The sequence below is a fragment of the Streptomyces sp. NPDC048696 genome, from assembly GCF_043198895.1.
GTDB lineage: Bacteria > Actinomycetota > Actinomycetes > Streptomycetales > Streptomycetaceae > Streptomyces.
In genome coordinates this window covers 279996-336363 of record NZ_JBICVJ010000006.1, presented here as the reverse complement: position 1 = coordinate 336363, position 56368 = coordinate 279996, and the positions used below count along the sequence as shown (strand labels likewise).

The window sequence follows — 56368 nt, the reverse complement described above, 5'->3', positions numbered from 1 at the left end:
CGCGGTGGTCGCCTTCCACCAGACGGCGTGGTTCTCGCTGCTGCTCGTGTTCGGGGTGGGCGCGCTCGCCGCGTTCCTCGGGGACATCGGCCTGTACTGGCTGGGGCAGCGGGGGGTGCGTTCGCGCAACGGGTCGCGGTGGCTGGCCGCGCTGCGCGACCGGGCGGCGCCGGACCGCCTCGAACAGGCCCAGCGCAAGCTCGACGAGCACGGCGTGCCCGTCCTGATCCTGTCCCGGCTGGTACCGGCCGGGAGGATCCCGGTGATGCTGGCGTGCCTGCTCGGCGGGATGCCGCTGCGGACCTTCGTACGGGGCGATGTCCCCGCGTGCCTGGCCTGGGCCGGCGCGTACGGCCTGATCGGCATCCTGGGCGGCTCGCTCTTCCCGGAGCCGTGGCAGGGCGTGGTGGCGGCGGTCGCCCTGACGCTGCTGATCAGCGGGGGGCCGGGGGTGTGGCGACGGGTACGGGGGCGGGCGCGGGACGGGTCGGCCAAGGCACCGGAGCAGGCACCTCGGTAAGAGCCTGTCTTTGAACCCCCGTCGTCCGCCCGGAGGGCGGGCGCAGCGGCGATCGGTGCGTGCGATCGGCGTGCGTGCCGACCGCCGCAGCGCAGGCGGGGGTTCAAAGACAGGCTCTCAGGAGCCCGCGCCTGCTCGGGTGCCCGCACCGATGTGGGGCGCTCACGCCGCCAGAACCCGCGACGCTCCCACCGGCAGGTCCCACAGCCCGTCGCGCGGTCTTCCGGTGCGCGCCCAAGCCGCCCGTACCCGGGCCAGCGGTTCGAGGACCGGCTCGGCGGACAGGACGAACGTGCCCCAGTGCATCGGCGCCATCCGCCGCGCCCCCAGGTCCTCGCACGCCTGCACCGCCTCCTCCGGGTCCGCGTGCACGTCCCGCAGCCACCAGCGCGGCGCGTACGCCCCGATCGGCAGCAGCGCCAGGTCGAGCGCGGGGTGGCGGCGGCCGATCTCCTTGAACCAGTGGCCGTAACCGGTGTCGCCCGCGAAGTAGACGCGTCGGCCCCTGCGGTCGCCCAGGACCCAGCCGCCCCACAGCGAGCGGCAGGTGTCGGTCAGCGAGCGCTTGGACCAGTGGTGGGCGGGGACGAACTCGAAGCGGACGGGCTCCCGGCCGGGCACGTCGAGTTCGGCCGCCTCCCACCAGTCGAGCTCGGTGACCCGGGTGAACCGGCGGCGCCGGCACCAGCGGGCGAGGCCCGCCGGGACGAACAGCGGGGTGTGGCGCGGAAGTCGGCGCAGGGTCGGCGCGTCCAGGTGGTCGTAGTGGTTGTGGCTGATGACCACGGCGTCGATGGGCGGCAGGTCATCCCAGCGGACCCCGACGGGGGTGAGCCGGGGCGGAGTGCCCAGGATGCGGCGGGACCAGACGGGGTCGGTCAGCACCGTGAGGCCGCCGATCCGCACCACCCAGCTGGCGTGCCCGGCCCAGGTGACCGCGACCGCACCGGTGTCCACGGCGGGCAGCGGCCCGGGGGCGAAGGGCAGCTCGGCGATGCCCCGCAGCCCCGCCGGGGACGGGCGCAGCGCACCCTCCCGGGCGAGCCGGGCCAGCGCGCGGACCCCGGGCAGCGGGTGGACGAGCCGGTCGGCGAACGACCGGGGCCAGTGGCGGAGCTCGCCGAGCGGGCGCAGGGCGGGTGCGGTGAGGGGTGGAGCGGGGGCCGGTGCGGTGAGGGGTGGGGCGGCTGCCGGGCGAGCGCTCTGCCGCGTCCACCCACTCTCTCCCGTATGAGATTCCGTCTCTCCCGGCTGCTCCTTCTGTTCCGTCATCCGGGCGGCTCCATTCGAGGGGACGGGGTCGTCACGGGGGTCGTCAGAGCGTTTGGAGCGCGGACCCGAACGCCTCCAGCGCCTCGGCCACATGCGTGAGGGCGAGCGGGTCCGCCGCGTCCAGCACCTGGGCGCGCTGCTGAGGGGTCGACCCGAGCAGCGGACCCGTGGCGAGCCGGACCCGCAGCGCGCCCAGTTCGTCGCCGAAGCGGTGGCCGCCGGGGGCGGGGGCGCCGAGCCGGGCGGTCAGGTACTCCTCCAGCTCCATCGAGTCGGTGACGCCGCGCGCGGCGAGAGCGGCCCGCAGCGGGCCGAGGTCGGCGTAGAGGTGGCGGCCCGCCTGCGGCGGCCGGGCGAAGGCCCCGGCCGCCAGGACCGCGCGATGGGCGGCGGCCGCGACCGCGCCGTGCACGGCGGCGGCCCGCCGGGTCCGTACGGCGACGGGGTCCGGCTCGTTCAGCGCGTACGCGGCGGCCGCCGCGACCGGGCCCGCCACGACCGAGCCCAGGGCGGTGAGGACGTCGAGGGCGCGGGCGCGGCGCTGGACGCCGCGTTCGGTGGCCGGAAAGCGGGCGACGGCGGCGTGCCAGCCGGCCGGGGTGAGCGCGCCCGCCAGGTCGCTGAGGACCGTGACGTCGTCGGGGCACATCTCGGCCGGGCTGAACAGCACCGTGTCGTGCGGCCGGTGCAGGGTGTCGCGCCAGGTCTCGTCGCTGATGATGTGCAGTCCCTCGCCGACGGCCGCCTCGCAGGCCTCGCGCATGGTCTCGGGCGGCGCGACCGTCGCGGTCGGGTCGTCGGCGACCGAGAGCACCAGGATCCTGGGCAGCCCGCCCTCCGCACGCACCCGGCGCACGGTCTCCAGGAGCGCGTACGGATCGGGCACGCCGCCGCATTCGGCCGGGGTCGGCACATGGTAGGCGGGCCGGCCGAGCAGCCGGGCCTGCGGCGTCCACCACGCCGGGCACGGGCGCGGCAGCAGGATGTCGCCCCCGTACGCCGCGAGCAGCGCGAACAGGAGCGGCTGGGCGCCGGGCGCGGCGGCCACCAGGTCCGGGTCGGCGCGCAGTCCGCGCCGCTGCCAGTAGCCGCAGGCGGCGGCGCGCAGTTCGGCGCCGCCGCCGAGGGGTTCGGGGTCGGTGCGCCCGGCGGCGCCCGCCAGGACCTCGGCCAGTTCGGGCAGCACGGGCAGCCCGGGACCTGGCGCGGGCGGCCCGTAGCGGACGGGTCCACGGCCTTCCGCCACCGTCCCGTACATGCGCCGCCTCCTTCGCGCCCCGCCGTCTCGGGCCCCTGAGCCCTTTATACGGAGGTTTGCTCGGCGGCGCCGCTCCGCATGCGTACGAGGGTGGGGCGGTCGGGGCGCGCGGGGTCAGGCGGACGGGCGCAGGGCGGCCAGCTCGTCCTCAAGGCCACGGCCCTTGGTGCGCACGACGCCCTCGGCGACCTCGGACAGCTTGCGGTTGGCGCGCTGCGACAGGGTCCGCAGCACGCCGAACGCCTCCTCGGCGCCGCAGCCCAGGACGTGCATCACGATGCCGCTGGCCTGGTCGATGACCGGGCGGGAGCGCAGCGCCGCCTCCAGCTGCTCGACCTCGGCGAGCGCCGCGTGGTAGCGGCGTTCGCGCGCGAGCCGGGCCGTGGTCTCCTCGCCGAGGATGCCGATGACCGAGCGGGCGGCCTCGTCGAGGGGGCCGGGGCGGAAGCTGTAGAGGCTGAGGGTGACTTCGATGCCGGAGCGGCGGAAGGGGAGGGTGACACAGGCCCGTACGCCCGATTCGAGGGCCAGCGCACGGTATCCGGGCCAGCGGTCCTCGGTCAGCAGGTCCTCGCTGTCCACCGGCACGCCGACGTCCAGCGCGGTCGGGATGGGCCCGTCGCCGCAGGCGAGCTGGACGGAGGCGAGCGGCGCGAGGTCGGGGTGGGTGGCGGTGACCCGGCGCTCGGGTCCGCTGTCGGCGATGGTCGCGACGGCTCCGCAGGTGGCGGGAGCGCAGCGCACCGACTGCTCGGCGAGCCGGGACAACATGCGTACAGGGGTGGCGGATTCGGATTCCGGTCGTTGGCGTTCCAGCTCGGACAACATGGAAGACCTCCTGTCCGGCGCCTTCCCCCTGGCGGGCCCGGGAAACGGCTGGACCGGCTAACTTGCTGGTATGACGCAGACGGCGGACGAATTCGGCGAGGAACTGGCGGACTTCGTCAGACGGGTCGGCGAGCTGCGCACCGCGCGCTCGCAAGGGGCCGGGGAGCAGCTGACGGTCCTGGACGCGGCCCTATTCGAACTCCAGCACGTGGCCGAGCAGTTGTGGCCCCGCTACGAGCAGTTCGTCACCGGCGCGGGCACCGCGGGCGGCTCGCCCGGCGACCGGCAGGAACGGCAGCTCCTCAAGGCGCTCTTCCAGCGGATGCCGCTGCCGGTCTTCCTGGTCGACCGCGAAACGGTGGTCCGCAGGCTGAACTTCGCGGCGACCGGCCTCACCGGCACCCGGGCCGGATACGCGACCGGGCGGCCGCTGGCCGCCCTGCTGATGCCGGGCGACCGGGGCGCGTTACGCTCGCAGGCCGCCGCCGTGGCGCGCGGCGACGGCGACCGCGGCCTGACCGTACGGCTCCAGCAGCGCCCCGAGGAACCGCTGCTCGCCACGCTGACCGCGCTGCGCCCGCCGGACGAGCCGCACCCGGCGGTGCTCGTCGTCCTGCAGCCGGGGATATCCCGGGCGACGGCCGCCGCACCGCCGCCCGAGCTGCCCGATCTCGGCGAGTCGACCCGGCACGCCGAACTCATGGACCTGATCGACACGATGGCGGGGGCGCTGCTGAGCCTCGCGCCGGGCGAGCGGGGCGAGATCCTGGAGACGGCCGCCCGGGTGCTGTGCGGGCGCTTCGCCCAGTGGGTGGTCGCCGATCTGGTGGACGGCGGGCTGCGGCGCACCAGCGTGCTGGGCCCGGCCGCCCGCGAGTCCACCGCCCTGCGGCGGCTGGTCGCCGCGCAGGACCCCGCCTCCTGCCCGCTGGTGGCCGAGGCGGCCCGGGCCGGGACCACCTCGCTCCAGGTGCAGCCCGAGGACACGGACGGCTTCGGCCACGACCCGGCCGGTGCGCCGGTGCTCGCGCTCGCCGATGTGACGTCACTGCTGTGCGTACCGCTGGGGGCGCCCGGCCCCGTACAGGGAGTGCTGACGCTGTTCCGTACGGGGTCGGCGCGGCCCTTCTCGATGGCGGAGGGGCAGGCGATGGACGTGATGTCCCGCCATACCGCGCTGGCTATGCGGCGTCCCGCCGGGGCGGGCGACGATCGCGCGGAGCCTGGTCCCGAAGGGCCTGGTCCCGCAGCCGAGTGCAGCAGCGGGTGATCAGCCGGGAGACGTGCATCTGCGAGATGCCCAGGTCCTCGGCGATCCGGCTCTGTGTCATGTCCCCGAAGAACCGCATGTAGAGGATCTGCCGCTCCCTCGGCGGCAGTCGGCGCAGCCCCGGTTTGACGGCCTCGCGGTCGACGACGACGTCGAGCGCCGGATCGGGCGCGCCCAGCGAGTCGCCGAGGCTGAACCCGTCCTGTGCGCCCCGGAGTTCGGCGTCCAGGGAGAGCGCGGAGTAGCTGTCCAGGGCTTCGAGTCCGGCCTTGACCTCGTCCTCGGTCATCCCGGTGTGCGCCGCGAGCTCCGCGACCGAGGGGCTGTCGCCGCCCGCGGTCTGGGCGAGCTCCTGGCGGGCGGCGCGCACCCGGCCGCGCAGATCCTGCACCCGGCGCGGCACGTGCAGGGTCCACATGTGGTCGCGGAAGTGCCGTTTGAGCTCACCGGTGATGGTCGGCACGGCGAAGCTCTCGAACGCGGCGCCGCGCTGCGGGTCGTACCGGTCGACGGCCTTGACCAGGCCGAGCGCGGCGACCTGGCGCAGGTCCTCGATCGCCTCGCCCCGGTTGCGGAACCGCCCGGCCAGCCGCTCGGCCATCGGCAGCCATTGACGGATCAACTCCTGCCGCAGCGCTTCTCGCTCCGGCCCTTCCGGCAGGGAGATGAGGCGGGCGAAGGCGGCCGCGGTGTCGGGTGCGTCGTCGTGCGGGTGCTTCGCTGTGGCGTGTGCGTGTGTACGCATGCGGAACAGTCCCTCGAACGGTGGAATCGGATGGTTGTCACCGTGGGGAGGGCCCGAACCGGGTGTGCGGCCGGTGGGCTCGGTCACGTCCGGAGCGGGCAGGCGCTCCCACGGACGTGCCTCCGGTCCGAAGCACGACAAGCGCATGCCCGGGGCCACCCGGTCCAAACACCCTTGGATACGTGCATGGTTCGCCGTGAGAGGGGTACTGCGCCGCGATACACGAAAACGGGCACGAGACGGAGACGAGGCTGACTGCGATGGCAGAGTACGTCCGGGACGTCATGACGGCGGGTGTCGCGGCGGTTCGGCCCGACGCCTCGCTGGTCGAGGCGGCCCAGCTGATGCGGGCCCAGGACATCGGAGATGTGCTCGTCGCCAAGGGTGACGAGGTGGTCGGGGTGCTCACGGACCGGGACATCACCCTGCGCGCGGTGGCCGACGGGATGGATCCGCTGACCGTCAGCGTCCAGTCGGTGTGCACCCCTTCACCGGTGTGCGTGGGGCCCGACGACGAGCTGGAGACGGCGGTACGGCTGATGCGGCGGCACGCGGTGCGCAGGCTGCCGGTGGTGCTCGACGGGTGCCCGCTGGGCATGGTGAGCCTCGGCGACGTGGCCGAGGCGCAGGCACCGCGCTCCACGCTCGCCGCCATCAGCCGGGCCGCTCCGCAGACCTGGCCGGAGCGGCCGTCGCCGGGGTTCCGGCCGGGCGCACCGGAATCACCGCAGCTCTGAATGCATATGAGGGTGCGTCAGGCCAGCGTCAGGGGTTCAGGCGTCGCGGCCGAGCATCGCCAGGAGCCGGGTCTGCGCGTCGGCCCCGGCGGGCACCTTGACCGGCGCGTCGAACAGGCTCCGGGGCAGTTCGTCGGCGTACTGTCCGAACTCGCGCGCCGCCGCGTCGACCAGGGCGTCCGGCAGCCGCTCCTCGGCGCCGATCGCCCGCGACAGGTCCCAGGAGTGCACCACCGCGTCCGCCACCATCTGCGAGCAGTACGCGGTGGCGGGCGTCTTGCCGTACGAGAGGTGGACCGTGCCGTCGAGCGCGCCCGGCCCCGCGAACGCGGCGAGGGCCGCGTCCTTGGCCGAGTCCCAGGCGGCGACCGGGTCGTCGCCGAGCACATCGCCGTCGAAGGCGTCGCCGACGTCCGCGAGGGAGCGGCCCTCGACGAGCGGCGGCACCCACAGCTGCTCGACGACCAGATGGTTGACGAGGTCCCGCACGGTCCAGTCGGTGCAGGGTGTGGGGAGGTCCCACTGGTCGGGCCGGACGGCGTGGACGCGGGCCCCGAACAGGGCGAGGGCTTCGCGGTGGCGGTCGAGGAGCGGATCGCGGTCCGCGGCTGCGTGGGAATCCATGGGGCCACTCTCGCGAATGCGGCGCCACGGCTCAAGCGCTGATCGAGTCGCGGGCGCGACCCGAAGCGTCGGCCCCGCTCCGGGCGCGCGGCCCGGGCGCCGCCTGCGCCGCCCGCGCCGCCCGGCGCTGATCCCGTCGGCGGCATGCGGCTGAAGCGCTGATTGCGTCGGCGGTGGACGGGTACCCATGCGCCATGTCGTCACCGAACCCGCTTCCCGAGCCCGTGCCGTCCCGCCCGCGCGTCCTCGTCCGCTGGCCCGCCGGCCTCCCGCGCCGTCTCGACGCCCATGACCTGGCGCTGTTCCGGGTGGCCGCGGACCGGCGCTGGCCGGGGGCGCGGGCCGTGCTGCCCAGGCTGAGCCGGGCCGCGGACCACGGGCTGCTGTGGTTCGGCGCGGCCGCCGCGATGGCGGCCACCCGCTCGCCCCGGGCGCGCCGGGCCGCGCTGCGCGGGGTCGCCTCCCTCGCACTCGCCTCGGCGACCGTCAACACGGTGGCCAAGCGGTCGGTGCGACGGCCCCGGCCGATACTCGAACTGGTGCCGCTGGTACGCCAGTTGAAGCGTCAGCCGATCACCACGTCCTTCCCGTCCGGGCACTCCGCCTCGGCCGCGGCCTTCGCGACGGGCGTCGCGCTGGAGTCCCGGGGCTGGGGCGCGGTGGTGGCACCGGTCGCGTTCTCGGTGGCCGCCTCCCGGGTGTACACGGGTGTGCACTATCCGGGTGACGTCCTGGTGGGCGCGGCCCTCGGCGTCGGCGCGGCCTTCGCGGTACGCGGCCTCGTCCCCACCCGGAGCCAGCTGCCCACCCCGGGCCGCCCGCACGCCGACGCACCGGCGCTGCCCGGCGGCGAGCACCTGGTGGTCGTGGTCAACGGCGCCTCCGGCACGGCCGCCGCCCAGTCCGCCGCCGTACGCGAGGCACTGCCGCTGGCCGAAGTGATGGAGTGCGCGCCGCAGGACCTGACGGCGACGCTGGAGAAGGCGGCCCGGCGCGGCCGCGCGCTCGGCGTCTGCGGCGGCGACGGCACGGTGAACCGGGCCGCGGTGACCGCCTCCCGGTACGGCGTGCCGCTCGCCGTGTTCCCCGGCGGCACCCTCAACCACTTCGCGCAGGCCCTCGGCATCGACGAGGTCCAGGACACCGCGCGGGCCCTGGCCTCGGGCGACGCAGTGAAGGTGGACCTCGGCCGGTTCGCCCCCGGGCCGGACGGCGCCGCCGCCGGATACTTCGTCAACACGTTCAGCCTGGGCGTCTACCCGGAGCTGGTACGGCTGCGCGAGCACTGGTCGCCGCGCATCGGCAGCTGGGCGGCCGGGGTGCTGGCGGCGTACCGGGTGCTCGGCGGCGAGCGGCCGCTGGAGGTGGAACTGCACGGCCACCGGCGCGCGTTGTGGCTGCTGTTCGCGGGAAACTGCCTCTACCAGCGCCTCGGCCCGGCCCCGGCGCGCCGCTACGATCTCGCGGACGGACTGCTCGACGTCCGTGTGGTGCACGGCGGCCGTCTGCCCGGCCTGCGTCTGCTCGCGGCCGCGCTGGCGGGCCCGCTCAGCCGCTCCCCCGTCCACGCGGCCCAACGCCTGCGCCGGCTGCGCGTCGAGGGCCTGGCCCCGGGCACCCCGGTGGCGTACGACGGCGAAGTGTCGCACATAGAGGGCGAGTTGCTGGTCGACAAGCTCTCGGAGGCGCTGACGGTGTACCGCCCGCTGGCCCGCCCCTGAGATCCACGCCGACCCCGTAGGGCGACAAGGCGCCACCGCTACCCGGTGAACGCCTCGCCCGGCTTGAGCAGCCGCAGCCGGTCCCCGAGACCGGCGGCGGCGAACGCGTCGGCCAGCGAATCCGCGCCCTCGGTGAAGTGCCCCCAGTGCTCGAAGTGCAGCGGCACCACATGCCGGGCGCCCAGGATCTGCGCGGCCTCGGCGGCGGCCTCACTGGTGAGCGTGAGCGGCGCGCCGTCGAACAGAACCGTCCGCGCGGCCCCCGCGAAGAGCACGGCCACATCGATCGGCCCGAACCTCTCGGCGACGGCCCGCACATGGTCGAGCGAGGCGTTGTCCCCACTCACGTACACGGTGGGCAGCGCGTCGCCGTGCAGGACGAACCCGGTGACCTCGCCCGCCAGCGCCCGCGCCCCCTCGGGTCCGTGCAGCGCGGGCACCCCGGTGATCAGCAGCCGCTCACCGAGCGCGTACGTCTCCCAGTTGGCCAGCGGGGTCACCGCGTCCCCGAGCCTGCCGTGCGCGGCGGCCGTCGACAGCACCACCGGCACCCGGCCCAGATACGCGCGCCCGGACTCGTCCAGGTTGTCGGGGTGCTGGTCGTGCGAGAGCAGGACGGCGTCCACCGCCCCCGTCTCGTCCGCCTCGATCGCCGGTCCGGCCGTCTTGACCAGCTTGCGGTCGGGGCCGACGGGATAGTCGCCCGGGGTGTCGAAAGTCGGATCGGTGACCAGTCGTATGCCGTCGATGTCCACGACGGCGGTGGGCCCGCCCACATATCTGATCGAAACGGCGCTCATCTTGCCCTCCCAAGTGATCATTCCGGCTCGGCAGGGGTAACGCCCCCGACGCTAGGGGTTGTTCCGCACGGGCGGTAGTGCCGACTGGTTCGCCCACGGCCCGCCCGGAGCGCGCCCGGCTCGAACGCCCGCGCCCCGCGCCCCGCGCCCCGCGTCCCGTATCCGTCCCGCACCAACGCCATGTCCACATGGCGAAACGCAGGTCTCACCATCCGACACGAGCGCGTAGCGTTCACCTCACCACGCACCGACCGCGAGAACGTCGAGAGAGGGAGCCGGTCATGTCGTCCCTGCCGTCCACATCATCCGCGTCGCCCACGTCATCCACGCCGTCCAAAGAGACCGCCGTCTACACCCACGGCCATCACGAGTCCGTACTGCGCTCGCACCGCTGGCGCACCGCCGCCAACTCCGCCGCGTATCTGACCGGCGAACTCAAGCCGCACATGCTGGTCCTGGACATCGGCTGCGGCCCTGGCACCATCTCCGTCGACCTGGCCGGGCTGGTCCCCGACGGCCATGTCACCGCCGTCGACGCGGCGCCGGACATCGTCGAGCAGGCGCGGGCGCACGCCGCCGAAGCCGGGCGCGCGAACATGTCGTTCGCCGTCGCCGACGTCCACGCGCTGGACTACCCGGACGACACGTTCTGCGTCGTGCACGCCCACCAGGTGCTGCAACACGTGGGCGACCCCGTCCAGGCGCTGCGCGAGATGCGGCGCGTCACCAAGCCCGGCGGCATCGTCGCGGCCCGCGACGCCGACTACGCGGCCTTCACCTGGTTCCCCGAAGCGCCTGCCCTGGACGAGTGGCTGGACCTGTACCACCGGGTCGCCCGTGCGAGTGGCGGCGAGCCGGACGCCGGACGACGGCTGCGGTCCTGGGCCCGGCAGGCCGGGTTCACCGACATCGACTCGACGGCGTCCACCTGGTGTTACGCCACCGACGACGAGCGTGCCTGGTGGAGCGGGCTGTGGGCGGACCGCACGGTGGCCTCCTCGTACGCGCGTCTCGCGACAGAGGGCGGCCACGCCACCGAGGCCGAACTGGCCGCGATCGCGCGGGGGTGGCGCGAGTGGGCCCGCGCCGAGGACGCCTGGTTCATGGTCCCGCACGGCGAGATCCTCTGCCGGGTGTGACCGTCCCCAACTGGGGCGGATTTGTGGGGAGTCGACGCGATTCCGCGCAACCTACAGGGGCGCGGGGAACTGCGCGACCAGCCACAGGCGGTCCGCAGCCGAATCACCACACATCCAGCGAAGCGCCTAGGCTCGTACGCATGGAGATCCTCGGAACCACACTGCGCATCTGCGTCGACGACCTGGAGACCTCGGTGGTCTTCTACGAACGGCTCACGGCGAGCAAAGCCCTTCGGTTCGAGCGCGGCGGCGTCTCGGTCGCCGCGGTCGGCTGCTTCCTGTTGATGAGCGGCCCGGAGTCGGAGCTGGAGATCCTGCGCAAGGTGGCCGCGACGATCGCCGTCAAGGACGTGGACGACGCGCACCGCACCCTCACCCAGGTGGGCGCCCGGGTCATCGCGGGCCCGGTCCCCACCCCGGTGGGCCGCAACCTGATCGCCGTGCACCCGGACGGCTCGGTCTTCGAGTACGTGGACCGCAAGTCCGCGTAATGAAGCCGCTGTTCGGGGCCGCTACTGGGGCCGCATCCGGTACGCGTACCGGTCCGGCAGCGGCTCGTCCGTGAGGCGGGACCACACCTCGTCCAGGATCTCGGCGCCCTCGCGCAGATCCGCCACCTCGAAGCCCTCGTCGAAGATCGCGCGGGCGGCCGCCGGGTCGCCCTCCGCGAGCAGCAGCCGGGCATCGAGGAGCCGGAACGCGCCACGGGCCCGTACGGACGGGCGCAGCCGGTCCAGGACCGCGCGGGCGTCGGCCGGACGGCCCGCCGCGAGCAGCGCCGTGATCGCCTCGCGGCCGAGCGCGGCCGTGGCGGCCGTCCAGTGCTCGCCCTCGCGCCGCTCCTCGCAGAGGTCGTCGAACGCCTCGGCGTACTGGTCGGCGGCCCGGTCCGGGTCGCCCGCCAGCTGGTCGGCGACGGCCAGACAGCGCAGCAACGGCCACCGCGACGGGGCGAGTTGGAGCCCGCGCTCCCAGCTGCGCACGGCCTGGGCGCGGTCGCCCGCGTGCCACTGCGCGACCCCGAGGTGGTACTCGGTGAGCGGTGACGCGGGCGCCGTCTCCAGCATGTCCCGCCAGTGCGGGGCGACGAGCGTCGGCCCGGGCGGCGTCACCCGCCGCGGCTCGGGCAGCACCCCCGTGTGCAGCAACTCCAGCCAGGGCGCCTGCTCCTCGCCGAGTGTCGACTCGGCGAACGGCGTCCCCGGCAGCTTCAGACCGCCCCGCAGCACTTCCAGCGCGCCCCAGCCCGACCCGGTGGCCAGCGACTCGGCGGGCTCGGTGTCGGCGCACGGGCGCCAGGCCGCGTACGCCTCCTCCACCGCCTCGCGCGGCAGCGCCGCCGCCAGCCGGTCGGCGACCTCGGTACGGGCCGCCGCCCAGTCGTCGCCGTGCACCCGCGAGGGGTCGGCGGCGAGCGGCCCGTACGCCTCCAGCCAGGCGAACTCCGCGCCGGCGTCGAGCGGAACGTGCTCCAGCTGGGTGCGGGCCAGGCCCGCCTGGATCTCCGCGTAACCGGGGGTGCCGGGCTCGGTCAGCCACTGCTGCCAGCGCCGCCCGCCCCGGCCCGACCCCCACAGGAACAGCTTGCGGCCGCGCAGCAGATCGGTCGACGTCTGCACCAGACCGCGCCCGGTGCCGTCCAGCGCGGCGATCCAGCGGCGGGCGCCGTCCGGCACTTCGTAGAAGTAGTCGGCGGGGTACTCGCTGCGCAGCGGATACGTCCGGTCGGCGCCCTCCCAGTGCGGCACCGGGACCCGCCGCAGGGTGCGCGCGTATCCGAAGTGCCAGGCCTCTTCGGCGGGGACGAGGACACGGCCGTGCTCGTCCTCCGGCACGGCGATGTTGGACCACCAGTAGACGGGCACGGTCCGCTCGTGCGGATTGCGCAGCCGTACGCCCACGTACAGGAAGTCGGAGTCCTCGGGGAGCCAGAGGTCCACCTGGAACGGCACGTCGCGCAGCTGCTCCCACTCCCACAGGCGCAGCATCTCACCGCCGTCCGGGGCGGTGACGACGGCCGCGTGCACGGGTGCGCAGGCGAGGGTGGTGTGGCCGGTGGCGCCGATGTTCCACTCGATGCCGCCGGAGAACCAGGCGCCGTTGAGCGCGAAGTCGGCGGGCTGCAACACCGGGTTGCGGTAGAGGAGTTCGCGGCCGGTCGGCTTGTGGAAGAGGGAGTGGATCCGCCCGCCGAGCCCCGGCAGCACGGTGACGCGCAGCCGCTCGTTCTCGACGACGAGGGTGTCCAGGGCGGTGTCGGTCCGCTCCCGCCCGTACCCGTCGAGGACGCGCACCGGAAGGACCGTGCGCAGCGGCTCGTAGCCGATCTGGCGCGCCATGTCGCGCGGCAGCTCGGCGCGCGCTCTGTCGTCGAGCGTGTGGACCTCGTCCAGTGGCCGCAGCGGGGGCAGGGGGTTGGGCTGCCCCAACGGGGCGGCGGGCAGGGTCAGTACGGCGCGTCGCACGCTTGTGGCCAAGGCAACCTCATTCCCTCGCGCGGAACGGCCACCCGTCCTGGAGCCGCCCCCGTGACCATGGAACACGGCAGTGGGTGCGGTGACCAGAGGACGCCCTGGTCAGGATTGCGCAAAGGCGTGACGGAACCCGGACCGCGGGGACGGGTCCCGAGACTTCGTGACCTGGACCGCGGGACGGGTCCCGGACTTCGGGCCTTCGGGCTACGGGCGGACCATCTCCGCCGTGATCGCCCAGCGTTCGTGGTCGCGCCAGGCGCCGTCGATGAAGAGGAAGTCCGGCGAGAAGCCCTCCAGGCGGTATCCGGCCCGCCGGACCAGACCGATCGAGGCCACGTTGGCGGGCTGGATGTTCACTTCGAGCCGGTGCAACCCGAGCGTGCCGAACGCGTACCGGGTGACCAGGTCGAGCCCCTCGCCCATCAGCCCCCGCCCGGCGGCGTGCGCGAAGGCGCCGTACCCCAACGCCCCGCACAGGAAGGCACCTTGGACGATGTTGTTGATGTTGATGAAGCCCGCGATCCGGCCGTCGTCCCGCGAGCAGACCAGGAACCCCTGCTTCGTCGGGTCCTCTATCAACCGCCCCGCGTACGTGGCGTACGCCTCGGGGTCGGCCGGTGGGAAGAGCCAGGGCGCGTGCAGATCCCGGCTCTCCCGGGCGAGCACGGTGAACTCCGCCGCGTCGTCGTACGTGAAGTAGCGGATCCCGACGCGGGGCCCTTCGGCGAGATAGGTGATCTTGTCAGGCATCGCGTCAGGGTACTGCCCGGGGTCGCCCCCTCCCCACCCCTCGCCAGTGATCACTTGCCCCGGAGTGATTCGACCATCTTGTCGATGCGCCGCTGCCGCGTCTCCGGGCTCTTGGCGCTCTCGATCTCGCCCACCTGCTTGCGCTTGAGGCTGAAGGCCATACGGTCGTACGCCCCGCGCAGCCCGGGCTCGGCGTCCAGCGCGGCGGCGAGGTCGGCCGGCGCCTCCACGACCCGCGGCTCGTCGTCGAGCTGGAGGTCGACCTCGATCTCCTCGCCGAGGTCCACCCCGCTGGCCTCGCGGTTGGCCGCGCTGATGCCGATGAGGATCTGGCCGCGCATCGCGGCGACCCGGGTGCGCCAGGAGTGGCCGTTGATCGCGACCACGACCGGCGGCCGCTTGCCCTGCCCCAGGTCGTCGATGACCTGCTGCGGCACCTCGACCCCGAGGGCGTTGCCGGACGGGATGACCGTGGCCTTGAACTTCATGCTCGCTCTCCTCGTCGCCGTGCCGCGCGGTGGCCGTGCCGTGTCAACGGGCCACGATATACCGGACGTTGACGATCATTTGGCCCGCCGTCTGATGAAGTAGCCGCCGCAGATGACCCCCACCACGAAAACGGCGAGCAGGGCCAGATAGAGCGGCATGGAGACCTCGGGGATCAACAGCCGGATCTTGACCTGCCGGGTGTTCTCGAAGATGAAGATCAGGGCGAGCACCGCGATCACGATGACCGCGATCCGGGCCGGGGTGAGGGCACCGCCGAACCGTGTACCGGCCTTCGTGCCGCCCGACGCGTCCTTGGGGCTCATGACCTGGCCCTTCCTGGGGGTGGCGTACCCCCTTCCGGCCAGGATGAGCGCAAGGGCGGCGGGACGACCGGCGGGGCGGGCCGGACGGGTGAGTCGCGTTCACGGCTGGGGCGAGTCCGGGGCACAGGTGCTCGTTCCCTACCCGCCTTGTCAGACAAGTGACGATCGGGCCATGCTTGCCCCATGGCAGTCAGCGGACAGCAGCGCAGGCCGGTCGTCGTCCTGTACGAGCGGATCGCCGACGCGATTCACGACGGTACGTACCCGCCCGGCTCCACCCTCCCCTCCGAGCCCCGGCTCGCGGCCGAGCTGGGCGTGAGCCGCCCCGCGCTGCGCGAGGCCCTGCTGCTGCTCCAGGAGGACGGGCTGCTCACGGTGCGCCGGGGCGTGGGGCGGACCGTGAACGACCGGCCCCCTCGGCGCGGCTTCGAGCAGCTCCAGCCGCTGGAGGACCTGCTCGGCGCGGGCGGCGTGGTGCACGTACGGGCGCTGCTGCGCAGTGTCGAGGAACCCACCGACTTCAGCACCCAGCATCTGCTGCCGACGGCCGGGGCCGAGCTCCGGTTCTGGGAGTCCGTGCTGGTCGCCGACGGTGTCCCGGTGGCGCTCAGCCATGAGTGGGCGGCCCCCGAGGCCGTACTGGAAGGCACGCATCCGGCGTTCCTGACCGCGCTCGGGGACGGGGCGCCCGCGTCCATGCTCGCGGTGCTGGCCGGCGCCTCGCGGGGGGTGCAGCTGACCGCGCACAGCGGGGTCACGGCGACCCTGCTGGGCCGCCGCCGCGGCGACCAGCTCTCCCGCCCGGCGGACACCCCGGCGGTCCTGATCACCCAGGTCGTCCGCCTGGACGCCACCCCGATCCTGGCCGCCAAACACATGCTCCCAACGGGTTCCCCGGCACTGCCGCTGCTGCAGAGCAACTGAGATGGGCCCGCAGGGCCCAGTGAAGGGGCGCGGGGCTGTGACATTGTGCGGCTCCGCCGCGTGGGCGCGAGCAACCCAGCACGGTCCGCAGCCGAAATGAGGAGGGCCCGCAGGGCCCAGTGAAGGGGCGCGGGGAACTGCGCGACCAGCCCCCACCGGCCCGCACGCGAACGCCACGCACCCCGCAGGGTGCGGGCCGCACAACCCGCACCCAAAGATCACCCCCGGTGGAACTCTCAGCCCGGACCAAGGGGCTGTACACTCCTCCGTCATGCACTTGTCTGACAACCCCGCCACCACCCCCGTCGCCGACTGGATACGCCGCGCGCCCAAGGCCGTCCTCCACGACCACCTCGACGGCGGGCTGCGGCCCGCGACCATCGTCGAACTGGCCCGCGCGTGCGGGTACGAGGGTCTGCCGACCGAGGACCCGGCCGCCCTCGCCGTCTGGTTCCGCGACGCCGCCGACTCGGGCTCCCTGGAGCGCTACCTGGAGACCTTCGCCCACACCTGCGCGGTGATGCAGACCCGCGAGGCGCTGGAGCGGATCGCGGCGGAGTGCGCCGAGGACCTGGCGGCGGACGGGGTCGTCTACGCGGAGGTGCGTTACGCCCCCGAGCAGCACCTGGAGCGCGGGCTCACCCTCGACGAGGTCGTCGACGCGGTGAACGCCGGATTCCGCGAGGGCGAGCGCCGCACCGGCGGCCGGATCACCGTCCGCGCCCTGCTCACCGGCATGCGCCACACCGACCGGTCCCTGGAGATCGCCGAGCTGACCGTCGCCCACCGCGACCGCGGCGTGGCCGGTTTCGACATCGCGGGCGGCGAGATCGGCAACCCGCCGGCCCGCCACCTCCCGGCCTTCCAGCACCTCAAGCGGTCGAACTGCCACTTCACCATCCACGCGGGTGAGGCCGTCGGCGCCGAGTCGATCCACGAGGCCGTACAGATCTGCGGCGCCGAGCGCGTCGGCCACGGTGTGCGGATCACCGACGACATCACGGTGCACGACGACGGCACGGCCGACCTCGGCCACCTCGCCTCGTACCTGCGCGACAACCGCATCGCGCTGGAGGTCTGCCCGACCTCCAACCTGCAGACGGGCGCCGCGAAGGACTACGCCTCGCACCCCATCGACCTGCTGCGCCGCCTCGGCTTCCGGGTCACCCTCAACACCGACAACCGGCTGGTCTCCGGCACCACCATGAGCGAGGAGTTCCAGCACATGGTGGACGCCTTCGGCTACGGCCCCGAGGTGTTCGAGCAGTTCACCGTGGCCGCCGTCGAGGCCGCGTTCCTGCCGCTGCCGGAACGCCGCCGCATCATCGACGAGCTGGTCCGCCCGGGATACGCGGCCCTCTAGGGATCCCTGAAACCCCGGAACAGCTACGCCAGCGCGGGCACCTCCAGAGTGAGTGTGCCCGCGTCGGCGTCCAGCAGCGCGGGTACGCCGAGCGGCATCGTGAGCGACGGGGCGCAGTGCCCGAAGCCGAGGTGCTCGACGACCGGCACGCCCAGCACGGCCAGCCGCTCGTACAGCACCGCCCGCACCCGTTCGTAGGGCCCGCACTTCTCCCACGAGCCGAGCGCGACCCCCGTGACGCCGTCCAGCCACCCCGAGCGCAGCAGCTGGGTGAGCAGCCGGTCGATCCGGTAGTCGTCCTCGCCGACGTCCTCGATCAGCAGCAGCCCGCCGCGCGCCGACGTCCTGGCGAACGGGGTCGCGAGGTCGGAGGCGAGCAGCGCGAGACAGCCGCCGAGGGTCGTCCCGCGCGCCCGGCCGGGTACCAGCGGGCGGGCCGTCCCCGAGCCGATCACCATCGCCGCCTCGGGCTCGAACAGGGTGGTGCGCAGATGCCGCTGGGTGGCGTCGTCCTTGAGGAACGTGGCGGCCGACACCATCGGACCGTAGAGCGTGGAGAGCCCCATCCGTACGGCGAACGCCTCGTGCAGTACGGTCACGTCGCTGTAGCCGACGAACACCTTGGGCCCGGCCGCGCGCAGCGCCGTCCAGTCGAGCAGGTCCACCATGCGCTGGGCCCCGTAGCCGCCGCGCGCGCAGAGCACCGCGTCGATGCCCGGGTCGCACCACGCCTCCTGGAGGTCCCGCGCCCGGCCCTCGTCGTCGCCCGCGAGATAGCCGAACTCCCGGTGCCGGGCGCGCACATGGGGCATGACGACCGGGTCCAGGTCCCAGCCGCGCAGAATGTCGAGGCCGGTGTCCAGACGCTCGTCCAGCACGGGGCCGCTGGGCGCGACCACGGCGACCCGGGCGCCCGGGCGCAGCCGTGCGGGCCGCGTGAGCGCGGCCGACGGGATCGAAGGGTGGTGCGTAGAGGTCACTTCTCGATCTCCAGGAGGGGGACGTCGGGCCGGTCGATCCCGAACGTCTGGGCGTACAGGGACAGTTCGGCCTCCAGAACGCGGATCATGGTGTCGGCCCGGCGGAAGCCGTGGCCCTCGCCCTCGAAGGCGATGTACGCGTGCGGTATGCCGCGCCCCGCCACCGCGGCCAGGAACCGCTCGCACTGGACGGGCGGGCAGATCACGTCGTCGAGCCCCTGGAGCAGCAGGAACGGCGCGCTGATCCGATGGGCATGGGTGATCGGCGAGCGGTCGGCGTACCGGCCGGGATACTCGGCGGCGGGCCCGATCAACGACTCCGTGTAGCGCGACTCGAAGTCGTGCGTCCCGCTCCGCGACGACCAGTGCGTGAGGTCGAGGACCGGGTAGACCACGGTGGCGCAGGCGTAGACGTCCGTGGTGGCGAGCGAGGCCGCGGAGGTCCAGCCGCCCGCGCTGCCGCCGCGGATCGCGAGCCGCCGGGGGTCGGCGGTGCCCTCGTCGGCGAGCGCCTTCGCCACCGCCGCGCAGTCCTCGACGTCGACGACGCCCCACTGCTCGCGCAGCCTGTCGCGGTACTGGCGCCCGTAGCCCGTGGAGCCGCCGTAGTTGACCTGGGCGACGCCGATGCCCCGCGAGGTGAAGTAGGCGATCTCCAGGTCGAGGACGAGCGGGACCTGGCTGGTAGGGCCGCCGTGGACGCGGATCACATACGGCGGCAGCTCGTCGGCGGGCGCCACCCGGCCGGGGTGGTGCGGCGGGTGGAGCAGCGCGTGGATCTCCCGGCCGCCGGGCCCGGCGAAGGTGCGCATCTGGGGTTCCGGGTAGTACGCGGGGTCCACCGGGTCGTCGTGCCCGCAGCCGATGACCCGGGTGCGGCCCGAGCGGGTGTCCAGCTCGACCACCTCGTACGCGGTGCGCGGGCTGGCGGCGACGCCGACGACCCGGCTGCCGTGCACGGCCAGGGTGCAGTGCCAGGCCGTCCAGGGCCCGGCCGCGTCGACCACCTCGCCGGTCTCCGGGTCCAGGATGCCGAGGGCGGTGGCGCCCTTGCCGTGGACGACCGCGATCAGTCCGTTCTCCAGCGGGTGGAACCACTGGCGGCCGATCTGCCAGAGCGGCCCGGCGAACTCCTCCTCGCGCGCGCAGAGCGCGACCGCCTCCCCTTCGGAACCGGCCTGGTAGAGGTTCCACCAGCCGGAGCGGTCGGAGGCGAAGAGCAACCGGCCGTCGGCGCTCCACTCGACCTGGGCCACGGACTCCTCGGGCCCTCCGGCGACGGTCCTCGCCCGCCGGAAGACCCCGTCGGCGTCCACGTCGGCCAGGACGGCCTCGGTGCCGTCCCACGGCATGTTCGGGTGGTCCCAGGCCAGCCACGCCGCCCGCGCCCCGTCCGGCGAGAGACGCGGGCCGGTGACGAAGCGGTGCCGCCCGTCGGACAGCTCCCGCACCCGGCCGCGGTCCTCGGCGGCCGAGCCGTCCAGCGGCACGGCCGCGATCACCCGCCGTACATCCGTCGGCGCCTCGCCCGTGAACTCCTCAAGCACGCACCACACTTCGCCCCGGTCCACCAGCACGACCGGATCCGCCCAGCGCAGCCCCTCACCGACCGCCGACAGCGGGGTGAGCGGCCGGGGCGCCGCGGTGCTGTTCGGCTCGTACGCGTAGAGGCGCTGGTCGGCGAAGTGGGCGAAGACCACCAGCGGTCCATCGGCGCCCCGTCCGGCCCCGGCCCAGGGGCGGCCGCCGTACTCGATCACCCTCGACCGTACGTTCCACGGCGCGGGCAGCACCGACTGCGCCCCGCCGTCCGCTCCGCGCCGCAGCAGCGCGCGGCGGCCGCCCTCGACGGGGCGCGGCTCGGTCCACCACACCTCGTCGCCGACCACCCCGACCCACTCGGGCGACCCGTCGTGCGCGGCGGCGAGCCGGGCGTCGATGGGCGACGGCCAGGTTCCGTAGGCCTCCATGGGCACCATGTCGTCAACTCCCCTATGCGGACCGCAGATAGTCGTCCAGGACGCGCACCCCGAAGTGCAGCGCGTCCACCGGCACCCGTTCGTCGACGCCGTGGAACAGGGCCTGGTAGTCGAAGCCGGGCGGCAGCCGCAGCGGCGAGAAGCCGTATCCGGTGATGCCGAGACGGGAGAACTGCTTGGCGTCGGTGCCGCCCGACATGCAGTACGGCACGACACGGCCCTCGGGGGCGAACTTCTCCACGGCGGCGCGCAGCTTCGCGTACGTCGGCGAGTCGACCGGCGCCTGGAGAGCCACCTCGCTGTGCTGGAACTCCCAGGCGACGTCCGGCCCGGTGAGCCGGTCCAGGGTCGCGCGGAACTCCTCCTCGCCGCCCGGCAGCACCCGGCCGTCCACATACGCGGTGGCGTGTCCCGGAATCACATTGATGGTGTAACCGGCCTCCAGCATGGTCGGGTTGGCGCTGTTGCGCACGGTCGCCTCGACCAGGGCGGCGGCCGGGCCGAGCTTGGCCAGCAGCTCGTCCACGTCGAAGTCCGGCGCCCCGGGGTCGGCCGCCACCCCGCACACCGCCGCGAGCTCGGTCAGGGCCGCCGTGACGGTCGCGGTGAGCCGGACCGGCCACTCGTGCTCGCCGATCCGGGCGATCGCGGCGGCGAGGCGGCTGACCGCGTTGGCCCGGTTCACCCTGGAGCCGTGCCCGGCCCGGCCGTGCGCGGTCAGCTTCAGCCAGCCGGTGCCGCGCTCGCCCGCCGCGATCGGGTAGATCTCCAGGCCGGGGCCGGCGTGGAAGGTGAACGCTCCCATTTCACTGATGCCTTCGGTGCACCCCCGGAACAGACCCGGGTGGTGGTCGGCGAGGAAGCCGGAGCCGTCGATCGCGCTGGCCTCCTCGTCGGCGGTGTAGGCGATGACGATGTCGCGGCGCGGGCGGATCCCCGCGCGCGCCCAGGCCCGTACGACCGCGAGGACCATCGCGTCCATGTTCTTCATGTCGACGGCGCCGCGCCCCCACACCACGCCGTCGACGACCTCACCGGAGAACGGGTGCACGCTCCAGTCGGCGGGCTCGGCGGGCACCACGTCGAGATGGCCGTGGACCAGCAGCGCGTCGGCCGACGGGTCGGTGCCCTCGATCCGCGCCACCACGTTGGTGCGCCCCCGGGTCCGCTCCAGGAGCGTGGGCTCCAGACCGGTGTCGGCCAGGCGCTCCGCCACGTACTCGGCGGCGGGCCGCTCGCGGCAGTCGCCGCCGCCGCGGTTGGTGGTGTCGATACGGATGAGGTCCGAGGTGAACGTCACCACCTCGTCCAGTGCCCGGCCGTCGATGTGCTCAGCCATACTGCTCCTCCACCGCGGCCGAGACGACCGTGGTGACGGCCTTGAAGGTGCGGATGCCGTCGTACATGGTGTCGCTGGTGTAGGCGACCCGGCGCTCGCCGGTGCGCGCCGCGCCCGGGACCACCGTCGCCGCCATCGCCAGGTGTTCCGCGTCGAATTCGAGCTCCACGGTGAACGGTCCGCGGCGCACCGGGTCGTGGCGCACCGCGAGCGCGGCGGCCTGCTTCGCCGCCGCCCTGATCTCGGCCGCCGTACGCGCCGGGGTGCGGCACACCGCCGCGTACCGCGAGACATGGTCCTTCACCGCGACCTTGCGCGCGTCCCGCGCGTACCCCTCGGCGTCCGCGCAGGTCAGGTCGTCGCCGGTGACCAGGACCACCGGCACGCCGTACTCCGCGACCACATGGGCGTTGAGCAGGCCCTCGCTCGCGCGCGTCCCGTTGAGCCAGACGCTGGTGATCGAATTGGAGAGATAGGTGTGGGCCAGCACCCCTTCGCTGCCCGCGCCCGTGTGGTACCCGACGAACGCGATGCCGTCCACGTCGCCGTGCTGCACGCCCTCCACCATCGACAGCGACTTGTGCCGCCCGGTGAGCATCTGCACCCGCTCGTCCAGCCGCTCCAGGAGCACATTGCGCATGGCCCAGTGCGCCTCGTTGACGAGCACCTCGTCGGCGCCGCCGTCGAAGAAGCCCAGCGCCGCCGCGTTCACATCGGAGGTGAACATGGCGCGGCAGCGCTCCCATTGCGGGGTGCCCGGCAGCACATCGGCGGGCCAGGTCACACCGGTGGCGCCCTCCATGTCGGCGCTGATCAGGATCTTCATGCGTACGACGCTACCGGCCGCCGAATACGCCGACCAGAGGCCACACCACCGCAGTGGGTCCACGGGCCGAGATCAGTCGCCGACGAGGCGGGGCCGCGGGCCGTCGTGCCCGCGGCCCCGCCGGGGCGTCGGGGTCAGGACGGGTCGCCGTACAGCAGGCCGCGTCCGTTGGTGCCGACGTACACGCGGCCGAAGGTGTCGGGGTCGCCGGTGATGACGCCGACACCGCCGATGCCGCCCCACTGGTGGGCGTCGTCGTTGACGCGCAGCCAGCTGGCGCCCTTGTCGGTGGAGCGGAAGACCCCGGTGACGTCCTTGACCGTGCCGATCAGATACAGGGCCTGGTAGGAGGCCCCGGGTGCGGCCTTGCCGAAGCCGAGGGCGGAGGCGGACCTCACCGTGGTGAGCGTGGTGAAGGTGCGGCCGCCGTCGGTGGAGTGCAGCAGCCCCTGGCCACCGGCCGCGATCCACAGGTCCCCCGCGACGCCGGGGACGGCCGTGAGCCTGCCGTCGGCGGGCAGCTGGGCGGCCCGGGCGGTGAAGGTCGCTCCGCCGTCGGTGCTGGCGTAGAGCGTGCCACCGGACAGCGAGTAGAACGTCCCGGCCGAGGAGCGGTCGGCGACGACCACGGCGTCGACGCCCAGACCAGCGACCTTCGACCAGCTCGCCCCCTTGTCCGTGGAGCGGTAAGGAACCTGGCCGGCCTCGGTCCAGACGATGGAGGAGCCGTCCGCCGCGAGCGCGACACGCCCGTCCTGGGCACCGGCCACCGGCTCCGCCTTGAAGCCGTTCCAGCTGATGCCGCCGTCGGTGGAGTAGGCGCCGTCCTGCGCGCCGCCATGGCCGACGCGGACCATCACCGAGGGGTTGGACTGGGCGAAGTCGATATCGGTGCTGTTGCTCATCATCGGGTTCGCCAGCCGCCCGGCGGGCACCTCGGTCAGGGAGCCGTGGCGGAAACCGCCCTGGTCGCCCATGGCGGTGATGACGGCGGCGCCGCCGGGCGGGGCGATCGCGTCCATCAGCGCGGTCTCCTCAAGACCCCGTGCCCCCACCGTCCAGTGGCTGGTGCCGCCGCTGTCGCCGGCGTTGGCGTCCTTGCTGCGCCAGATGCCGTTGCCGGTGCCGTACAGCACGTGCCCGGAGTCGAAGGGGTCGATGGCCAAGGCGGTCATCCAGTGCCCGATGTGGGTGCCGATGTACGGAGCGGCCGAGGCGTCGCGCACCGATTTCCCGGCCAGTGCCGTCCACGTCGTGCCGCCGTCGGTGGTGCGGTAGATCTCGTCCTCGGGCCACCAGCGGTCGAGGGTGGTGACCATCACCGTGGACGGCTTGCGCGGGTCGACGGCCAGGCCGGAGAACCCGTAGCCACCGCTGGACGGGGAGACGTTCTTCCACGCCCCGCCGGCCGGTGTGTACTTCCACACCGAGCCCGCCGTCACGCCGTTGGGTCCGAGGGCGTTGGTGTACGTCAGGTACAGCGAGCCGTCCCCGGAGAGCACGCCGTGCTGCGGCAGCCGGCCGGTGGGCTGCCCGGACACGGCGTGCCAGGTGCTGCCGCCGTCGGTGGAGCGGTACAGCGAGGTCGACTTGTCAGCGACGCCGACGTAGACCGTGTGGCTGCCGGCCGGTCCGTACGTCACGAAGGAGATTCCCGCGCCGCTGCCCGCCCCGTCCTTGACGGGGAACGAGGAGACCTGCCGCCATGTCACACCGCTGTCCGTGCTGCGCCACAGGCCGTTCTTACGGGTGCCAAGGAGCAGGTTGCGGTGGTCCGAGGGGTCGATCACGAGCCGTTCGCCCGCGCCCCGGCCGTCCTCGTTGCCGCCCAGCTTGAACGGCAGATCGGTGCGCTGGAAGGTGCGGCCCCGGTCGGTGGAGCGCAGGATCGCGCCGTCGCCGGCCCAGTTGTTGGTGTAGGTGCCCGTCGCGAGGTAGAGCCGGTCGGGGTCCACGGGGTCGGTGGCCAGCGCGTCGATGCCCAGCAGGTTCCAGTCCTTCTCGCCGAGCCAGTCGGTGAGCGGGATCCACTGCTCGGCCGCGGCGTCCCAGCGGTAGGCGCCGCCCATGTCGGTGCGCGCGTAGAGCAGGCCCTTCTCCCGTGGGTTGAACACCAGCCCGGTGACATAACCGCCGCCGACCACCTGGGCGTTCTTCCACACATACGGTCCGGCCGCGGGCGTCTGGGGGCCGCTCACCTTCACCAGCTTCCACTGCTGGTTGGCGCTGCCCCTGCCGGGGTACTGGATGATCGCCGCGCCCTGGGCCGTGGAACCCCCGGAGACGTCCAGGACCTGGCCGCTCCTGCGGGAGGTGAAGGTGACGGCGCCGGAACCGCTCACGTCGTCGATCCGCCACTGCTGGGAGGCGGAAGAGCTGTCGGTCTGCTGCTCGGCGGCGGCCGACCGGGCGGTCGAGCCGCCCGCTATGCCCAGCACCTTTCCGCTGTTGCGGTTCACGAGCGCGTAGTAGCCGTCCCCGGTGGGCCGCAGTCTCCACTGCTGGTTGACGGTGCTCTGGTCGGTCCACTGCTGGACGCGGGTGCCGTCGGCCGTGGAGAAGGCGTTGACGTCCACCACCTTGCCGCTGCGCACCGAGACCAGCCGGTAGTAGGCACCGGCGTCGACCGTCGCGGCCTGCGAGTCCTCCTGGGTGAGCAGGAGGTACGGCACGACGGCTGCGGGCACACCGAGCAGCAGGGCGGTGGCGCTCCAGCGACGACGGTGGCGCCCGCGGCGCCCGCCGTTCGTGGGGTTGTTCATAGGGGGGTGTTCTCCTTGCGTGTCACCGTGGATCGGGCAGGTCAGCGCTGGAGCGTGAGGAGGCCCGGCCGGTACGGCAGTTGGTCGTACGGGCCGGTCGCGGTGGGTGACTTGCCCTGGTAGAGGAGCTGCAGGTGGCAGGGGTCGACGGTCATGGTCTGGTCGGGGTTGGCGCGGACCAGGTCACCGTGGCTGATGTCGTCGGTCCAGGTGGCACCGCTGTTGGCCTTGCCCGCGAAGGGGTTGCTCTCGCCGGCGGCCTGCGGGGTCCAGGAACGGTTCAGGCTGGAGGCCGTGAACGAGCGGAAGTAGCGCTGCTCGTTGGCACCCCGGGCCTCGACGATCATGAGGTACTGGTTCTGGCCCTGGACCTTGTAGACCTGCGGCGCTTCGAAGAGGTTCTTCACCGTGTCGCTCATGACCGTGGTGTACGAGGAGCCGAAGCTGCCCGGGAAGTTCCCGATCGGCATGCTCGCCCGGTAGATCTTGCCGTTGTCACCGGCGAAGAACAGGTACATGTTCTGGTCGTCGGCGATCAGGGTCTGGTCGATCGGGGCGGCGCCCGGGATGCCGCCGGTGAACAGCGGCTGCGGCGCGGACCAGCCGTTGGGGTTGGACGGGTCGCTCGACGTGCGGTAGATGAAGGGCCACGCGCCCCACTGGTACGCCAGCACCCAGATCTTCCTGGGCGCGAAGTAGAACAGCGTGGGAGCCACCGCGGACTGCCCCATCCCGGTCTGGCGGGCCGAGGACATGTCCGACCAGTTGGTGAAGGGGGCGAAGGCCATCGAGCCGTACGACGACCCCGACACGTTCGAGGCGTAGACCAGGTGCTTGCCGTTGTACATCACGTGGGTGAAGTCCTTCACCGACCGCCACCCGTTCGCGGGCTGCGCCAGCGCTCCGGTCGACGTCCACCGGTACGTCGACGGAAGGGCACAGGTGCCGCCCGTCGGCGCGGGCGGCGTGGGAGCCGGTGTCCCGGAAGGGCCGGTCCACTTCTGGTTGGCGCCGGACCAGCAGGAGTACAGCTGGATCTTGGTGCCGTTGGCGGTGGCCGCGCCGACGGCGTCGAGGCACAGCCCGGACCGGACGCCGGCGATCGTGCCGTCGGTGTTGACGTTCCACTGCTGGTCGGAGCTGCCGTCGCAGTCCTGGATGACCACCGCGGTGCCGTTGCCGGTGCCCTTGGCCCTGGCGTCCAGGCACTTGTCGCCGTAGACCATCAGCTGTTTGCCCGCGGTGCGGGTCCAGCGCTGGTTGGTCTGCCCGTTGCAGTCCCACAGCTGCGCCTGGGTGCCGTTGGCGGTGGAGAAGCCGTCGATGTCGAGGCAGCGACCGGAGGGGACGCCCTTGATCTCCCCGCCGCCGGATCCGCCGGGAGGGTTGCCGGACCCGCTGGGCGTCGGGCCCGGGGCGGACTTGAAGGCGTCCATGACGGCGTAGTAGGCGGGCTTGGGTTTGCCGTCGTTGTCGAACAGCAGGGGGCTCTCGCCGCTGCGCCAGGAGTCGCGGTCGCGGACGCCCCACACCGTGATGCCGTTGCACCGGGCCACGGACAGACAGGCGTTGACCGCGTTGGCGTACTGGGTGGGCGGGGCACCCGCGATGTCCAGCTCGGTGAGCTGGACGTCGACGCCGAGGGCGGCGAAGTTGGACAGGGTGGTCCGGAAACCGGGCGGCGGCCCGCCGGCGCCGAAGTGGCTCTGGAACCCGACGCAGTCGATGGGCACGCCTCGGGACTTGAAGTCCTTCACCATGCGGTAGACGCCCTGGGTCTTGGCGTCCGTCCAGTTCTCGATGTTGTAGTCGTTGTAGCAGAGCTTGGCCGACGAGTCGGCCGCCCGGGCGGTACGGAACGCCTCCTCGATGAAGCCGTTGCCGAGCACGTCCTGGAACACCGAACCGCGGTGCTGGTCGGAGCCGTCGGCGAACGCCTCGTTGACCACGTCCCAGGCGTAGATCTTGCCCTTGAAGTGGGTCATCTCGGTGGTGATGTGGTTCTTCATCACGTCGCGCAGGGTGGTGGCGTCGTGGATGGAGCGGACCCAGGCGGGGAGCTGCGAGTGCCAGACCGTGGTGTGGCCGCGCAGGCGCTGGCCGTGTGCCAGGGCGTGGCCGACGATCTGGTCGGCGGCGCCGAAGGTGAACGTGCCGCGGGACGGCTCGACGGCGTCCCACTTCATCTCGTTCTCCGGCGTGACCATGGTGAACTCGCGGTCCGCGATCGCGGTGTACACCGGGTCGCCGAGCCGGCCGGCGGCCAGAGCGGTGCCGAAGTACCGGCCCCCGGGCGGCGCCTGCGTACCCGGGGCGGCGGCTCCGGCGGAGTGGGGAAGCAGCGTCAGGGCACCGGCCACCACCGCGGCGGCCGACACTCCTGCCACCACGGTGCGGCGACGCCGGCTGAGCCGGTGCAGGCCCTTCATGATGCTCCTCGGGGGTCGTGTATGTGTCGCGTCATGGGAGCGGCTTCCTTCGGGGGATACGTCAACGGGACGTCGGGGCCCCTGCCGCGCCGGCACACCAGGGCGAGCGGCGGGAAGAGCACCCCACACAAGAGGAGGCCGGTGAACTCGCGGTCCCGTAACGGAAAAGTGGCGCCGTCATGCGGATTGCCCGGTGATGCATCTCGCACGCAAAAAGCGTTACGCGAGGCCCTGTGATCTGGTCGTCCTGGCGGGAAGGGCGTGCCTCGCCCTGGGGTGCCTACAGGTGGCGGTCGCGGCGGGGCGGCCGTCGTCCCGTCCGTCCCGCCCGCTCAAGGAACGATTCCTCAGACCCAGGCCCTGCGCACGATGAAGGAAGCCTGTCCGGCGAAGGCGCGGGTGCCGTCGGAGCCGTCGAGCCAGATACCGCCGTCGCGCCGACGCAGGACCGACCCGGGGTAGTTGTGGGCGTGCAGGGTCACCGACCCGGCGACCGCCCCCGGGCGCGCGCAGAAGGTGGCGTCCTCGCGGAACAGGGCGCTGCCGTCGCTGCCGCTCAGCCGCAGCCGCAGTTCGAAATGGCGCAGATAGCGGCCGTCGGCGGCACGGAAGGTGACGCACCGGGAGTCGGCCAGCCCCCTGATGACCGTGAAGGTGACCCGCTGGCGTGTCTGCGCGTCGCTGGACGCGGAGACCGGGCCGAGCGTCGCGAAGTCGCCGGAGTACGTCAGGTACTGGTCGGGGGCGTCCACGGACTCCAGCGACTGGGCGCCCAGCGGAACCGTGCCGGCGGCGGACGGACTCGCCGCCGGGGACGGTCCGGCCGACGCGGTGGTACGGGACGGGCTCGGCGTGGCGGGGTGCGCGGAGGTCGGCGTCGGCGGGCCGACCGTGGGCCGGGCGGCCCCGGGTTCGCCGGCTGTGGGAGCGGCGCTGACGCCGGGCACCCGATGCGCCGGTTCGGGCCAGGTCGCATAGACGGCGGTCCCGGTGACGAGCACCGCGCCGGTGGCGAGGGCCAGCAGTGGATGCGCGGTCACCGCGGAGAGCTTGCCGACCAGCGAACCCTGCACACCGCCTCCCCCCGCCGCCGTGCCGAGGGCGACGGGGGTGGTGGCCAGTCCGGCGGCGCTCGCGGCCGTACCCGAGAGCAGGCCCTTGGCGGTCAGCGCGGCGACGAGCCCGGCCGGGACCGCCAGCGGCGCGAGGCCGAAGAGCAGGAGTTCGGCCGGGACCCGGGCCGCGGTCGTCGCCCCGCAGCGGGGGCATCCGCGGGTGTGCCGCGCGATCCGCTTGCGCCACATCGACGCAGGCAGGCCGTCCCACCCGGCGACGGTCTCGTCCAGCCCCGGGCAGCGCGGTTCGGCCTCCAGCGCGGCGACGATCGTCCTGCTCAACTCCAGCTGCTCGCGCATGCGTTGCAGGCGCACGCCGACGTGCGCGGCCGTGAGCCCCGTCGCGGCGGCGATGTCGTCACGGCTCAGCAGACCGGCGCGTTCCTGCCACCACAGCGACAGCAGCACCCGATGGTCCGTATCGAGCCATCGGGTGGCTTCGACGACCTGCCGGCGCTCGTCGGACATGCGCAGACGCAGGATCGTCACGTCCTCGGGCTCGGCGCCGGCGTCCGGTATCCCGTGTGCCTCGTCGATGACCGTGGTCCGCCCGGCGAAGGCGCGCTGCCGCTGGCGGTGGGTACTGATCTGACGGATCGTGATCGACACCAGCCAGGACCGGAAGCTCTCCGGGGCGCGCAGGGCGGGCAGGTCGCGCACCGCGCGCAGCAGCGTTTCCTGGACGACGTCGTCGACGTCGGCATGCCCGCTCAGCGCCCGCCCGACGATGTTGTAGAGCAACGGCAGGTACGCGGCGATGAGTTCCTCGCGCGCCCGGTCATCACCGGCCTGCGCCGAGACGACCAGCTCCGCGTGGTCCGCATCCATGAGCCCCATTCCCACCTTCTTCAGGGGAGCGATCCGCCGAGTACGGCGGCATACCTTAGCGTCGGCAAAGGTGTACGGCCAAAGCGCGCGACGAACGCGAGGCCGCTCTCGCCCTGCGGGAAGCGACACCCCTTACGTCATCTGCGACTGCCGGACGCAGTCTTCGACCGGGTTCAGGTAGGGCAGGTCGTCGAGTGGTCGGTCGGTGAAGAAGCGCGCCATCAGGTCGGCCAGATCGGTGTCACGTTCGATCTGGACAAGGTGGTCGGCCTCCTTGATCGTGGTGAACCGGCCCCCGAGGCCCCGAGCGACGCGCCGCCCTTCCTGGGGTGGCGTGATGGTGTCGTGTTCGCCGGTGAACACCAGCACGGGAGCGGTGACCGCAGGGGACGGCAGGCTCCACGGGTGCGTCAGAAGACGTTCGTGGTGGTCCACGTCCATGGCCAGTTCACGCTCGGTGAGTTGGGCGAACCTCTGGCGCATGAGGCGTGCCACAGCGGCCTGGCGCCGTACGACTCCGTGGCCGGGCGGAGCCATGAACTGCTCGACCATGTCCTGGGCCATGTCGTCGAAGCGTTTGTCGTCGACCATGCGGCGCCATCGCTTGGCAGCCACGATGTATTCGGGGGAGATGGCCACGGCGGTGCCTCCCAGCATCAACCGCGCGACCCGGTCCGGGTGCCGCTGGGCGAGGCGCAGGGCGATGGCCGCTCCGAAGCAGGCGCCGAACACGTTGACGGGCCCGAGTGAGAGGGCCTCGGTGGCATGGCGGACGGTGTCGGCGAGGAAGTCGATGCCGTACTCGACCGGCAGGGGGTCGGCCTCCCCGTAGCCGGGCAGCTCCAGGGTCAGCACGGTGGTGTGCGGCAGGAGCTGTCGCTCGTACCGCAGCCAGGAGAAACGATCTTGCGATGAACCGCCGAGTACCACGACGGGTTCGGTGGTCGAGGGGCCCGCGGTGGCCGTGCGGGCCACGAACCGGAAACCGTGGAATACCAGTTCGCGATCCGCCGTCTGAATGTCGATGCAGTGAGACATGCTGCCTGCATAACAGCGGTGGAACGGAGGCCGCACGTGTTTCCCGGCCGGTTCACCCGGAGGCGTCAACTACCTGTCGCCCGTTGCTCTTCCGGGCGGCAGCGGAGGAATCGCGTCCCGGCCGGTCGGGGCCGCGACGCATACTCGGCCGCATGCGGACGCTGCTGGTGACATGGGGCTCGACGGGCGACGCGATGCCGTACGCGGGCTTGGGCGTACGGCTGAAAGCAGCGGGGCACGAGGTCGTCGTCGCCACGTCCGAGCGCCTGGCGCCCGCCTTCCGCCGGCACGGCATGCCGGTCCACGTGCTCCCCCTGGCCCGGCAGGAGAAGTCCGCGCTGGCCGCCGACCGGTTCGACCGATGGCAGAGCCCCGCCCGGCTCCGGCACCGGATGCGCAATGCCCAGGACATGGCCCACGTCATCGCGCGCGGGGTCCTCGATGCCGTGGACCAGGGCGTGGAGGTGATCCTCGCCCACCCCTTGGCCCATCCCCTGTGCGCCGTCATCGCCGAGGGAAGGGGCGTTCGCTGCATCGGGGCCTACACGGCGGCGCCCGGGATGCTCCTGCCCCGGCTGAGCGCCGGCGGCGCGCTCCCGGCCCACGGCCACCGGCTCGCCGAAACCCTCGTGCGGGCGGCCATCAGCCCCCTGTACGCCCCGGCCCTCTCCTGGGTCGGGCGCCGACTGGGCACGCGCCGACGCAAAGCCGGCGCTCTGGTCGATGTCCTGCGCGGCCAACGCGTCCTGCACGGATACACCAGCACCTTGCTGCCGCATGATGCCGCTCTGCCCGACGGCCAGACATGCGTGGGGTACTGGTGGCCTGTCCGGGACAGCGGCTGGCAGCCGGACGAGCGTCTGGCCGATTTCCTCGCCGCCGGGCCCTCTCCGGTGTACTTCGGCTTCGGCAGCGTCTCGCCGGGCGACGCGGAGCGGCTGAGCGCCGTGATCGACGAAACGGTCCGCGGACTGGGCGTCCGCGCGGTGGTGCAGGCCGGCTGGCAGGGCTTGGACGTCTCGGGCGACGACGTCCTCACGATCGGGGAATGCCCCCACGACTGGCTCTTCCCCCGTATGGCCGCCCTCGTCCATCATGCGGGCCCCGGAACGGTGGGCGCCGGCCTGCGGGCCGGCGTGCCCGCCGTGCCGGTGCCCCTCGCGATCGACCAGCACTACTGGGCGCGCCGCATGACCGCTCTGGGCCTCGCCCCCGCCCGCCTGGACGCCCGTCGCCTGACGGCGGGGACACTGGTCGACGCCCTGCGCACGACCCTGCACGACGAGCGGTACCGCGACCGGTGCACCGAACTCTCACGGATCGTCAAGAGCGAAGACGGAGCGGCGGCCGTCGTGGCCTCGCTGACCGCCTGACGGCGGCGCCGAGCAGCGGTGGTCACCCGGTCCGCCCCACCACCAGCCATGTCGAGGGCAGCTCGATGCGGGTGCCGTCGGGCCGGTACTCGGTTGTGGTGAGCGGCAGTTCGCCCCGGGCGAGGACCGTGAGGCCCGCGGAACGGACGATCTCGGGCAGGGCCGCGTCCGTGACCTCGCCCGGGGTCAGGCCGTGGGCGAAGACCGGGCGCAGTTTCGGCGGCGGTCCGGCGGGGCTCTGCGCGAGGCCCATGAGGACCGGCTTGGCCGCTTCCGCCAGTTCCACCAGGAACGCCCGGCCGCGCTCCCCCACCAGGGTCGCCACCGCCTCGGCCAGCCGCGCCCGGTCGGCCGGTTCGCACTGGTGGAGCACACCGCGTACATACACGTTGGCGTCGCCCAGACGGTCGTGCAGCTCCTGGACGGCCTTCTCGTCGGTGGCGTCCAGCTGGGCGAACCGGGCGCGCCCGTCCGGGTCCTGCGCCCTGGCGTGCTCGACGGCGGCGGACGAGAGGTCGACGCCGGTGACGCTGTCGTAGCGGTCGGCCAGAAAGCGGGTCTGGGTGCCGTTGCCGCAGCCCAGGTCGACCACGGGCAGCGAGAGATGCGCCATGTGCGGCTCGAACAGGGCGAGATGGAGGCCCGCCGTCAGGGCCGGTTCGGCGTCCCAGAAGACCCCGCCCGGCTCGTCGGGGGCCTCGCGCCAGAAGCCTTCCCAGGCATCCCTGTACCGACTCGTCACGCTCATGACCGACTCCCCAGGCAGCATGCACAGTGTCAAGATCGGTCTATCGCGCCGGGAGCGCGCCGACAAGCACCCGGCGCCTACCTTCACTCCGCGTTCGAGCCGGTTCAGCGCCTCGTGCGCCCCCTGCGCGGCAGCGGCACCTCGAACCACACGGTCTTGCCCCCGCCGGTACGGCTGGTGCCCCACTCCCTGGCCAGCCTGCTCACCACCCGAAGCCCGCGGCCGGACTCGTCGAGCGGGCCCGCGTGCAGCAGCATCGGAAGGGTGTGGTCGTCGTCGACCACCTCGCAGCGCAGCGTCTCGGCCCGTACCAGACGCAGCTCCACCTGATGGCTGTGCGCATGCCGTACGGCATTGGTGACGACCTCGCTGACCAGCAACTCGACCGTCCCGGCGACCTCTTCGAGGTCCCACTCGCCCAGCTGATCGGCCACCAGGCGCCGGGCGCGGGCCACCTCGCGCGGGTCTATGGCGAGCCGCCATTCGGCGACGTCCTCGCGCGCGATGCCGTTGAGCCGGGCCATCAACAGGGCGACGTCGTCCTTGCGGCCGCCCCGGGTGTTCAGGGCGCGGATGATGGTGTCGCAGGCGTCGTCCATGGAGGCGGCCGGATGCGCGGCGGACTCGCAGAGCGTCGCGAGCCCCACGCCGATGTCCTCGCCCCGCACCTCCACCAGGCCGTCCGTGCACATGACCAGCCGGTCGCCGGGGTCGACGGGCACGCGCGCGGTCTCGAACGGCACGCCGCCGACGCCGATCGGCGCACCGGTGGGGAGGTCGATGAGCTCGCTGCGCCCGTCGGCGGCCCGCACCAGGACCGGCGGCACATGGCCCGCGTTGGCCATCAGGAGCTCGCCCTTGATGGGGTCGTACACCACATAGAGGCAGGTCGCCAGATAGTGCTCGCCGAGCCGCTGGGCCAGGTCGTCGAGGTTGCGCAGCAGCTGTGCGGGCGGCAGGTCGAGGGCCGCCATGGTCTGTACGGCGGTGCGCAACTGGCCCATCATGGCCGCCGAGTTCAGGCCGTGGCCCATGACGTCGCCGACCACGAGGGCGATGCGCGACCCGGGCAGCTTCACCGAGTCGAACCAGTCGCCGCCGACCCGGCCGAGCAGCGTGCCCGGCAGATAGCGGGTCGCCGTGTCGCAGCCGGTCATCTGCGGGGTGACCTGCGGAAGCATCGAGTCCTGAAGGGTCTCGGCGACGCTCTCCTGGTAGGTGTACATCCGCGCGTTGTCGAGGACGAGGCCCGCGCGGGCGGCCAGTTCGGCGCCGGTCACCCGGTCCATGTCGTTGAACATCGCCCGCTCGGCGTGGCGCAGCAGGATCATGAAGCCGAGCACCACGTTGCGGGCCTTGAGGGGAACCACCAGCATCGACCGGCCGTTGATCAGAGGCCGGATGTCGCGCTTTTCGAACTGCGAGGCGATGGCGGTGCCCATCTCCTCGCTGATGCGCGGGACGAGCACGGGCTCGCCGGAGGTCATGCACTGGAAGAAGGGGGTGTGCGCGGGGAACGGCATGGACTCGCCCACGGGCACGACATCGTCCCAGCGCCCCGGCTCGTCGACGTGCTCGACGGCGACCCGGTGCCACAGCGTGGTCTCGTCCGGCGGCCCGTCGGGGAACCCCTCGCCCGCGATGACCTGCTCGCGCAGATAGGTGCCCGCGACATCGGTGAAGCGGGGCACCACGGCGGCGCTGACTTCGTGGATGGTCCGGGCGAGGTCGAGCGAGGAACCGATTCGGCCACTGACCTCGTTGAGGAATTCCAGCCGCTCGCGCACCGCCGCGTACTCAAGGTCCTGGGGGAACTCGGGTGCGGGCACCCGCGGTTCGGCCGTCGGCGCGTGATCGCCCTGCCGCCCGGCCCGGCGCTCGGCGCGGCGGGGCACACCCCAGTCGGGGGTCACCGGCACCCGGTCGTGCTGGCTGAACTCCAGGATGGGATAGCCGAGTTCAAGGACCTGGGAGACGATCCGGGAGCTCTCGCCCACGCTCATGCTGGGCAGGATCTCGGGCAGCCGCCCGGCCAGCTCGTCGGCGCCCTGGAACTCGGTGTGCAGGGCGAACCCGGGTGCTATCCGCTCCACGCTGCCCCGGTCCGGCGCCGGGTGGTCGGCATGCAGCTGCGCCGCGTCCGCGGCCAGCACGAGCAGCCGCTCGGGCCCGGGCCCGACCAGGGGATACGCCCACCACAGCACGTCTACGCGGTCCCGCCCCAGGTCGGAGAGGGTGGCGCGACCGGCCGTCGGATACGAGGTGAGGCCGTGCAGCGGGGCCTCCAGGCCCGGACCGAACGCGCCGTACCCGTCGAACTCCTGGAGGATGTCGATGGGGCGGTCCGGGTCGAGCGCGCCGGAGACCGGCAGCAGATCGAGCGCGGAGCGGCCGACAGCCTCTTCCCGGGCGGGGCCGAACAGCCGGCGCGCACCGGTCGACCAGTGCGACACCAGCCCGTCGCCGTCCACGACGATCACGGCAAGCGGGATCCGGCCGGCCACGGCTGACTGCCGTGGCGGTGTCGGCGGAGTGCCACTGTCCATGGGTGGAGGCTCCTTCCCCGCCGCAAGGATCTGCGGCTGTGCCCCCACCGTACGGCCATTCGCGGGCCGCGCGCGGGGCAACGCCGGAATCGGGCGCACGCCCGCGCGCACCGCGCGAGCTGCTGAAAAATAGTCAGTCCTCGTGGCCCAGCTGGAGATCGCGCTCGGTGCGGCCGCCGCCCGCGACCTGCAGCACCGTGGCCACCGGCGGATACCCGGCCGCGATGACCGTGTACTCGCCGGACGACAGGTCGATGAAACGGAAGGTGCCGTCGGGGCCGGTGGTGAGCGTGTCCACCACGTTGCCCGCGGCGTCGAGCAGCGTCACGCGCGCGTCCTCGACGGGACGCCCGCCGGTGGCCCGTACCGTGCCGCGCAGCACCGCGCCACCGGCCAGCTCGATGTCCTGCCGGGTCTCGCGCGCGGCCTGCACGCTCACCGGCAGAGCCGCGGGCCGGAAGGCGGGGGCGCTGGCGGCGAGGGTGTACTCGCCCGCCACCAACTCGCTGATCACATAGGTGCCTTCGCGCCCGCTGCGGGTGGTGGCGACGACCTCGCCGCGTACGTCGGTGAGGGTGACGGCGGCGTCCCTCACCGGGGTGCCGTCGGCGGTGACCACCAGGCCCGCGAGGCGGCCCGCGCCGCCGAGCACCACATCGAGGTCGACCGGCCGTTCGCCGACGGTCACCGAGACGGCCTGCGGCTGATGCCCTCCGGCGGCCGCGATCAGTACGTAGCTGCCGGAGCCGGGCACGCTCAGGGCGTAGCGCCCGTCGTCGCCGCTGGCCCCGCGCCCGACCTGCTGGCCCCGTACGTCCAGGAGCGTGAGGGCGGCGCGCGGCACGATGGAGCCGTCGGGGTGCTGAACCGTTCCGCAGACCGGGACACCGCTGGAGTACGGGGCGTTGGGCACGCGCGCGTGGGGCACGGCGGGCGGTTCGATGGTGGGGGCGTTCTGGGACACCAGCGGTTTCTCCTTGAGAAGGAAGGCGAGCAGGAGGCCGAGCACGAGCACCGGCACCAGATACAGGAAGATCCGCGGCATCGCCTCGGCGTACGCCCGGACATAGCCGTCCCGCAGCGCCGGCGGCATGGCGTGCACCAGCTGCGGGGTGATCGACTCGGGGTCGGGCAGCCGGGAACCCGCGGGGAACTGCTCGGTGAGGGCGTGGGCGAGGCGGTTGGTGAACAGGGTGCCGAAGACCGCGGCGCCGACGCTGCCGCCGATCTGCCGGAAGTAGTTGTTGGCGCTGGTGGCGGTGCCGAGGTCGGCCGGGTCCGCGGCGTTCTGCACGGCGAGGATGAGGACCGGCATGACCAGGCCGATGCCGATGCCGAGTACGGCCATCCAGATGCTGTAGTCGAGCCGGGGGGTGTCGGTCTTCAGCCGGGACAGCAGCCACATGCCGACGGCCGACACCGCGCTGCCGAGCACGGGGTAGATCTTGTAGTGGCCGGTGCGGCTGATGAGCTGGCCGGAGACGATCGAGGCGCCGACGATGCCGCCCATCATGGGCAGCACAAGGAGACCGGACTCGGTGGCGCTGACCCCGTCCACCATCTGCAGGAAGGTCGGCAGATAGCTGGCGGCGCCGAAGAGCGCGACACCGATGACCGCGCCGACCAGGCCCGAGATCGTGAAGGTCGGGTCGCGGAACAGCCGCAGCGGGATGACCGGTTCGCGCGCGTAGTTCTCGACGACGACGAACAGCAGGGTCGTGCCGAGGGCACCCGCCGCGAGCCCCAGGATGGTGCGCGAGCCCCAGGCGTACTGTGTACCGCCCCAACTGGTCAGCAGCACCACGCACGTTGACGCGGCGACCAGGAGCAGCGCGCCGAGGACGTCGAGGCTGGGGCGGGCCACCGGCTTGGGCAGTTTCAGGACGACCGCGATGACGGCGAGCGTGACCAGGCCGAACGGGACGTTGATGTAGAAGCACCAGCGCCATGAGGCGTGGTCGGTGAAGAAGCCGCCGAGCAGCGGGCCCGCCACCGAGGCGAGGCCGAAGACGGCCCCGATGAGCCCCATGAAGCGGCCGCGCCGGCGGGGCGGCACGATGTCCGCGATGATCGCCTGCACGCCGATCATCAGCCCGCCGCCGCCGACGCCCTGGACCGCCCGGAAGGCGATCAGCTCGTTCATGTCGCGGGACCAGCCGGCCAGCGCCGAGCCGATGACGAAGACGACGATCGCGAACTGGAAGACGGGCTTGCGGCCGAAGAGGTCGCCGAGCTTGCCGTAGATGGGCAGCCCGATGGTGGAGGCGAGGAGGTAGGCGGTGACGGCCCAGGAGACCTTGTCCAGGCCGTGCAGATCGCCCACGATCCGGGGCAGCGCGGTCGCGACGATCATCTGGTCGAGCGCCGCGAGCAGCAGGGTGAGCATCAGCCCGAGGAAGACGAGCCGCACCCGGCGCGGGCTGAGCGCGACCGGCGCCCCGGTGACGTACTCGTGTGGCTCATGTGGCGCCGTCGCGTCGGTGAGGTCCAGGACGGGCCCCCCGGCCCCCCGACGCTCCCCCGACGACCCGTCCCGCGCCCGGTCCTTGACCAGAGTGATCCCGCCCACGTCTGCTCCCCTCGTCGCACCGCCGGTTCGACTGCGCGGCGTACATACTGCGCATTGGGCGCTAATGGGGAGCAAACGCGAAAAGGAGTGGGCGCGGGCGCACAACTCGCCCTGGGCGGGCGGCTGTCGACCGCCTCATCAGGGTCTTTCACGCAGCCCGGAGTGCGCGGGCGCACCACCGGGCCACCGCGAAATCCACTCGAACCGGTGACGTCGACCGGATTCGAGCGGGGGCAACTCCTCGACCTGGCGGGCTACTTCTCGACCTCGGCGGCGAGCTTGGCGAGCACCGCGTCGTAGATACGGGCGAGGCCCTTGGGGGCGAAGGTCTTCTCGAAGAAGCCGCCGATGCCGCCCGCGCCGTTCCACACCGTGGTCACGACGACCTTGGAGCGGTTCTCGCCGGCCGGGGTGACGGTCCAGGTGGTGACCATGGACGAGTTCCGGTCCTTCTCGACGAGCTGCCCCTCGGTCGGCTCGGCGACCTCCAGGAGACAGTCGCGCACGCGCTTGCTGGTGGCCTGGAGCTTCCAGTGGACGAGGGTGCCCTCGCCGTCGCCGCCCTCGCGTACCTGGTACTCGCTGAAGTGCTCGGACAGGAGCCTCGGACGGCTGTCCTTGTAGTCGGCCACGGTGTCGAACACCGTCTCCGGGCTCGCCGCGATGATCCGCTCCGTGGTGGCCTCGACCTGCGCCATGGCTCTTCCTCCAGCACTCGTGAGATCCGGGGGGTGCGCCCGGATTCGGGGTGGTCAAAGCCAATCACCTCACGCCCGGCCCCCAAAATCGGGGTTGCTGCGATCATGGGAACAGGTGTTCTATTCTGAGCTCAGTGCTACGGAAGAGGCCCGAGGAGGCGTTCATGCGCTGGGACAATCTGGCCGAGAATGATCCGCTGCCGCCGGGAGCGGGCCGCGCGGCCGCGCTGTTCGACGCGGACGCGGTGGTCACCCGTACGTTTGACACCCCGGAGTTCCGCGGGGTCACCTTCCACGAGGTACGCGCGCGTTCGATCGTCAACCGGGTGCCCGGGGCGTCCCGGATGCCGTTCGAGTGGACGGTCAACCCGTACCGGGGCTGCACGCACGCGTGCGTGTACTGCTTCGCCCGCAAGACGCACAGCTACCTCGACCTCGACACCGGGCTCGGCTTCGACTCGCAGATCGTGGTGAAGGTCAACGCCCCCGAGCTGCTGCGCCGCCATCTGTCGTCGCCGCGCTGGCAGGGCGCGCACATCGCGATGGGCACCAACGTCGACTGCTACCAGCGGGCCGAGGGCCGCTACCGGCTGATGCCGGGCATCATCGAGGCCCTGCGCGACCGCGCCAACCCGTTCTCGATCCTCACCAAGGGCACGCTGATCCTGCGCGATCTCGAACTGCTGCGGCAGGCGGCCGAGGTCACCCACGTCGGCATCTCGGTCTCGGTGGGCTTCGTGGACCACGACCTGTGGCGCACGGTCGAGCCGGGCACGCCCGCGCCCGAGCGCCGCCTCGACGTCGTACGCACCCTCACCGGGCACGGCATCGACTGCGGGGTGCTGATGGCGCCGGTGATCCCGTTCCTCGGCGACCACCCCGACCAGCTGCGCGCCACGGTCCGCGCGATCGCGGCGTCCGGCGCGACCTCGGTGACCCCGCTCGTGCTGCATCTGCGGCCGGGGGCGCGGGAGTGGTTCATGCGGTGGCTCGGCGAGCACCATCCGCATCTGGTGCGGCGCTACGAGCGCCTGTACGCGGAGGGGGCGTACGCGCCGAAGTGGTACCAGCGCCGGATCACCCGGCAAGTACACGATCTGGCGGCGGAGTTCGGCATCGGCCCGGCGCGTTCCGCAGCGCGTGGAGGCGGAGCCGGTCGGTCCGACCCAACTCACCCTGCTCTGACCGGAACCCGGCGCCCGGTTGTCAGTGGCATGGGTCAGGATGGGCCCATGACTTCGCTTACGCACATCGCCACCCCGGACGGCGTCGCGCCCGGTGTCAACTACAGCCATGTGGTGTGGGGCACCGGCCGGTTCATCGCGATATCCGGCCAGTGCGCGTTCGACGAGAAGGGCGACGTGGTCGGCGAGGGCGACCCGGCGGCGCAGGCGCGGCAGATCTTCGAGAATCTGCGCCGCTGCCTGGAAGCCGCGGGCGCGACCTTCGACGACGTCGTCAAGCTCACCGTCTTCGTCACGGATGTCGCGTATCTGCCCGCGATACGGGAGGCCCGGGACGCCCACATCAACAACGGACGACTGCCGGCCAGTTCGGCGGTCCAGGTCGCGGCACTCTTCCGCCCCGACCTCCTGATGGAGATCGAGGCGTTCGCCGTGGTGTCCGACCGTTGACCCTGGACGGCCTGAGCGAGGAGCGGGACGCGGCGTGGCGCCGGGAGTATCGGGCGCGGGCGCGGGCCTCCGGCTCGGCCCTCACCACCCGGCTGGCAGCCGTGGACCAGTGGCGTGCCGGGTTCGTCCCCGACGGGGGCAAGGAGGACTTCGACGTGGCCGGAGTCGCGGTGCCCGAGGTGCGTTATGCGATGCGCCTCAGTGCCACCGCGGCGGCCGAGGCCAGGCGGGGCTGAGCCAGGGCCGTCTCCAGCACCTCGACCGCTCGTTTGTCGCCCAGCTCCCCCAGGCCCTCCACACAGGCGAGCGCCACCCGCCAGTAAGGGGTGTCGGGCGAGAGCAGCGGCCGCAGGGTCGTGATCAGGGCGGGCACGGACTCGGGGGCGCGCAGGGCGGTCAGCAGCCGCACCGGATGCAGGGCGTACGCGGTGCGCAGCCCGTTGGTGGCGAGGGCCGCGGCCGCCCGGGCCGTGCGGGGATCGCCGAGCCGCTCCAGGGCGTACGCGGCCGCGACGCAGCGCGCCGCGTCGCGGTGGTTGAGCAGCAGCACCAGCGACTCGAACGCCCGGCGGTCCCCGGCGCAGCCGAGCCGGAAGGCCGCGATCTCCCGCGCCCAGAGCGGCCGTTCGCGCTCGGTGAGCACGGCCGCCAGTTCGTCGTGGTCCCGGGTCGAGAGCAGTCGCTCGTACGCCGCCGTCGCATCCGACGCCCTGGCCTCGTCCCGCACCCGGTCGGCAAGGGACCGGAGCTCCTCGTCCATGGGGGAAGGGTAATGGCGCGGGCGGGCGGGAGGGCGAGCCAGATCACATCGGTTCCGCTTGTCCGGGGGCTGGCGCGCTCGTTACTCGCCAGTTAATCTCAAGTGAGCGGGTACCCCCCGCGAAAAACTCCGGCGGCCTGGTGACGCAGCCGCCGCGAGTGTTGTCGGTTCGGCAGTTCCCACGACGCGACCCCGGGACAGGGTCCGTCGGCCCTCAGCACCACGACTCACAACTCCCGCACGCCGTGCGCCCGTCGGCAGCTCCGCACACCGCCGACGCCCCCGTACGTCTTCCTCGCGACAGCCGTATCTCCGGCCGCGTGCGCCCTCTCCTCAGTCGTCACTCACCCAGGAGTCCCGTGATGGACACCCCCCTGAACACCGTCGCCGTGGTCGGTCTCGGCACCATGGGCACCGGCATCGCCGAAGTGCTCGCCCGCGCGGGCCGCGAGGTCATCGGCATCGACATCAGCGAGCACGCCGGACGGCAGGCCGTGGCCTGTCTGGAGGCGTCCACCGCCCGCGCCGTGGCCCGTGAGCGCATCACCGAGGAGGAGCGGCGCGACGTCCTCGCCCGGCTGCGCACCTTCACCGATCTCCAGGCGGCGGCCGAGGCCGACCTGGTCATCGAGGTCGTGCCGGAGTCGTACGAGCTCAAGCAGCAGGTGTTCGCCGCGCTGGACGCGATCGTGGCTCCCACCGCGATCCTGGCGACCGGCACCAACGCCCTGTCGGTGACCCGGCTCGCCGCCGAGTCGTCGCACCCCGAGCGCGTCCTCGGGCTGCACTTCTTCAACCCGGCCCCGGCCATGAAGCTCGTCGAGGTGGTCTCCTCGGTGCTCACCGCGCCGCCCGCCGTGGACGCGGTCACCCGGCTCGCCCTGGAGCTCGGCAAGGAGCCGGTGGCGGTCGGCGACCGGCCGGGCTTCGTCGCCGACGGGCTGCTCTTCGGCTACCTGAACCAGGCCGCCGCGATGTACGAGGCGAAGTACGCCTCCCGCGAGGACATCGACGCCGCCATGAAGCTGGGCTGCGGGCTGCCGATGGGTCCGCTCGAACTGCTCGACCTGATCGGCATCGACACCGCCCGCACGGTCCTGGAGGCGATGTACACCGCCTCCCACGACCGCCTGCACGCCCCCGCGCCGATCCTCGGCCAGCTCGCCGAGGCCGGTCTGACCGGCCGCAAGTCGGGCCGCGGCTTCTACACGTACGAGGCGCCGGGCAGCGCTGTCGTGGTGGCGGACGGGCAGACGCCGTCCACCGCCGAGGGCACCACCGCCGGCCGCTTCATCCGTTCGGTGGGCGTGGCCGGTTCCGGGACCATGGCGTCCGGGATCGCCGAGGTCTTCGCCAAGGCCGGCTACGACGTGGTGCTCGCCGCCCGCGGCGCGGAGAAGGCCGAGACCGCCAAGTCCCGTATCGCCAAGTCGCTTTCGCGCTCCGTCGACAAGGGCCGGATGACGGCCGAGGCCCGGGACGAGACGCTGGCGCGGATCACGCCCGCCGGCGCGCTCGAATCCTTCGCCGAGGTCGATCTCGCCGTCGAGGCGGTCGCCGAGGACCTGGAGGTCAAGCAGCAGCTGTTCGCGTCCCTCGACAAGATCTGCAAGCCGGGCGCGGTGCTCGCCACCACCACGTCCTCGCTGCCGGTCGTCGCCTGCGCCCGGGCCACCTCGCGCCCGCAGGACGTCATCGGGATGCACTTCTTCAACCCGGCCCCGGCGATGAAGCTGGTCGAGGTGGTCCGTACGGTCCTGACCTCGGACGAGGTGCACGCCACCGTCCGCGAGGTCACCGCCAGGATCCGCAAGCACCCGGTGGACTGCGGCGACCGGGCCGGGTTCATCGTCAACGCGCTGCTCTTCCCCTACCTGAACAACGCGATCAAGATGGTCCAGGAGCACTACGCCTCGCTGGACGACATCGACGCGGCGATGAAGCTCGGCGGCGGCTACCCGATGGGCCCGTTCGAACTCCTCGACGTGGTCGGCCTGGACGTCTCGCTCGCCATCGAGAAGGTCCTGCACGCCGAGTTCCGCGACCCGGGCCTGGCGCCCGCGCCGCTCCTGGAGCACCTGGTGGCCGCCGGGTGCCTGGGTCGCAAGACGGGCCGTGGATTCCGCGAGTATGCCCGGCGCTGAGCCGTGGGCTTCCCCCGACCACCGGCCGGGGGAGGGCTGGGGCGGGCTGCTCGAACCCTCGGGCGGCCCGCCCCCGCGAGCGCGACTTCCTGCACATATGCAGTACGTTCGGTCCATGCCCCAGCCCGCTGCCTCATCGAAACGGCCGTCCCGCACGTCCGCCACGCCCGACGCCCCGGAAAGTGCCGCCGGCAGCCGCGCGGCCGCCCAGCGGCTCAAAATGCGCCGCGAACTGGCGGCCGCGGCAATGGAGCTGTTCTCGGCCAAGGGGTACGAGGCCACGACGGTCGACGAGATCGCGGCCCGCGCCGGGGTCGCCCGCCGCACCTTCTTCCGCCACTTCCGCTCCAAGGAAGAGGCGATCTTCCCGGACCACGACGACACCCTCGTACGGGCCGAGGCGGTGCTCAACGCCGCTCCCCCGCACGAGCACCCGCTGGACACCGTGTGCCGGGGCATCAAGGAGGTCATGAAGATGTACGCGGCCTCCCCCTCGGTCTCGGTCGCGCGCTACAAGCTGACCCGTGAGGTGCCCACCCTGCGGGAGGCGGAGATCGCCTCGGTGGCCCGCTACGAGCGGCTGTTCACGCGATATCTGCTGGGCCACTTCGACGAGCACGACCACCAGCCCGGCAACGACGACCCGCTGCTCGCGGAGGTGGCCGCCTCCGCGGTCGTCACCGCGCACAACCACGTACTGCGGCGCTGGCTGCGGGCCGGCGGCCAGGGCGATGTGGAGACCCAGCTGGACCACGCCTTCGCGATCGTGCGGGACACCTTCGGCTCCGGGATCGGCGCGGGCCGCACGGCCAGGCCGAAGCCCGCGGCCGCGTCCGTCTCCACCGGCGACGAGGTGCTGGTGGCGGTCGCCCGTACCGACGCCCCGCTGGACGAGATCATGCAGTCGATCAAGAAGGCGCTGCGGCAGCGCTGACCTGTCCGGAAAGTGAAGGCCCGCCCCGATTCGGGGCGGGCCTTTCGCATGTCCCGGGGTGGCATTCGATCGATCATCGCTCATCCGTGCAGGTCATTACGCAATTGAGAGAAATTGTTGGCACGCAGTGTCTTGCCCACTGGCACCGCGTGCCATACGTTGATGTTGTCCGGGCGGCCGGCGTGCAGAGACCTTTCGTACGCCGGCTGTCCCCGCAAGCCCATGGCGAGCGCGCCCGGACGCCTGCGTCACAGGCACCCCTCCCGCGCCCACCAGGCGCCGCCGAGCTGTATCGCCGAAGTACCGCCGAACCGACGGCACACCTCCACAGCAGCAGTCCCCTCAGCGTTCCCCCCGAAAAAACGTGCTTCGCCGGAGGCATCACCGTGAAGGAAATCCTGGACGCGATTCAGTCGCCGGACAGTACGTCCGCCGACTTCGCCGCCCTGCCGCTCCCCGACTCGTACCGCGCGATCACCGTGCACAAGGACGAGACGGAGATGTTCGCCGGGCTCACCACCCGCGACAAGGACCCCCGCAAGTCGCTGCACCTCGACGAGGTGCCGGTGCCCGAACTCGGGCCCGGCGAGGCCCTGGTGGCCGTCATGGCCTCCTCGGTCAACTACAACTCGGTCTGGACCTCGATCTTCGAGCCGATGTCCACCTTCGGGTTCCTGGAGCGCTACGGAAAGCTCAGCGAGCTCACCAAGCGCCATGACCTGCCGTACCACGTCATCGGCTCCGACCTCGCGGGCGTCGTGTTGCGCACCGGCCCCGGCGTCAACGCCTGGCGGCCCGGCGACGAGGTCGTCGCGCACTGCCTCTCCGTCGAGCTGGAGTCCTCCGACGGCCACAACGACACGATGCTCGACCCCGAGCAGCGCATCTGGGGCTTCGAGACCAACTTCGGCGGCCTCGCCGAGATCGCGCTCGTCAAGTCCAACCAGCTGATGCCCAAGCCCCAGCACCTCAGCTGGGAGGAGGCGGCGGCCCCGGGCCTGGTCAACTCCACCGCGTACCGCCAGCTGGTCTCGCGCAACGGCGCCGGGATGAAGCAGGGCGACAACGTGCTGATCTGGGGCGCCAGCGGCGGACTCGGCAGTTACGCCACGCAGTTCGCGCTCGCGGGCGGCGCCAACCCGATCTGTGTGGTGTCCAGCCCCGAGAAGGCGGACATCTGCCGCTCCATGGGCGCGGAGGCGGTCATCGACCGCAACGCCGAGGGCTACAGGTTCTGGAAGGACGAGCGGACCCAGGACCCCAAGGAGTGGAAGCGCTTCGGCAAGCGCATCCGCGAGTTCACCGGCGGCGAGGACATCGACATCGTCTTCGAGCACCCCGGCCGTGAGACCTTCGGCGCGAGCGTCTACGTCACCCGCAAGGGCGGCACCATCACCACCTGCGCCTCCACCTCGGGCTACATGCACGAGTACGACAACCGCTACCTGTGGATGTCCCTGAAGCGCATCATCGGCTCGCACTTCGCCAACTACCGCGAGGCGTGGGAGGCCAACCGGCTGGTCGCCAAGGGCAAGATCCACCCGACGCTCTCCAAGGTGTACTCCCTGGAGGAGACGGGCCAGGCCGCGTACGACGTGCACCGCAACCTGCACCAGGGCAAGGTCGGCGTGCTGGCGCTGGCCCCCCGTGAGGGCCTGGGCGTGCGCGACCACGAGCTGCGCGAGAAGCACATCGACGCCATCAACCGCTTCCGCAACATCTGAGCACGGAGCGATACATGACAGAGCGTCACAAGGACCGGCCCTGGCTCATGCGGACGTACGCCGGCCACTCCACGGCCGAGGCGTCCAACGAGCTCTACCGCCGCAACCTGGCCAAGGGCCAGACCGGCCTCTCGGTCGCGTTCGACCTGCCGACGCAGACCGGCTACGACCCGGACCACATCCTCGCCCGCGGCGAGGTGGGCCGGGTCGGGGTCCCGGTCTCGCATCTGGGCGACATGCGGCGGCTGTTCCAGGAGATCCCGCTGGAGCAGATGAACACGTCCATGACGATCAACGCGACCGCGATGTGGCTGCTCGCCATGTATCAGGTGGTCGCCGAGGAGCAGGGCGTGGACATCACCCTGCTCCAGGGGACGACGCAGAACGACATCGTCAAGGAGTACCTGTCGCGCGGGACGCATGTCTTCCCGCCCGGTCCGTCGCTGCGGCTGACCACCGACATGATCACCTACACGGTGAACAACATCCCCAAGTGGAACCCCATCAACATCTGCAGCTACCACCTCCAGGAGGCCGGGGCCACCCCGGTCCAGGAGATCTCGTACGCGATGTCCACCGCGATCGCCGTGCTCGACGCGGTGTTCGCGTCCGGGCAGGTGCCCGAGGAGCGCAAGGGCGAGGTGGTCGCCCGGATCTCGTTCTTCGTGAACGCGGGTGTGCGGTTCGTCGAGGAGATGTGCAAGATGCGGGCGTTCGGCCGCATCTGGGACCAGGTGACGCGCGAGCGGTACGGCATCGAGAACGCCAAGCAGCGCCGCTTCCGCTACGGCGTCCAGGTCAACTCGCTCGGCCTGACCGAGGCGCAGCCGGAGAACAACGTCCAGCGCATCGTGCTGGAGATGCTGGCCGTGACGCTCTCCAAGGACGCACGCGCGCGTGCCGTGCAGCTGCCCGCCTGGAACGAGGCGCTGGGCCTGCCCCGCCCCTGGGACCAGCAGTGGTCGCTGCGCATCCAGCAGGTCCTGGCGCACGAGAGCGATCTGCTGGAGTACGAGGACATCTTCGCCGGGTCGCACGTCATCGAGGCCAAGGTGGACTCGCTGGTCCAGGAGTGCCTGGCCGAGATCGACCGGATCCAGCAGATGGGCGGCGCGATGGCGGCCGTCGAGTCGGGCTACCTCAAGTCGCAGCTCGTCTCCTCGCACGCCGAGCGCCGGGCCCGGATCGAGGGCGGCGAGGAGAAGATCGTCGGCGTCAACTGCTACGAGTCGACCGAGCCCAGCCCGCTCACCTCGGACCTGGACACGGCGATCATGACGGTCGACCCGGCGAACGAGGCCCGGGTCGTCGCCAAGCTGCACGAGTGGCGCGACAACCGGGACGAGACCCGGGCGTCCGAGGCGCTGGCCGCCCTGAAGAAGGCGGCGGCCGGCACCGAGAACCTGATGGCCGCGACCCTGGAGTGCGTCCGCGCGGGCGTCACCACGGGCGAGTGGTCCTGGGCGCTGCGCGATGTGTTCGGCGAGTTCCGGGCTCCCACCGGCGTCTCGTCCGCGCCGGTCGCCATGCCCGCCGAGGCGGGCACGCCGCTCGCCCTCGTCCGCGGGAAGGTGACCCGTACGGCCGACGAGCTGGGCGCCGGACGGCTGCGGCTGCTGGTCGGCAAGCCGGGCCTGGACGGCCACTCCAACGGCGCCGAGCAGATCGCGGTACGCGCGCGTGACGCCGGGTTCGAAGTGGTCTACCAGGGGATCCGGCTCACCCCCGAGCAGATCGTGGGCGCCGCGCTCGCCGAGGACGTGCACTGCGTGGGCCTGTCGATCCTGTCCGGCTCGCACGCCGAGCTGGTGCCGGACGTCCTGACGCGGCTGCGCGAGGCAGGCGCACCCGACATCCCGGTGATCGTCGGCGGGATCATCCCGCCCGCGGACGCCGAGGAGCTGTGCCGGGCGGGTGTCGCCGCCGTATTCACCCCCAAAGACTTCGGTATCACGGAGATCATCGGACGTATCGTCGACGAGATCCGGAAAGCGAACAAGCTCGACCCTCTGGAGGTCTCCGCATGACCAGCTCTGTCAACCGTCTCCGGCCGCGCCGTTCGTGCCTCGCCGTTCCCGGCTCGAACCCGCGCTTCCTGGAGAAGGCGCAGGGTCTCCCCGCCGACCAGGTCTTCCTCGACCTGGAGGACGCCTGTGCGCCGCTCGCCAAGCCGGAGGCCCGGCACACCATCGTGAAGTTCCTCAACGAGGGCGACTGGACCGGCAAGACCCGGGTCGTGCGGGTCAACGACTGGACGACCGAGTGGACGTACCGCGATGTCGTCACGGTCGTCGAGGGCGCGGGACACAACCTCGACTGCATCATGCTGCCGAAGGTGCAGAGCGCCGAGCAGATCGTCGCCCTCGACCTGCTGCTCACCCAGATCGAGAAGACCATGGGCTTCGAGGTCGGCAAGATCGGCATCGAGGCGCAGATCGAGAACGCGCAGGGCCTCAACAACGTCAACGCGATCGCCCAGGCCTCCCAGCGGGTCGAGACGATCATCTTCGGCCCGGCCGACTTCATGGCCTCGATCAACATGAAGTCGCTGGTCGTGGGCGAGCAGCCGCCCGGCTACCCGGCCGACGCGTACCACTTCATCCTGATGAAGATCCTGATGGCGGCCCGCGCCAACAACCTCCAGGCGATCGACGGTCCCTACCTCCAGATCAAGAACATCGACGGCTACAAGGCGGTCGCCCAGCGCGCCGCCGCCCTCGGCTTCGACGGCAAGTGGGTGCTGCACCCCGGCCAGGTCGAGGCGGCCAACGAGGTCTTCTCGCCCTCCCAGGACGACTACGACCACGCCGAGCTGATCCTCGACGCGTACGAGTACTTCACCTCCGAGGCCGGCGGCAAGAAGGGCTCGGCGATGCTCGGCGACGAGATGATCGACGAGGCCAGCCGCAAGATGGCGCTGGTCATCTCGGGCAAGGGCCGGGCGGCCGGTATGCAGCGCACGTCGAAGTTCGAGATCCCGGAGGCGTAACACCATGCAGTTCGGCCGCACCTACGAAGAGTTCACCGTCGGGGACGTGTACAAGCACTGGCCCGGAAAGACGGTCACCGAGTACGACGACCACCTGTTCTGTCTGCTCACGATGAACCACCACCCGCTCCACATGGACGTCAACTACGCCGAGAACACCACCGACTTCGGCAAGAACGTCGTGGTGGGCAACTACATCTACTCGCTGCTGCTCGGCATGAGCGTCCCGGACGTGTCCGGGAAGGCGATCGCCAACCTGGAGATCGAGTCGCTGCGGCACGTGGCGCCGACCTTCCACGGCGACACGATCTACGGCGAGACGACCGTCCTCGACAAGACCCCGTCGAAGTCCAAGTCGGACCGCGGCATCGTGTACGTCGAGACCAAGGGCTACAAGCAGGACGGCACGCTGGTCTGCGTGTTCCGCCGCAAGGTGATGGTCCCGACCGAGACGTACATCAAGGAGCGCGGCGGCGAGCAGCCCGGCCGCCCGGAGCTGAAGGCGCAGGAGAAGTAGCCATGGCCCGTCTCGCGCAGACCGCCGGTCTGACCGACGTCCAGCAGGAAATCCTGGCCACCGTCCGGGACTTCGTCGACAAGGAGATCATCCCGGTCGCGACCCAGCTGGAGCACAAGGACGAGTACCCGACCCAGATCGTCGAGGGTCTCAAGGAGCTCGGCCTGTTCGGGCTGATGATCCCCGAGGAGTACGGCGGTCTCGGTGAGTCGCTGCTCACGTACGCGCTGTGCGTCGAGGAGATAGCGCGCGGCTGGATGTCGGTCTCCGGCATCATCAACACGCACTTCATCGTGGCGTACATGCTCAAGCAGCACGGCACCCAGGAGCAGAAGGACACCTTCCTGCCCCGGATGGCGCTCGGCGAGGTGCGTGGCGCCTTCTCGATGTCGGAGCCGGCGCTCGGCTCGGATGTGTCGGCGATCACGTCCAAGGGCGTCAAGGACGGCGACGAGTACGTCCTGAACGGCCAGAAGATGTGGCTGACGAACGGCGGAACCTCGTCGCTGGTGGCCGTGCTGTGCCGAAGTGACGAAGGACACCCGGAGGGCACCGCCCCCCACAAGTCCATGACGACCTTCCTGGTGGAGAAGGAGCCCGGCTTCGGCGAGGTCCGGCCCGGTCTGACCATCCCCGGGAAGATCGACAAGATGGGCTACAAGGGCGTCGACACGACCGAGCTCATCATGGACGGACTGCGCATTCCGGCCAATCGGGTCCTCGGCGGGGTCACCGGCCGAGGGTTTTACCAAATGATGGACGGCGTCGAGGTCGGCCGCGTCAACGTCGCGGCGCGTGGTTGCGGCGTCGCCCAGCGTGCATTTGAGCTGGGTGTCTCGTATGCCCAGCAACGTCACACTTTCGGCAAGGCGATCGCTCAGCACCAGGCGATTCAGTTCAAGCTGGCCGAGATGGCTACCAAGGTCGAGGCCGCTCATGCCATGATGGTCAACGCAGCACGCAAAAAGGACTCCGGGGAACGAAACGACCTTGAGGCAGGGATGGCGAAGTACCTCGCCTCCGAATACTGCAAGGAGGTCGTGGAGGATGCCTTCCGTATCCACGGTGGCTACGGCTTCTCGAAGGAGTACGAGATCGAGCGCCTGTACCGCGAGGCGCCGATGCTGCTCATCGGTGAAGGTACCGCCGAGATCCAGAAAATGATCATTGGTCGTCGGCTTCTCGAAGAGTACCGATTGCAGGGTTGATTGTCGCTTTTGGGTCGGTTCGGCCGCGAAGAAGATCACACCCTGTAGGCGTTTTCCGAGGGTATCCGGCCGACCGACTCGGCTTCTGGCTTTCCCAGTTGCGGCTCGCAACCGATAGCATCGCTGGTAAACCAGCCGCCGTCCCCCATGCCACGCGGCATCATCCGCTACGAAGGTCATCCATGCCCCACAGCCAAACCTCTGCACCTCGCGACGGTTTCCTCTCGGGACGTCTTGCTCGCGGAGCATCGCCGTGGCTTCTGCCGACCGTCGCCACCGCAGCAGTGAGCCTCGTACGCGCGCGCCGTTCCAAGGCCGCCGCGATCGTCGCCGTGCCCACCACCGCCCTGGCGGCGGGCATGCTGTGGTTCTTCCGCGACCCCGAGCGCGAGATCGCGGAAGGCCGCGTGATCTCCCCGGCCGACGGTGTGGTGCAGAGCATCATGCCGTGGAAGGACGGGCGCACCCGCGTCGCGATCTTCATGAGCCCGCTGAACGTCCACGTCAACCGCGCGCCCCTGGCCGGCACGGTGACGTCCGTCGAGCACGTGCCCGGTGGATTCGTTCCGGCGTTCAACAAGGAGAGCGAGAACAACGAGCGCGTTGTCTGGCACTTCGACACCGAGCTCGGCGACATCGAGATGGTGCAGATCGCGGGTGCGGTGGCGCGGCGGATCGTCCCCTACATCCCGCAGGGCACCAAGGTGGAGCAGGGCGAGCGGATCGGTCTCATCCGGTTCGGCTCGCGGGTCGACATCTACCTCCCGGAGGGGGTCGAGGTCGCGGTCGAGGTGGGCCAGCCGACCACTGCGGGGGTGACTCGAATTGACCGTGATTGATCCGGACACCCAGACCGGCTGGGTCCCCGGGGCGGACGCGGACGAGGACGCGGAGGAGATGCCCCTCTCCCTGCGGCTGTCGATAGCGGACACCCTCACGCTCGGCAACGCGACCTGCGGATTCATGGCGGTGTACTTCACCACCACCGGAATCCTCATCCCGCACCTCTCGGGCAGCCAGGAGACGGGCATGGCGCGGCACTCCGCCGCGACCGCCGTGATCCTGATGCTGCTCGCGGCGATCTTCGACCTCTGCGACGGCCTGGTCGCGCGGAAGCTGCGAAGCTCGCCGATGGGCGCCGAGCTGGACAACCTCTCGGACCTGATCAGCTTCGGGCTCGCCCCGGCGTACTTCGTCCTGGTGTACGGCATGGTCGCCGACGACGCGCACCAGCGGGTGGCGGCGCTGGCGGCGATCACCGTGCTGCTCGCGGTGGTGCTCAGACTCGCGCGGTTCTCCTGCGTGACGATGAAGGACGGCATGTTCCAGGGCATGCCGAGCCCGTTCGGCGCGCTGACCGTCGTCTCGATCGTGCTCCTTGAGATGCCGTTCGTGCCGACGCTGCTCGCCGTCATAGGAGTGGCGTGGCTGATGGTCAGCCGGGTCGAGTACCCCAAGCCGCGCGGGATCCTCGCGGTGGCGATGCTCAGCTGGATCGTGGGCGCGATGGGGCTGCTCGCGGCGTGGGCGTTCGACGCGCCGGGTGGTCAGCTGCTGCTCCAGACGGGCTGTGTGCTCCAGGTCGTCATGGGTGCGGTCATTCCGCTGTTCGCCACGGCTCGCCGGGTGAACTCGATTCGCGACAACCGCCGCGAGGCTCGGGCTACGCAGGTGCCTTAGCGCTGCGCGCTGTGCCTGCGTACTGCAAGAAGGCCTCGGACCGTTTCGGTCCGGGGCCTTCTTGCTGCGCTTGCCGTGCGCCGGAGGTGGTGCGGTCGGTTCGTCTGCCGGTCCGCTGTGGCCGGTCGCGCAGTTCCCCGCGCCCCTCAAGCGCTGGCCGATGCGGGAACGCGCTCCTTACGGCTGCGGGCCGTCTGTGGCTGAGCGCGCAGTTCCCCGCGCCCCTGGAGCTCGGGCCGACGCAGGGGCGCCCTATAGGGGCGCGGGGCTGTGACATGTGCGGCTCCGCCGCGTGGGCACGACCAGCCCCCCACCGGCCCCGCGGACGGAACGGTCAGACCAGGAGGAAGTCCTGGGCGATGCGTTCCGCCGTGCGCTCAAGCAGCGGTCCCGCCTCGGCCATGCAGCGCGCCGGGTCCGGCTCCAGGTCCGTGAGGGCGTAGGCGCGCCGGATGCCCGCGCGGCCCAGGGCCTGCGGGGGCAGGGCGAGGCGGCCGCAGACCGCGACGACCTCGATGCCCGCCGCACGGGCCGCCGCCGCCACTCCCGCCGGGGCCTTGCCGTGCAGGGTCTGCTCGTCCAGCGAGCCCTCACCCGTGATCACCAGGGTGGCCCGGGCCAGCGCCGGGGCGAAGCCCAGGACGTCCAGCATGACCTCGATCCCGGGCCGGAACCTCGCGCCCAGGGCGACCAGCGCGCCATACCCGATGCCGCCCGCCGCGCCCGCGCCCGGGGCGAGGGCCGCCTCGGCCGCACGGGCGCCCACGGACGCCTCCAGGACCTTGGCGAAGCGGCCGAGCGCCGCGTCCAGGGCCGCCACGTCCTGCGGGTTCGCGCCCTTCTGCGGGCCGTACACCGCCGGCGCCCCCTTGGGGCCGGTCAGCGGGTTGTCCACGTCGCTGGCCAGCACCAGGTCGACCGAGGCGAAGCGCGGGTCGAGAGACGAGAGGTCCGCCGTCGCCAGGGACGCGAGAGGGCCGCCACCCGGTGCCACCGGGTCGCCCGCCGCGTCCAGGAACCGGGCGCCCAGCGCGGCCAGCATGCCCGCGCCGCCGTCCGTCGTGGCGCTGCCGCCGACGCCGAACACGATGGTGCGCGCGCCCGCGTCGAGCGCGGCGAGCAGCAGCTCGCCCGAGCCGTACGTGGTGGCGGTGAGCGGGGCGAAGACGCCGCTCGGGAGGTGCTGGAGGCCGGACGCCTCCGCCATCTCCACCACGGCCACCCCGTCCCGTACCGCGAAGGCCGCGGTCACCTGGGTGCCGAGCGGGCCGGTGACCCGGGCCTCCCGGCGTTCGAAGCCGGCCGCGATCGCCGCCGCGACCGTGCCGTCGCCGCCGTCGGCGACCGGCAGGGTCTCCACCGGCAGACCGGGCACGACGCGCCGGAGCCCGGCCGTCACCCGCTCCGCGACCTGTACGGCCGTGAGCGAGCCCTTGAACTTGTCCGCCGCGACAAGCACGCGGGCGGTTTCGAAAACTGCTCCGTCCGTCACCTTGCTATCCCTTGCTTTCGAACAGGCAGTCGCGCCACTGCGACCCTATCCGCCCGTCGCGGCCCTGCCCATAGGCGTCATGCACGGCGGGACGGCGTGCCACCCCACAAAACCTCCATATCGCGGACCATAGTGGGGCGGCATGAGCGAGGAATCGATCGATCATCCGGGCCCGCACTCCATGCCCGGCGGCCCGCCCCCGCACTCCGAGAGCCCGGCCCCCGACCTCACCGTCGTCACGATCGGGGTGGTCGCGGTGGTGGCGGCGGTCGCCTGGGCCGCGCTCGGCAAGCACTCCTTCGACAGCGCCTCCTCCACCGCGCTGGCCTGGGTGCTCGACAACTTCGCCTGGCTGTTCGTGATCGCCGCCGACACGTTCCTGGTGCTGTGCGTGGTGCTCGCGATCAGCCGGTACGGGCGGATCCGGCTCGGCGCCGACGACTCCGAGCCCGAGTTCACCAATCTCGCGTGGATCGCGATGATGTTCAGCGCCGGAATGGGCATCGGGCTGATGTTCTACGGGGTGGGCGAGCCGCTCACCCACTACCTCACCCCGCCGCCAGCCAGCGGCGCGGCCCCCCGTACCGGCGACGCGGCGCGCACGGCCCTGGAGTACTCGTTCTTCCACTGGACGCTCACCCCCTGGGCGATCTACGGCATCGCCGGGCTCGCCCTCGCGTACGCCGGATTCCGCAAGGCGCGCGGCAACCGGCTCTCCGCCGCGTTCGTCCCGCTGATCGGCGCCCGGCGGGCGGACGGCTGGCCGGGCCGGTGCATCGACCTGCTCGCGGTCTTCGCGACCGTCTTCGGCACGGCGACGAGCCTGGGCCTCGGCGCGCTCCAGGTGTCCAAGGGCCTGAACATCACGGCGAGCGTCGACGACTCCACCACCACCCAGCTGATCATCATCGCCTCGCTCTCCGCCGCGTTCGTCCTGTCGGCGTTCTCCGGGCTGCACAAGGGCGTGAAGTGGCTGTCCACGCTCAACATCGTCCTCGCCGCCGCGCTGATGCTCTTCGTCTTCCTGCTCGGCCCCACGGTGTACGTCCTGGACACCGTCCCCGCGTCCGTCGGCGGCTATCTGCACGAGCTGCTGCCGATGGCGAGCCGCACCGGCGCCTTCACGGACCGCGTCTGGCTCGGCGCCTGGACGATCTTCTACTGGGCGTGGTGGCTGTCCTGGGCCCCGTTCGTCGGGACGTTCATCGCCCGGATCTCGCACGGCCGGACCATCCGCGAGTTCCTGGTCGGGGTGCTCCTGGTGCCCAGCGGCGCGACCGTCCTGTGGTTCTGCGTGATGGGCGGCACCGCGATCCGGCTGGACTCGACCGGCGCCGCCGATCTGGCGGCCAAGGTGAAGGACGGCGCCGAGGCGTCGCTCTTCGCGATGCTGGACGGGCTGCCGATCGGCACGGTGACCTCGTACCTCGCGATGGTGCTCGTCATGACGTACTTCATCACCAGCGCCGACTCGGCCTCGCTGGTGATGGGGTCGCTGACCAGCCGGGGCGCGCTGCACCCGCCGACCTGGCTGGTGGTGCTGTGGGGCGTGCTGATGGCGGCGGTCGCGGCGGTGCTGCTCGTGGCGGGCGGCCTCAAGTCGCTCCAGACCGCCACGATCCTGGTGGCGCTGCCGTTCGTGCTGGTGATGCTCGGGCTGTGCTGGTCGCTCCTGAAGGAGCTGCGCGAGGACCCCGGCGCCGGTCCCGCCCGCCAGCACGCGCTGCACGGGATGCGGGACGCGATCCGGGCCGTGGTCGGCGACGCGCTCACCGAGCAGGGACCGTCCCGCCACCACCGCCTGCGCCGCGCGGCCAAGTCCCGTACGGCGGACGACAGTTCGGGCACACCGCAAGGATGACGGAGCGGACGGACCGCATACGCTGACGCGTGTGAGAACCGATGACCACGCGCAGTACATCGCCGGACTCCCCCGCGTCCTCGCGGGCGCGGCCACCCTCCTCCGTGACGCCGAAGGCCGCGTGCTCCTGGTCGAGCCGAACTACCGAGAGGGCTGGGCGCTCCCCGGTGGGACGATCGAGTCCGACCACGGCGAGAGCCCCCGCCGGGCCGCCCGCCGCGAGACCCTGGAGGAGATCGGCCTGGACATCATGCCCGGCCGACTGCTCGCGGTGGACTGGGTGCCCGGGGAGGCCCGGCCGCCGATCGTCGCGTACGTGTACGACGGAGGTGTCCTCACCGAGGACCAGCTCAAGGCGGTCCGCCTCCAGGAGGAGGAACTGCTCTCCTGGCGCCTGGTCGCGCCCGACGAGATCACCGCGTACCTGCTGGGCGAGCTGGGACTGCGGGTCCTCGCGGCGCTGGACGTACTGACCACCGGGACGGGCGCGGCCGAACTGGAGAGCGGACGGGCCCCGGACTGACCGCCCCATGCGGCCGTCAGAACAGCGACGACTCCCCCGCCCCCCGCTCGAACGCCAGCAGCCGCTGCTTGCGGTCCAGGCCGCCGCCGTAGCCCGTCAGGCTGCCCGACGAGCCGATCACCCGGTGGCAGGGGACGATGATCCCCACCGGGTTCTTGCCGTTGGCCAGGCCCACCGCGCGGGAGGCGCCGGGGTTGCCCAGCGCCTCGGCCAGTTCGCCGTAGGAGCGTGTCTCGCCGTACGGGATGCGGCACAACTGATCCCAGACGGAGCGCTGGAAGTCGGTGCCCCGCAGGTCCAACTCCAGGTCGAAGTCGGTGAGTTCGCCCGCGAAGTAGGCATTCAGCTGGCGGATCACCTCGGGGAAGGGGCCACCGTCGTCCCGCTCACCGAACGTCTCCTCGGCCGGGCGGTGCCGCTGCCCCTCCATGTGGA

47 protein-coding genes and 1 pseudogene (2 of these 48 only partly in view) are annotated in these 56368 nt (G+C 72.1%); 23 read left to right on the top strand and 25 right to left on the bottom strand.

From position 1 onward, the window contains the following. On the top strand, positions 1-520 hold the 3' portion of the coding sequence (locus ACGFRG_RS15510; RefSeq protein ID WP_361420077.1) for a DedA family protein. It extends 131 nt beyond the left edge of the window; 520 of the gene's 651 nt are visible here — the last part of the coding sequence; its start codon lies beyond the left edge, outside the window; its stop codon occupies positions 518-520. A 162-nt stretch (positions 521-682) separates the two neighbouring features. Here ACGFRG_RS15510 and ACGFRG_RS15505 read toward each other — a convergent pair whose 3' ends face one another. The 3 genes from ACGFRG_RS15505 to ACGFRG_RS15495 all read right to left on the bottom strand — a co-directional run bounded on the left by ACGFRG_RS15505 (position 683) and on the right by ACGFRG_RS15495 (position 3821). Then, positions 683-1792, bottom strand: coding sequence for an MBL fold metallo-hydrolase (locus tag ACGFRG_RS15505; RefSeq protein WP_393264163.1), 1110 nt, complete (start codon positions 1790-1792; stop codon positions 683-685). 43 nt (positions 1793-1835) lie between these two features. Continuing rightward, entirely contained in the window at positions 1836-3050 is a 1215-nt protein-coding gene (locus ACGFRG_RS15500; protein ID WP_393264160.1) for an aminotransferase class I/II-fold pyridoxal phosphate-dependent enzyme, read from the bottom strand. Between the two features lie 114 nt (positions 3051-3164). Then, on the bottom strand, positions 3165-3821 hold the full coding sequence (locus tag ACGFRG_RS15495; protein WP_361419506.1) for an ANTAR domain-containing protein: 657 nt from the start codon (positions 3819-3821) through the stop codon (positions 3165-3167). A 127-nt stretch (positions 3822-3948) separates the two neighbouring features. On the opposite strand from ACGFRG_RS15495, the gene ACGFRG_RS15490 reads away from it, so the two are divergent. Further along, positions 3949-5148, top strand: a complete 1200-nt coding sequence (locus ACGFRG_RS15490) for a PAS domain-containing protein (protein WP_361419509.1) — start codon at positions 3949-3951, stop codon at positions 5146-5148. Here ACGFRG_RS15490 and ACGFRG_RS15485 read toward each other — a convergent pair. Further along, the gene (locus ACGFRG_RS15485; protein ID WP_393264157.1) at positions 5060-5893 is read right to left on the bottom strand and encodes an RNA polymerase sigma factor SigF; all 834 of its coding nucleotides are present in this window, start codon (positions 5891-5893) and stop codon (positions 5060-5062) included. The two genes, ACGFRG_RS15490 and ACGFRG_RS15485, sit on opposite strands and share 89 nt — an antisense overlap. Before the next feature lie 260 nt (positions 5894-6153). On the opposite strand from ACGFRG_RS15485, the gene ACGFRG_RS15480 reads away from it, so the two are divergent. Beyond that, on the top strand, positions 6154-6630 hold the full coding sequence (locus tag ACGFRG_RS15480) for a CBS domain-containing protein (RefSeq protein WP_361419515.1): 477 nt from the start codon (positions 6154-6156) through the stop codon (positions 6628-6630). 36 nt (positions 6631-6666) lie between these two features. On the opposite strand, the gene ACGFRG_RS15475 is transcribed toward ACGFRG_RS15480, so the two are convergent. Then, positions 6667-7254: a TIGR03086 family metal-binding protein gene (locus tag ACGFRG_RS15475; RefSeq protein ID WP_393264154.1), complete on the bottom strand. Its 588-nt coding sequence runs from the start codon at positions 7252-7254 to the stop codon at positions 6667-6669. 194 nt (positions 7255-7448) lie between these two features. Here ACGFRG_RS15475 and ACGFRG_RS15470 point away from each other — a divergent pair, with 194 nt between their 5' ends. Further along, positions 7449-8975 carry a bifunctional phosphatase PAP2/diacylglycerol kinase family protein gene (locus ACGFRG_RS15470; RefSeq protein WP_393264151.1) on the top strand — a complete coding sequence of 509 codons (1527 nt, stop codon included), beginning with the start codon at positions 7449-7451 and terminating at the stop codon, positions 8973-8975. A gap of 38 nt (positions 8976-9013) precedes the next feature. Here ACGFRG_RS15470 and ACGFRG_RS15465 read toward each other — a convergent pair whose 3' ends face one another. Next, the gene (locus ACGFRG_RS15465; RefSeq protein WP_361419524.1) at positions 9014-9775 is read right to left on the bottom strand and encodes an MBL fold metallo-hydrolase; all 762 of its coding nucleotides are present in this window, start codon (positions 9773-9775) and stop codon (positions 9014-9016) included. Between the two features lie 281 nt (positions 9776-10056). Here ACGFRG_RS15465 and ACGFRG_RS15460 point away from each other — a divergent pair, with 281 nt between their 5' ends. Further along, positions 10057-10914 (top strand): methyltransferase domain-containing protein, encoded by an 858-nt coding sequence (locus tag ACGFRG_RS15460; protein WP_393264149.1) that lies wholly within the window; start codon positions 10057-10059, stop codon positions 10912-10914. 140 nt (positions 10915-11054) lie between these two features. Continuing rightward, complete coding sequence (locus tag ACGFRG_RS15455) at positions 11055-11405, top strand: VOC family protein (protein WP_361419530.1); 351 nt, start codon at positions 11055-11057, stop codon at positions 11403-11405. A 21-nt stretch (positions 11406-11426) separates the two neighbouring features. Here the strand turns inward: ACGFRG_RS15455 and ACGFRG_RS15450 are convergent, their stop codons facing one another. From ACGFRG_RS15450 to ACGFRG_RS15435, 4 genes are all read right to left on the bottom strand, one after another. Further along, entirely contained in the window at positions 11427-13391 is a 1965-nt protein-coding gene (locus ACGFRG_RS15450) for a DUF5107 domain-containing protein (protein ID WP_393264147.1), read from the bottom strand. A gap of 201 nt (positions 13392-13592) precedes the next feature. After that, complete coding sequence (locus ACGFRG_RS15445; protein ID WP_361419536.1) at positions 13593-14138, bottom strand: GNAT family protein; 546 nt, start codon at positions 14136-14138, stop codon at positions 13593-13595. Positions 14139-14188: 50 nt separating this feature from the next. Beyond that, on the bottom strand, positions 14189-14626 hold the full coding sequence (locus tag ACGFRG_RS15440; RefSeq protein ID WP_188272392.1) for a YdeI/OmpD-associated family protein: 438 nt from the start codon (positions 14624-14626) through the stop codon (positions 14189-14191). A gap of 75 nt (positions 14627-14701) precedes the next feature. Further along, positions 14702-14950 (bottom strand): LapA family protein, encoded by a 249-nt coding sequence (locus tag ACGFRG_RS15435; protein WP_361419540.1) that lies wholly within the window; start codon positions 14948-14950, stop codon positions 14702-14704. A 183-nt stretch (positions 14951-15133) separates the two neighbouring features. Between ACGFRG_RS15435 and ACGFRG_RS15430 the strand changes: the two genes are divergently transcribed. Both ACGFRG_RS15430 and ACGFRG_RS15425 read left to right on the top strand, forming a co-directional pair. Then, positions 15134-15874, top strand: a complete 741-nt coding sequence (locus ACGFRG_RS15430; RefSeq protein ID WP_393264144.1) for a GntR family transcriptional regulator — start codon at positions 15134-15136, stop codon at positions 15872-15874. A 271-nt stretch (positions 15875-16145) separates the two neighbouring features. Then, positions 16146-17237: an adenosine deaminase gene (locus ACGFRG_RS15425; RefSeq protein WP_361419546.1), complete on the top strand. Its 1092-nt coding sequence runs from the start codon at positions 16146-16148 to the stop codon at positions 17235-17237. Positions 17238-17260: 23 nt separating this feature from the next. On the opposite strand, the gene ACGFRG_RS15420 is transcribed toward ACGFRG_RS15425, so the two are convergent. The 8 genes from ACGFRG_RS15420 to ACGFRG_RS15385 form a co-directional block, all read right to left on the bottom strand. Then, the gene (locus ACGFRG_RS15420) at positions 17261-18217 is read right to left on the bottom strand and encodes an LD-carboxypeptidase (RefSeq protein WP_393264140.1); all 957 of its coding nucleotides are present in this window, start codon (positions 18215-18217) and stop codon (positions 17261-17263) included. Next, positions 18214-20196, bottom strand: coding sequence for a prolyl oligopeptidase family serine peptidase (locus ACGFRG_RS15415; protein ID WP_361419552.1), 1983 nt, complete (start codon positions 20194-20196; stop codon positions 18214-18216). The genes ACGFRG_RS15420 and ACGFRG_RS15415 overlap by 4 nt, the downstream gene beginning before the upstream one ends. A 13-nt stretch (positions 20197-20209) precedes the next feature. Continuing rightward, positions 20210-21535: a M20/M25/M40 family metallo-hydrolase gene (locus ACGFRG_RS15410; protein ID WP_361419555.1), complete on the bottom strand. Its 1326-nt coding sequence runs from the start codon at positions 21533-21535 to the stop codon at positions 20210-20212. After that, entirely contained in the window at positions 21528-22361 is an 834-nt protein-coding gene (locus tag ACGFRG_RS15405; protein ID WP_361419558.1) for a M55 family metallopeptidase, read from the bottom strand. Before ACGFRG_RS15405 ends, ACGFRG_RS15410 begins: the two co-directional genes overlap by 8 nt. A 134-nt stretch (positions 22362-22495) precedes the next feature. Beyond that, the gene (locus tag ACGFRG_RS15400; RefSeq protein WP_393264135.1) at positions 22496-25123 is read right to left on the bottom strand and encodes an RICIN domain-containing protein; all 2628 of its coding nucleotides are present in this window, start codon (positions 25121-25123) and stop codon (positions 22496-22498) included. A 41-nt stretch (positions 25124-25164) separates the two neighbouring features. Then, positions 25165-27552: a non-reducing end alpha-L-arabinofuranosidase family hydrolase gene (locus tag ACGFRG_RS15395; protein ID WP_393264132.1), complete on the bottom strand. Its 2388-nt coding sequence runs from the start codon at positions 27550-27552 to the stop codon at positions 25165-25167. 347 nt (positions 27553-27899) lie between these two features. Then, complete coding sequence (locus ACGFRG_RS15390) at positions 27900-29504, bottom strand: sigma-70 family RNA polymerase sigma factor (RefSeq protein ID WP_393264129.1); 1605 nt, start codon at positions 29502-29504, stop codon at positions 27900-27902. 123 nt (positions 29505-29627) lie between these two features. Next, complete coding sequence (locus ACGFRG_RS15385; protein ID WP_393264126.1) at positions 29628-30533, bottom strand: alpha/beta fold hydrolase; 906 nt, start codon at positions 30531-30533, stop codon at positions 29628-29630. Between the two features lie 152 nt (positions 30534-30685). On the opposite strand from ACGFRG_RS15385, the gene ACGFRG_RS15380 reads away from it, so the two are divergent. Beyond that, positions 30686-31906 (top strand): glycosyltransferase, encoded by a 1221-nt coding sequence (locus tag ACGFRG_RS15380; protein ID WP_393264123.1) that lies wholly within the window; start codon positions 30686-30688, stop codon positions 31904-31906. Positions 31907-31928: 22 nt separating this feature from the next. On the opposite strand, the gene ACGFRG_RS15375 is transcribed toward ACGFRG_RS15380, so the two are convergent. The 4 genes from ACGFRG_RS15375 to ACGFRG_RS15360 form a co-directional block, all read right to left on the bottom strand. After that, a complete protein-coding gene (locus tag ACGFRG_RS15375; RefSeq protein WP_361419576.1) occupies positions 31929-32654 on the bottom strand; it encodes a class I SAM-dependent methyltransferase in 726 nt (241 codons plus the stop codon). 104 nt (positions 32655-32758) lie between these two features. Continuing rightward, positions 32759-35200, bottom strand: coding sequence for a SpoIIE family protein phosphatase (locus ACGFRG_RS15370; protein WP_361419579.1), 2442 nt, complete (start codon positions 35198-35200; stop codon positions 32759-32761). Between the two features lie 133 nt (positions 35201-35333). Next, positions 35334-37769, bottom strand: a complete 2436-nt coding sequence (locus ACGFRG_RS15365; protein WP_393264119.1) for an MFS transporter — start codon at positions 37767-37769, stop codon at positions 35334-35336. Positions 37770-38023: 254 nt separating this feature from the next. Next, on the bottom strand, positions 38024-38467 hold the full coding sequence (locus tag ACGFRG_RS15360) for an SRPBCC family protein (RefSeq protein WP_361419585.1): 444 nt from the start codon (positions 38465-38467) through the stop codon (positions 38024-38026). Between the two features lie 164 nt (positions 38468-38631). Here ACGFRG_RS15360 and ACGFRG_RS15355 point away from each other — a divergent pair. The 3 genes and pseudogenes from ACGFRG_RS15355 to ACGFRG_RS15345 form a co-directional block, all read left to right on the top strand. Then, positions 38632-39669, top strand: a pseudogene (locus ACGFRG_RS15355) (Rv2578c family radical SAM protein); the annotation flags it as partial. A 12-nt stretch (positions 39670-39681) separates the two neighbouring features. Then, complete coding sequence (locus ACGFRG_RS15350) at positions 39682-40101, top strand: RidA family protein (protein ID WP_393264420.1); 420 nt, start codon at positions 39682-39684, stop codon at positions 40099-40101. Beyond that, positions 40098-40337, top strand: coding sequence for a hypothetical protein (locus tag ACGFRG_RS15345; RefSeq protein ID WP_393264116.1), 240 nt, complete (start codon positions 40098-40100; stop codon positions 40335-40337). The genes ACGFRG_RS15350 and ACGFRG_RS15345 overlap by 4 nt, the downstream gene beginning before the upstream one ends. Here ACGFRG_RS15345 and ACGFRG_RS15340 read toward each other — a convergent pair. Continuing rightward, positions 40286-40861: a HEAT repeat domain-containing protein gene (locus ACGFRG_RS15340; RefSeq protein WP_393264113.1), complete on the bottom strand. Its 576-nt coding sequence runs from the start codon at positions 40859-40861 to the stop codon at positions 40286-40288. The genes ACGFRG_RS15345 and ACGFRG_RS15340 overlap by 52 nt on opposite strands. A gap of 362 nt (positions 40862-41223) precedes the next feature. Here ACGFRG_RS15340 and ACGFRG_RS15335 point away from each other — a divergent pair, with 362 nt between their 5' ends. From ACGFRG_RS15335 to pssA, 9 genes are all read left to right on the top strand, one after another. Beyond that, positions 41224-43005, top strand: a complete 1782-nt coding sequence (locus ACGFRG_RS15335) for a 3-hydroxybutyryl-CoA dehydrogenase (protein WP_361419600.1) — start codon at positions 41224-41226, stop codon at positions 43003-43005. A gap of 115 nt (positions 43006-43120) precedes the next feature. Continuing rightward, a complete protein-coding gene (locus tag ACGFRG_RS15330) occupies positions 43121-43939 on the top strand; it encodes a TetR family transcriptional regulator (RefSeq protein WP_361419603.1) in 819 nt (272 codons plus the stop codon). Between the two features lie 386 nt (positions 43940-44325). Next, positions 44326-45663 (top strand): crotonyl-CoA carboxylase/reductase, encoded by a 1338-nt coding sequence (gene ccrA / locus ACGFRG_RS15325; protein ID WP_361419606.1) that lies wholly within the window; start codon positions 44326-44328, stop codon positions 45661-45663. Between the two features lie 14 nt (positions 45664-45677). After that, complete coding sequence (locus ACGFRG_RS15320; RefSeq protein ID WP_393264109.1) at positions 45678-47690, top strand: protein meaA; 2013 nt, start codon at positions 45678-45680, stop codon at positions 47688-47690. After that, a complete protein-coding gene (locus ACGFRG_RS15315) occupies positions 47687-48652 on the top strand; it encodes a CoA ester lyase (RefSeq protein WP_361419612.1) in 966 nt (321 codons plus the stop codon). Before ACGFRG_RS15320 ends, ACGFRG_RS15315 begins: the two co-directional genes overlap by 4 nt. A 4-nt stretch (positions 48653-48656) precedes the next feature. After that, positions 48657-49169, top strand: coding sequence for a MaoC family dehydratase (locus ACGFRG_RS15310; protein ID WP_361419615.1), 513 nt, complete (start codon positions 48657-48659; stop codon positions 49167-49169). 2 nt (positions 49170-49171) lie between these two features. After that, complete coding sequence (locus ACGFRG_RS15305; RefSeq protein ID WP_361419618.1) at positions 49172-50377, top strand: acyl-CoA dehydrogenase family protein; 1206 nt, start codon at positions 49172-49174, stop codon at positions 50375-50377. Positions 50378-50559: 182 nt separating this feature from the next. Beyond that, positions 50560-51216 (top strand): phosphatidylserine decarboxylase, encoded by a 657-nt coding sequence (locus ACGFRG_RS15300; RefSeq protein WP_393264104.1) that lies wholly within the window; start codon positions 50560-50562, stop codon positions 51214-51216. Beyond that, the gene (pssA, locus tag ACGFRG_RS15295) at positions 51203-52057 is read left to right on the top strand and encodes a CDP-diacylglycerol--serine O-phosphatidyltransferase (protein WP_393264101.1); all 855 of its coding nucleotides are present in this window, start codon (positions 51203-51205) and stop codon (positions 52055-52057) included. Before ACGFRG_RS15300 ends, pssA begins: the two co-directional genes overlap by 14 nt. A gap of 334 nt (positions 52058-52391) precedes the next feature. On the opposite strand, the gene ACGFRG_RS15290 is transcribed toward pssA, so the two are convergent. After that, the gene (locus tag ACGFRG_RS15290) at positions 52392-53549 is read right to left on the bottom strand and encodes a glycerate kinase (protein ID WP_393264099.1); all 1158 of its coding nucleotides are present in this window, start codon (positions 53547-53549) and stop codon (positions 52392-52394) included. A gap of 142 nt (positions 53550-53691) precedes the next feature. On the opposite strand from ACGFRG_RS15290, the gene ACGFRG_RS15285 reads away from it, so the two are divergent. Both ACGFRG_RS15285 and ACGFRG_RS15280 read left to right on the top strand, forming a co-directional pair. After that, complete coding sequence (locus tag ACGFRG_RS15285; protein WP_393264096.1) at positions 53692-55410, top strand: BCCT family transporter; 1719 nt, start codon at positions 53692-53694, stop codon at positions 55408-55410. Between the two features lie 31 nt (positions 55411-55441). Continuing rightward, complete coding sequence (locus tag ACGFRG_RS15280) at positions 55442-55933, top strand: NUDIX hydrolase (protein WP_361419630.1); 492 nt, start codon at positions 55442-55444, stop codon at positions 55931-55933. Positions 55934-55949: 16 nt separating this feature from the next. Here the strand turns inward: ACGFRG_RS15280 and ACGFRG_RS15275 are convergent, their stop codons facing one another. Next, positions 55950-56368: the 3' portion of a methylated-DNA--[protein]-cysteine S-methyltransferase gene (locus ACGFRG_RS15275; protein ID WP_361419633.1), read on the bottom strand. 79 nt of this gene lie beyond the right edge of the window; the window shows 419 of its 498 coding nt (coding positions 80-498); the start codon falls outside the window, past its right edge; the stop codon is at positions 55950-55952.

Excerpts from the sequence above, each read along its gene's own strand:
- ACGFRG_RS15310 (WP_361419615.1), top strand. The coding sequence starts at position 48,657 with ATGCAGTTCGGCCGCACCTACGAAGAGTTCACCGTCGGGGACGTGTAC.
- ACGFRG_RS15490 (WP_361419509.1), top strand. The coding sequence starts at position 3,949 with ATGACGCAGACGGCGGACGAATTCGGCGAGGAACTGGCGGACTTCGTC.
- ACGFRG_RS15315 (WP_361419612.1), top strand. The coding sequence starts at position 47,687 with ATGACCAGCTCTGTCAACCGTCTCCGGCCGCGCCGTTCGTGCCTCGCC.
- ACGFRG_RS15430 (WP_393264144.1), top strand. The coding sequence starts at position 15,134 with ATGGCAGTCAGCGGACAGCAGCGCAGGCCGGTCGTCGTCCTGTACGAG.
- ACGFRG_RS15440 (WP_188272392.1), bottom strand. The coding sequence starts at position 14,626 with ATGAAGTTCAAGGCCACGGTCATCCCGTCCGGCAACGCCCTCGGGGTC.
- ACGFRG_RS15415 (WP_361419552.1), bottom strand. The coding sequence starts at position 20,196 with ATGGTGCCCATGGAGGCCTACGGAACCTGGCCGTCGCCCATCGACGCC.
- ACGFRG_RS15320 (WP_393264109.1), top strand. The coding sequence starts at position 45,678 with ATGACAGAGCGTCACAAGGACCGGCCCTGGCTCATGCGGACGTACGCC.
- ACGFRG_RS15400 (WP_393264135.1), bottom strand. The coding sequence starts at position 25,123 with ATGAACAACCCCACGAACGGCGGGCGCCGCGGGCGCCACCGTCGTCGC.
- ACGFRG_RS15485 (WP_393264157.1), bottom strand. The coding sequence starts at position 5,893 with ATGCGTACACACGCACACGCCACAGCGAAGCACCCGCACGACGACGCA.
- ACGFRG_RS15455 (WP_361419530.1), top strand. The coding sequence starts at position 11,055 with ATGGAGATCCTCGGAACCACACTGCGCATCTGCGTCGACGACCTGGAG.
- ACGFRG_RS15410 (WP_361419555.1), bottom strand. The coding sequence starts at position 21,535 with ATGGCTGAGCACATCGACGGCCGGGCACTGGACGAGGTGGTGACGTTC.
- ACGFRG_RS15370 (WP_361419579.1), bottom strand. The coding sequence starts at position 35,200 with ATGGACAGTGGCACTCCGCCGACACCGCCACGGCAGTCAGCCGTGGCC.
- ACGFRG_RS15360 (WP_361419585.1), bottom strand. The coding sequence starts at position 38,467 with ATGGCGCAGGTCGAGGCCACCACGGAGCGGATCATCGCGGCGAGCCCG.
- ACGFRG_RS15380 (WP_393264123.1), top strand. The coding sequence starts at position 30,686 with ATGCGGACGCTGCTGGTGACATGGGGCTCGACGGGCGACGCGATGCCG.
- ACGFRG_RS15285 (WP_393264096.1), top strand. The coding sequence starts at position 53,692 with ATGAGCGAGGAATCGATCGATCATCCGGGCCCGCACTCCATGCCCGGC.
- ACGFRG_RS15480 (WP_361419515.1), top strand. The coding sequence starts at position 6,154 with ATGGCAGAGTACGTCCGGGACGTCATGACGGCGGGTGTCGCGGCGGTT.
- ACGFRG_RS15460 (WP_393264149.1), top strand. The coding sequence starts at position 10,057 with ATGTCGTCCCTGCCGTCCACATCATCCGCGTCGCCCACGTCATCCACG.
- ACGFRG_RS15375 (WP_361419576.1), bottom strand. The coding sequence starts at position 32,654 with ATGAGCGTGACGAGTCGGTACAGGGATGCCTGGGAAGGCTTCTGGCGC.
- ACGFRG_RS15505 (WP_393264163.1), bottom strand. The coding sequence starts at position 1,792 with ATGACGGAACAGAAGGAGCAGCCGGGAGAGACGGAATCTCATACGGGA.
- ACGFRG_RS15470 (WP_393264151.1), top strand. The coding sequence starts at position 7,449 with ATGTCGTCACCGAACCCGCTTCCCGAGCCCGTGCCGTCCCGCCCGCGC.
- ACGFRG_RS15335 (WP_361419600.1), top strand. The coding sequence starts at position 41,224 with ATGGACACCCCCCTGAACACCGTCGCCGTGGTCGGTCTCGGCACCATG.
- ACGFRG_RS15340 (WP_393264113.1), bottom strand. The coding sequence starts at position 40,861 with ATGGACGAGGAGCTCCGGTCCCTTGCCGACCGGGTGCGGGACGAGGCC.
- ACGFRG_RS15330 (WP_361419603.1), top strand. The coding sequence starts at position 43,121 with ATGCCCCAGCCCGCTGCCTCATCGAAACGGCCGTCCCGCACGTCCGCC.
- ACGFRG_RS15305 (WP_361419618.1), top strand. The coding sequence starts at position 49,172 with ATGGCCCGTCTCGCGCAGACCGCCGGTCTGACCGACGTCCAGCAGGAA.
- ACGFRG_RS15350 (WP_393264420.1), top strand. The coding sequence starts at position 39,682 with ATGGGTCAGGATGGGCCCATGACTTCGCTTACGCACATCGCCACCCCG.
- ACGFRG_RS15435 (WP_361419540.1), bottom strand. The coding sequence starts at position 14,950 with ATGAGCCCCAAGGACGCGTCGGGCGGCACGAAGGCCGGTACACGGTTC.
- ACGFRG_RS15500 (WP_393264160.1), bottom strand. The coding sequence starts at position 3,050 with ATGTACGGGACGGTGGCGGAAGGCCGTGGACCCGTCCGCTACGGGCCG.
- ACGFRG_RS15475 (WP_393264154.1), bottom strand. The coding sequence starts at position 7,254 with ATGGATTCCCACGCAGCCGCGGACCGCGATCCGCTCCTCGACCGCCAC.
- ACGFRG_RS15495 (WP_361419506.1), bottom strand. The coding sequence starts at position 3,821 with ATGTTGTCCCGGCTCGCCGAGCAGTCGGTGCGCTGCGCTCCCGCCACC.
- ACGFRG_RS15300 (WP_393264104.1), top strand. The coding sequence starts at position 50,560 with ATGCCCCACAGCCAAACCTCTGCACCTCGCGACGGTTTCCTCTCGGGA.
- ACGFRG_RS15425 (WP_361419546.1), top strand. The coding sequence starts at position 16,146 with ATGCACTTGTCTGACAACCCCGCCACCACCCCCGTCGCCGACTGGATA.
- ACGFRG_RS15405 (WP_361419558.1), bottom strand. The coding sequence starts at position 22,361 with ATGAAGATCCTGATCAGCGCCGACATGGAGGGCGCCACCGGTGTGACC.
- ACGFRG_RS15395 (WP_393264132.1), bottom strand. The coding sequence starts at position 27,552 with ATGAAGGGCCTGCACCGGCTCAGCCGGCGTCGCCGCACCGTGGTGGCA.
- ACGFRG_RS15385 (WP_393264126.1), bottom strand. The coding sequence starts at position 30,533 with ATGTCTCACTGCATCGACATTCAGACGGCGGATCGCGAACTGGTATTC.
- ACGFRG_RS15390 (WP_393264129.1), bottom strand. The coding sequence starts at position 29,504 with ATGGGGCTCATGGATGCGGACCACGCGGAGCTGGTCGTCTCGGCGCAG.
- ACGFRG_RS15445 (WP_361419536.1), bottom strand. The coding sequence starts at position 14,138 with ATGCCTGACAAGATCACCTATCTCGCCGAAGGGCCCCGCGTCGGGATC.
- ACGFRG_RS15465 (WP_361419524.1), bottom strand. The coding sequence starts at position 9,775 with ATGAGCGCCGTTTCGATCAGATATGTGGGCGGGCCCACCGCCGTCGTG.